This is a genomic window from Cobetia sp. UCD-24C (assembly GCF_001306765.1).
Lineage (GTDB): Bacteria > Pseudomonadota > Gammaproteobacteria > Pseudomonadales > Halomonadaceae > Cobetia > Cobetia amphilecti.
The window spans coordinates 57440-114495 of record NZ_LJTD01000009.1 but is presented as its reverse complement, the minus strand read 5'-3'; the positions used below and the strand labels follow the sequence as shown (position 1 = coordinate 114495).

General features: G+C 63.4%; 49 protein-coding genes and 1 tRNA gene (2 of these 50 running past the window's edge). 28 read left to right on the top strand and 22 right to left on the bottom strand.

Going from position 1 to position 57056, the window contains the following annotated elements:
* On the bottom strand, positions 1–210 hold the 5' portion of the coding sequence (locus AOG28_RS18275; protein WP_152965425.1) for a DUF6314 family protein. The gene continues 357 nt to the left of window position 1, outside the view; only the first 210 of its 567 coding nucleotides appear in the window; it begins with the start codon at positions 208–210; its stop codon lies beyond the left edge, outside the window.
* Between AOG28_RS18275 and AOG28_RS13595 the strand changes: the two genes are divergently transcribed.
* Entirely contained in the window at positions 209–1084 is an 876-nt protein-coding gene (locus tag AOG28_RS13595; protein WP_054556798.1) for a carboxylate/amino acid/amine transporter, read from the top strand. The genes AOG28_RS18275 and AOG28_RS13595 overlap by 2 nt on opposite strands.
* A gap of 39 nt (positions 1085–1123) precedes the next feature.
* Here the strand turns inward: AOG28_RS13595 and AOG28_RS13590 are convergent, their stop codons facing one another.
* Entirely contained in the window at positions 1124–2830 is a 1707-nt protein-coding gene (locus AOG28_RS13590; RefSeq protein ID WP_054556797.1) for an aminotransferase-like domain-containing protein, read from the bottom strand.
* A gap of 156 nt (positions 2831–2986) precedes the next feature.
* On the opposite strand from AOG28_RS13590, the gene AOG28_RS13585 reads away from it, so the two are divergent.
* Positions 2987–3991 carry a DMT family transporter gene (locus AOG28_RS13585; RefSeq protein ID WP_054556796.1) on the top strand — a complete coding sequence of 335 codons (1005 nt, stop codon included), beginning with the start codon at positions 2987–2989 and terminating at the stop codon, positions 3989–3991.
* 145 nt (positions 3992–4136) lie between these two features.
* Here the strand turns inward: AOG28_RS13585 and AOG28_RS13580 are convergent, their stop codons facing one another.
* The 3 genes from AOG28_RS13580 to AOG28_RS13570 form a co-directional block, all read right to left on the bottom strand.
* Positions 4137–4877, bottom strand: a complete 741-nt coding sequence (locus AOG28_RS13580; protein WP_082388799.1) for an OmpW/AlkL family protein — start codon at positions 4875–4877, stop codon at positions 4137–4139.
* 347 nt (positions 4878–5224) lie between these two features.
* Positions 5225–5818 carry an OmpW/AlkL family protein gene (locus tag AOG28_RS13575; protein ID WP_054556795.1) on the bottom strand — a complete coding sequence of 198 codons (594 nt, stop codon included), beginning with the start codon at positions 5816–5818 and terminating at the stop codon, positions 5225–5227.
* A 361-nt stretch (positions 5819–6179) separates the two neighbouring features.
* Positions 6180–7043: a lipopolysaccharide kinase InaA family protein gene (locus AOG28_RS13570; RefSeq protein WP_063124274.1), complete on the bottom strand. Its 864-nt coding sequence runs from the start codon at positions 7041–7043 to the stop codon at positions 6180–6182.
* 572 nt (positions 7044–7615) lie between these two features.
* Between AOG28_RS13570 and AOG28_RS13565 the strand changes: the two genes are divergently transcribed.
* From AOG28_RS13565 to AOG28_RS13525, 10 genes are all read left to right on the top strand, one after another.
* Positions 7616–9232, top strand: coding sequence for a cytochrome ubiquinol oxidase subunit I (locus AOG28_RS13565; RefSeq protein ID WP_054556794.1), 1617 nt, complete (start codon positions 7616–7618; stop codon positions 9230–9232).
* A gap of 6 nt (positions 9233–9238) precedes the next feature.
* Positions 9239–10372, top strand: coding sequence for a cytochrome d ubiquinol oxidase subunit II (cydB, locus tag AOG28_RS13560; protein ID WP_200906792.1), 1134 nt, complete (start codon positions 9239–9241; stop codon positions 10370–10372).
* 105 nt (positions 10373–10477) lie between these two features.
* The gene (gene cydX, locus AOG28_RS17545; protein ID WP_024951692.1) at positions 10478–10579 is read left to right on the top strand and encodes a cytochrome bd-I oxidase subunit CydX; all 102 of its coding nucleotides are present in this window, start codon (positions 10478–10480) and stop codon (positions 10577–10579) included.
* A 59-nt stretch (positions 10580–10638) separates the two neighbouring features.
* Positions 10639–10944, top strand: coding sequence for a cyd operon YbgE family protein (locus tag AOG28_RS13555; protein WP_082388798.1), 306 nt, complete (start codon positions 10639–10641; stop codon positions 10942–10944).
* 532 nt (positions 10945–11476) lie between these two features.
* Positions 11477–12619 carry a glycosyltransferase family 2 protein gene (locus AOG28_RS13550; protein ID WP_235507037.1) on the top strand — a complete coding sequence of 381 codons (1143 nt, stop codon included), beginning with the start codon at positions 11477–11479 and terminating at the stop codon, positions 12617–12619.
* Positions 12609–13043 (top strand): GtrA family protein, encoded by a 435-nt coding sequence (locus AOG28_RS13545; RefSeq protein ID WP_160317882.1) that lies wholly within the window; start codon positions 12609–12611, stop codon positions 13041–13043. The genes AOG28_RS13550 and AOG28_RS13545 overlap by 11 nt, the downstream gene beginning before the upstream one ends.
* Positions 13040–14239, top strand: coding sequence for a hypothetical protein (locus tag AOG28_RS13540; RefSeq protein WP_054556790.1), 1200 nt, complete (start codon positions 13040–13042; stop codon positions 14237–14239). Before AOG28_RS13545 ends, AOG28_RS13540 begins: the two co-directional genes overlap by 4 nt.
* Positions 14214–14909 (top strand): hypothetical protein, encoded by a 696-nt coding sequence (locus AOG28_RS13535; RefSeq protein WP_054556789.1) that lies wholly within the window; start codon positions 14214–14216, stop codon positions 14907–14909. Before AOG28_RS13540 ends, AOG28_RS13535 begins: the two co-directional genes overlap by 26 nt.
* A 242-nt stretch (positions 14910–15151) precedes the next feature.
* Positions 15152–15991, top strand: a complete 840-nt coding sequence (locus tag AOG28_RS13530) for a mechanosensitive ion channel family protein (RefSeq protein ID WP_234368228.1) — start codon at positions 15152–15154, stop codon at positions 15989–15991.
* Between the two features lie 144 nt (positions 15992–16135).
* On the top strand, positions 16136–17995 hold the full coding sequence (locus AOG28_RS13525) for a glucosyltransferase domain-containing protein (RefSeq protein WP_054556787.1): 1860 nt from the start codon (positions 16136–16138) through the stop codon (positions 17993–17995).
* 143 nt (positions 17996–18138) lie between these two features.
* Here the strand turns inward: AOG28_RS13525 and putP are convergent, their stop codons facing one another.
* The 4 genes from putP to AOG28_RS13505 form a co-directional block, all read right to left on the bottom strand.
* Positions 18139–19620, bottom strand: a complete 1482-nt coding sequence (gene putP, locus AOG28_RS13520) for a sodium/proline symporter PutP (RefSeq protein WP_054556786.1) — start codon at positions 19618–19620, stop codon at positions 18139–18141.
* Positions 19621–20088: 468 nt separating this feature from the next.
* Entirely contained in the window at positions 20089–23268 is a 3180-nt protein-coding gene (gene putA, locus AOG28_RS13515) for a bifunctional proline dehydrogenase/L-glutamate gamma-semialdehyde dehydrogenase PutA (RefSeq protein WP_152965427.1), read from the bottom strand.
* Between the two features lie 657 nt (positions 23269–23925).
* Positions 23926–24684 (bottom strand): AraC family transcriptional regulator, encoded by a 759-nt coding sequence (locus AOG28_RS13510; RefSeq protein WP_054556785.1) that lies wholly within the window; start codon positions 24682–24684, stop codon positions 23926–23928.
* A complete protein-coding gene (locus AOG28_RS13505; protein ID WP_043335450.1) occupies positions 24684–25049 on the bottom strand; it encodes a hypothetical protein in 366 nt (121 codons plus the stop codon). Before AOG28_RS13505 ends, AOG28_RS13510 begins: the two co-directional genes overlap by 1 nt.
* A gap of 200 nt (positions 25050–25249) precedes the next feature.
* Here AOG28_RS13505 and AOG28_RS13500 point away from each other — a divergent pair, with 200 nt between their 5' ends.
* Positions 25250–25915, top strand: coding sequence for a helix-turn-helix domain-containing protein (locus AOG28_RS13500; protein WP_160317881.1), 666 nt, complete (start codon positions 25250–25252; stop codon positions 25913–25915).
* 141 nt (positions 25916–26056) lie between these two features.
* Here AOG28_RS13500 and AOG28_RS13495 read toward each other — a convergent pair whose 3' ends face one another.
* Genes AOG28_RS13495 through AOG28_RS13485 form a run of 3 tightly spaced genes read right to left on the bottom strand, consistent with a single transcriptional unit; the run spans position 26057 to position 28988 of the window.
* The gene (locus tag AOG28_RS13495; protein WP_043335451.1) at positions 26057–27577 is read right to left on the bottom strand and encodes a tripartite tricarboxylate transporter permease; all 1521 of its coding nucleotides are present in this window, start codon (positions 27575–27577) and stop codon (positions 26057–26059) included.
* Positions 27577–28014, bottom strand: a complete 438-nt coding sequence (locus tag AOG28_RS13490) for a tripartite tricarboxylate transporter TctB family protein (RefSeq protein ID WP_054556783.1) — start codon at positions 28012–28014, stop codon at positions 27577–27579. The genes AOG28_RS13495 and AOG28_RS13490 overlap by 1 nt, the downstream gene beginning before the upstream one ends.
* On the bottom strand, positions 28014–28988 hold the full coding sequence (locus AOG28_RS13485; protein WP_233593457.1) for a Bug family tripartite tricarboxylate transporter substrate binding protein: 975 nt from the start codon (positions 28986–28988) through the stop codon (positions 28014–28016). Before AOG28_RS13485 ends, AOG28_RS13490 begins: the two co-directional genes overlap by 1 nt.
* Before the next feature lie 615 nt (positions 28989–29603).
* On the opposite strand from AOG28_RS13485, the gene AOG28_RS13480 reads away from it, so the two are divergent.
* Positions 29604–31256, top strand: a complete 1653-nt coding sequence (locus AOG28_RS13480) for an MFS transporter (RefSeq protein ID WP_082388796.1) — start codon at positions 29604–29606, stop codon at positions 31254–31256.
* Between the two features lie 166 nt (positions 31257–31422).
* Here AOG28_RS13480 and AOG28_RS13475 read toward each other — a convergent pair whose 3' ends face one another.
* Entirely contained in the window at positions 31423–32490 is a 1068-nt protein-coding gene (locus AOG28_RS13475; protein ID WP_054556781.1) for a Bug family tripartite tricarboxylate transporter substrate binding protein, read from the bottom strand.
* A 335-nt stretch (positions 32491–32825) separates the two neighbouring features.
* Between AOG28_RS13475 and AOG28_RS13470 the strand changes: the two genes are divergently transcribed.
* Both AOG28_RS13470 and AOG28_RS13465 read left to right on the top strand, forming a co-directional pair.
* Positions 32826–33866, top strand: a complete 1041-nt coding sequence (locus tag AOG28_RS13470) for an adenosine deaminase (RefSeq protein ID WP_326998974.1) — start codon at positions 32826–32828, stop codon at positions 33864–33866.
* A 158-nt stretch (positions 33867–34024) separates the two neighbouring features.
* A tRNA-Gly gene (locus tag AOG28_RS13465) sits at positions 34025–34098 on the top strand.
* A gap of 61 nt (positions 34099–34159) precedes the next feature.
* On the opposite strand, the gene AOG28_RS18270 is transcribed toward AOG28_RS13465, so the two are convergent.
* Both AOG28_RS18270 and AOG28_RS13460 read right to left on the bottom strand, forming a co-directional pair.
* Positions 34160–35431, bottom strand: coding sequence for a PIN-like domain-containing protein (locus AOG28_RS18270; RefSeq protein ID WP_152965424.1), 1272 nt, complete (start codon positions 35429–35431; stop codon positions 34160–34162).
* 27 nt (positions 35432–35458) lie between these two features.
* Positions 35459–35905, bottom strand: coding sequence for an HIT family protein (locus AOG28_RS13460; RefSeq protein ID WP_200906791.1), 447 nt, complete (start codon positions 35903–35905; stop codon positions 35459–35461).
* Between the two features lie 333 nt (positions 35906–36238).
* Here AOG28_RS13460 and AOG28_RS13455 point away from each other — a divergent pair, with 333 nt between their 5' ends.
* Positions 36239–36877 carry a LysE family translocator gene (locus tag AOG28_RS13455; protein WP_054556779.1) on the top strand — a complete coding sequence of 213 codons (639 nt, stop codon included), beginning with the start codon at positions 36239–36241 and terminating at the stop codon, positions 36875–36877.
* 108 nt (positions 36878–36985) lie between these two features.
* Here AOG28_RS13455 and AOG28_RS13450 read toward each other — a convergent pair whose 3' ends face one another.
* Both AOG28_RS13450 and AOG28_RS13445 read right to left on the bottom strand, forming a co-directional pair.
* On the bottom strand, positions 36986–37984 hold the full coding sequence (locus AOG28_RS13450) for a TRAP transporter substrate-binding protein (RefSeq protein ID WP_054556778.1): 999 nt from the start codon (positions 37982–37984) through the stop codon (positions 36986–36988).
* Positions 37985–38153: 169 nt separating this feature from the next.
* Positions 38154–39167 (bottom strand): TRAP transporter substrate-binding protein, encoded by a 1014-nt coding sequence (locus AOG28_RS13445; RefSeq protein WP_160317880.1) that lies wholly within the window; start codon positions 39165–39167, stop codon positions 38154–38156.
* A 322-nt stretch (positions 39168–39489) separates the two neighbouring features.
* Here AOG28_RS13445 and AOG28_RS13440 point away from each other — a divergent pair, with 322 nt between their 5' ends.
* The 10 genes from AOG28_RS13440 to xylB all read left to right on the top strand — a co-directional run bounded on the left by AOG28_RS13440 (position 39490) and on the right by xylB (position 50929).
* Positions 39490–40083 (top strand): Yip1 family protein, encoded by a 594-nt coding sequence (locus AOG28_RS13440; protein ID WP_082388794.1) that lies wholly within the window; start codon positions 39490–39492, stop codon positions 40081–40083.
* A 181-nt stretch (positions 40084–40264) separates the two neighbouring features.
* Positions 40265–41221: a sugar-binding transcriptional regulator gene (locus AOG28_RS13435; RefSeq protein WP_054556776.1), complete on the top strand. Its 957-nt coding sequence runs from the start codon at positions 40265–40267 to the stop codon at positions 41219–41221.
* Positions 41222–42141: 920 nt separating this feature from the next.
* On the top strand, positions 42142–43485 hold the full coding sequence (locus AOG28_RS13430; protein ID WP_054556775.1) for an ABC transporter substrate-binding protein: 1344 nt from the start codon (positions 42142–42144) through the stop codon (positions 43483–43485).
* Positions 43486–43733: 248 nt separating this feature from the next.
* Positions 43734–44621, top strand: a complete 888-nt coding sequence (locus AOG28_RS13425; RefSeq protein WP_043334545.1) for a carbohydrate ABC transporter permease — start codon at positions 43734–43736, stop codon at positions 44619–44621.
* Between the two features lie 31 nt (positions 44622–44652).
* Entirely contained in the window at positions 44653–45537 is an 885-nt protein-coding gene (locus tag AOG28_RS13420; RefSeq protein ID WP_043334580.1) for a carbohydrate ABC transporter permease, read from the top strand.
* Between the two features lie 221 nt (positions 45538–45758).
* Positions 45759–47006: an ABC transporter ATP-binding protein gene (locus AOG28_RS13415; RefSeq protein WP_054556774.1), complete on the top strand. Its 1248-nt coding sequence runs from the start codon at positions 45759–45761 to the stop codon at positions 47004–47006.
* A 41-nt stretch (positions 47007–47047) separates the two neighbouring features.
* Positions 47048–47758 (top strand): HAD family hydrolase, encoded by a 711-nt coding sequence (locus AOG28_RS13410; protein ID WP_235507036.1) that lies wholly within the window; start codon positions 47048–47050, stop codon positions 47756–47758.
* Between the two features lie 21 nt (positions 47759–47779).
* Positions 47780–48625 (top strand): L-iditol 2-dehydrogenase, encoded by an 846-nt coding sequence (locus AOG28_RS13405; RefSeq protein ID WP_054556773.1) that lies wholly within the window; start codon positions 47780–47782, stop codon positions 48623–48625.
* A 60-nt stretch (positions 48626–48685) separates the two neighbouring features.
* Entirely contained in the window at positions 48686–49387 is a 702-nt protein-coding gene (locus AOG28_RS13400; protein ID WP_326998973.1) for a nucleoside/nucleotide kinase family protein, read from the top strand.
* A gap of 24 nt (positions 49388–49411) precedes the next feature.
* The gene (gene xylB, locus AOG28_RS13395) at positions 49412–50929 is read left to right on the top strand and encodes a xylulokinase (RefSeq protein WP_054556822.1); all 1518 of its coding nucleotides are present in this window, start codon (positions 49412–49414) and stop codon (positions 50927–50929) included.
* Positions 50930–51117: 188 nt separating this feature from the next.
* Here xylB and mgrA read toward each other — a convergent pair whose 3' ends face one another.
* Positions 51118–52146: an L-glyceraldehyde 3-phosphate reductase gene (mgrA, locus tag AOG28_RS13390; protein ID WP_054556771.1), complete on the bottom strand. Its 1029-nt coding sequence runs from the start codon at positions 52144–52146 to the stop codon at positions 51118–51120.
* 192 nt (positions 52147–52338) lie between these two features.
* Here mgrA and AOG28_RS13385 point away from each other — a divergent pair, with 192 nt between their 5' ends.
* Entirely contained in the window at positions 52339–53244 is a 906-nt protein-coding gene (locus AOG28_RS13385; RefSeq protein ID WP_054556770.1) for a LysR family transcriptional regulator, read from the top strand.
* A gap of 123 nt (positions 53245–53367) precedes the next feature.
* Here AOG28_RS13385 and AOG28_RS13380 read toward each other — a convergent pair whose 3' ends face one another.
* The 4 genes from AOG28_RS13380 to glcD form a co-directional block, all read right to left on the bottom strand.
* On the bottom strand, positions 53368–53775 hold the full coding sequence (locus tag AOG28_RS13380) for a GlcG/HbpS family heme-binding protein (RefSeq protein WP_054556769.1): 408 nt from the start codon (positions 53773–53775) through the stop codon (positions 53368–53370).
* 67 nt (positions 53776–53842) lie between these two features.
* A complete protein-coding gene (gene glcF / locus AOG28_RS13375; RefSeq protein ID WP_054556768.1) occupies positions 53843–55168 on the bottom strand; it encodes a glycolate oxidase subunit GlcF in 1326 nt (441 codons plus the stop codon).
* A gap of 28 nt (positions 55169–55196) precedes the next feature.
* Positions 55197–56399, bottom strand: coding sequence for a glycolate oxidase subunit GlcE (gene glcE, locus AOG28_RS13370; RefSeq protein ID WP_082388793.1), 1203 nt, complete (start codon positions 56397–56399; stop codon positions 55197–55199).
* A 155-nt stretch (positions 56400–56554) separates the two neighbouring features.
* Positions 56555–57056, bottom strand: the 3' portion of a protein-coding gene (gene glcD / locus AOG28_RS13365) for a glycolate oxidase subunit GlcD (RefSeq protein WP_054556767.1). 998 nt of this gene lie beyond the right edge of the window; the window shows 502 of its 1500 coding nt (coding positions 999–1500); the start codon falls outside the window, past its right edge; it ends in the stop codon at positions 56555–56557.

Sequence of the window (57056 nt, the reverse complement as noted above, 5' to 3'; positions counted from 1 at the left end):
CTCTTGCTGAGTCGCCTGCCGTGCCCCGTCATGAGGGAAAGCAGCGGCTTCTCGAGAGACCGTCACCTCGCCGCTTCCCTGGCCAGACCAGGCATTGCGCGAGGCCGGGCCGGAGCGTGACGAAAAATCCAGCCGGTGGATCTGCGCGAGCAGCGCATAGAGGGTTACAATTGGTGTCAACTTCTTCTGGCTACCGGGTTTACTCGTCATGTCCTACCTGATTGGTGTCACGGCCCTCTGGGCCTTCTCGTTTTCCCTGATCGGCGTCTATCTGTCCGGTCAGGTCGATAGCTATCTGGCCGTACTGACGCGTATCGCGCTGGCGTGCCTGATCTTCGCGCCATTCATGCGCCCGCGGGCGATCAGCGGTCGTCTGCGCTTCCAGTTGATGGCCATCGGCGCGATCCAGCTCGGCCTGATGTACATCTTCTTCTATCGCTCCTTCCTACTGCTGCCTGTGCCGGAAGTGCTGCTGTTCACCATCTTCACGCCCATCTACATCACCTTGCTCGATGACCTGATGAACAAGCGCCTGTCGCCATTCTACCTGCTGACCGCCGCGATTGCGGTGCTGGGTGCGGCGATCATTCGCTACGACGGGGTCAGTGACGGCTTCTGGCTCGGCTTTGCGGTCGTGCAGGGCGCCAATCTGTGCTTTGCCATCGGGCAGGTGGCCTACCGTCAGGTCGCTCCGCAGCTGCCGGCGGATGTCGCCCATCGCCATGTGTTCGGCTGGTTCTATCTCGGCGCGCTGGCGCTGGTGATCGTGATGTTCCTGCTGTTCGGCAGTACCGACAAGCTGCCGTCGCAGCCGGTGCACTTCGTGGTGCTGGGCTGGCTGGGCATCGTGGCCTCGGGGCTGGGCTACTTCCTGTGGAACAAGGGCGCAACCCGGGTCGATGCCGGCACGCTGGCGATCATGAACAATGCGCTGGTGCCGGCGGGCCTGCTGGTCAATCTGCTGATCTGGAACCGCGACGCCGACCTGGCGCGTCTGGCGCTGGGTGGGGCGGTCATCGTGGCGGCACTGGTGATCAACCAGATGTGGGCGCGTCGCCGCGAGCAGGCGCTGCGCATTGCCTGAAAGTCTGTGCCATAAGCAAATCCAGACATCGCACCTCAATCAGCCCTCGCCCTGTGCGAGGGCTTTTTGCAGGTGAGCGGTGAGGCGCGCCAGTATGTCCTGCTGGCGGGGAGCCGTGTCAGAGGGCCGCGCAGCGCTCTGCGTCACTTCCTCGCCGAGCTGGGCCGCATTGAGGCGCAGGCCGGACTGTTCGGCATTGAACAGGCTGCCGGGCAGGGTGGCGATGCCTGCGTTCAGCAGGTCCTGATGCAACTGCTCAAGCTGGCGCGCCTCAAGGCTTGGCAGGCCACACCATTGCAGATAGCCGCCGCTCGGTGGCGGCAGCCAGACGCTGTCACCCAGCGCTGCGCTCAGGTGCGCGCGCAGACGCTCCAGGCGCCTCGCATAGCAGCGTCGCATGCGCTGTACGTGTCGACCGTAATCCCCGCTGGTGATCAGTTCGCTCAGGGCGGCATGCATCCATGGCATGTCGCCCATGCCATTGGCCCAGCGCGCCCGAATCATCGCCTGCAGCCCCAGTGGTGAATCCTGCTCGGGCCGTGACAGCCACAGCCAGCCGCAGCGGGTGCGGGGGTCCAGCGTCTTGGAAAATGATCCGAGACTGATCAGCGCAGGCATCGGCCTGTCGGCATGGCGGTGGGCGAGGTCGGCCAGCCACGGCTGGCGGGTATCGAAGCTCAGCTCGGCAAAGGTGGTGTTCTCGACCAGCAGGATGGCGTGGCGGGCCGCCAGTGCCAGCAGGCGGTGGCGATCTGACGTGCTCAGCTGTCCGCCCAGGGGATTGTGGCCATCCGCGGTCACGATCAGCGCATCCAGCGTCAGGGCGGGCGTCTTGTCATCATGACGTTCGAGCAGGCGCTCGAGCGCCTCGACATCCAGTCCCTGGTGCGCGCGGGCAGGAATGGCGATCGCCTGATGGCCCTGGGCTTCGATGGCGGCCACGATACCGAAATAGCCCGGCGCTTCGACGCCGACCCGACAGCGGCCCTTGGCGGCACGCAGCTGGCCGAGCAGCAGTGACATGCCATGCTGCGCCCCTTGGCTGATCAACAGGGCATCGCTGTCACAGGGATGGCCGTGGTGGCTGAGGTGCTGGGCGATGGCGGTGCGCAGCGCATTCGAGCCCGGCGGCAGGGCATAGGCGCTGGGATGCTGGGCATGCGCCCCGAGCTGAGTGCGCGCCAGACGATACAGGCGACGCACGGCGGGGGCGTCCAGCTCCGGGTGAGCGGCACCCAACGGCGCCAGGCGCGGATCACTGGCATTCGCCATCGCCTGCCAGGCCGGGTCACTGATGGTGAGCGTGGTGATGGCACGTGGCCTGTGATGTGACTCCCGCTGCCCGTGCTGCGATTCGCCGGGGTGACGAGATGAAGCCGGGCTGGTCTGTGAGCCGCCATTCAGGTCATTCGTATCGTGAGCAGCCTGCGTCGATGGCGCGACCCGATAGCCGGCACGCGGTTCGGCGATGATCAGGCCCGCCGCCTCCAGCTCGCCATAGGCACGAATCACGCTGTTGAGGCCGAGCCCCGACTGCGCCGCCTGCCGCCTGAGCGAAGGCAGACGCTGCCCCGCGCTCAGTTTGCCCGTCGCCATCTGGGCCTTGAGCCGCTCGACCAGCTGCTGATAGCGCGGCAGCGTCGCGGCTGTGGCGCCTGAGCTGGCGATTGAGCTGGTGGTTGAGTTGCTGGCGGGGCCTGCAAGCGAAGGGCGGCTGGCGGACGAAGCGTGCTCGGCGGATGACATGCCTGTCTGTACCCCTTGAAATGGTGATTATCTGTATCTTGTGCCCCCTTGAGGGTTCGCGGCAAGCTGAAGGCTCATGTCGTGGTCCCGTCGGTGCACGTCCTGCACCTGCCCCCGGGCCGACCGCTTGTCATTTCTCTCGCTGGAGTCTGCGTGATGTGGATGCCACTTTGCTTCGTGTTTCTGTTCGCCAGCGGCTTCATCGCCGCGCGCTTCGGTACCCTGGACGCTGAACCCTTCACCTTGCTGCTGGTGCGCAGCCTGCTGGTGCTGCCGGTGCTGGGGTTGATTCTATGGCTGCGCCGCAAGCCGCGTCAGTGGGGGCGGCGCAATGACCGTCTGGCGCAGATGGGCATTGGCATGCTGTTGCATGGCGCCTACCTGGGCGGCGTGTTCGCGGCGGTCAAGGCGGGGCTGCCGGCGGGGCTGACGGCACTGCTGGTCAGCCTGCATCCACTAGTGACGGCGGCCTTGTCACTGCCGTTGTTCGGCGTGCGGCTGGGCGCCAAGCAGTGGGCGGGGCTTGGCTGTGGCGCCATTGGCGTCAGTCTGGTGCTGGGGGCAGGGCTTGCCAAGGATGGCGCGGGCACCCTGGAGTGGCCGCTGATCGGGCTCGTCTGGTGCCTGGTGGCGCTGATCGGCGTGTCCAGCTCGACGCTGTGGCAGAAGCGGGTCTCCGGGCGCATGGGGCTGGTCGAGGGGCTGATGTTCCAGTATCTCGGTGCGGGCGCGGTATTCGTCGTCGCCGCGACCAGTGTCGGCAGCTTTGCCTTTGACCCCACGCCGCGTCTGCTGCTGACCATGGCCTGGCTGGTGATCGCCATCTCGGTCGGTGCCATCTGGCTGCTGATGCTGATGCTGGAGCGGGGCGAGGCCCATCAGGTCGCGCGCACCTTCTTCCTGGTGCCGCCGTGCGCCGCGCTGATGGCATGGTGGCTGTTCGATGAACAGTGGACTTCGCTGATGGTGGCGGGTGCGGCACTGGTGGTGCTGGGACTGGTGCTGGACCGCCCGCGTCCGGGCAAGGTGAGCAAGGCGCCGGCGGAGGACGCCACGCCGCCTTCGCCTTCAACTTCAACTCCCTCAGCGCCCTCAGCCTCAACAGCTTCAGCAACTTCCAAGGTTTCGGCAACGAACAGCGGGCAGGCCGCCCCGCGCTGAGGCGTGCCGAGCGCACAACTCACAACGCACAACGCACAACGCACAACGCACCAAGTACAAAGCACAACGCCTCGCCGGCCCGAGATGGGCTGGCGGGGCGTTGTCGTTTCTGGCCAGTCAGAAGCGCTAGCCAGGAAGTGGCTGATCAGAAGCGATAGCTGATCCCGGCCATGGTCACGATGGGGTCGATCTCGACCTTGTCGTTGACGCTGCCCGCCACGGTGACATAGGAATCGATATCCAGATACCAGGCGGCGACGTTGGCCGCCCAGTGCTCGTTGATCACCAGATCGACGCCGATCTGTGCGGCCGCGCCCCAGCTGTCATCCATCTCGAGTTTGGTGCCATCGTCGAGGGTTTCGTCGGAGAAGTGGGTGTAATTGACGCCCGCGCCGATGTACGGCTGGATGCGCGATTCACGTCCGCCAAGCGGGTAGTACTGCAGTGTCAGGGTCGGCGGCAGGTGATCGACGGAACCGGCTTTCTGGCCATTGAGCGAGATGTCGTGGTCGAAATCCTGCGCCGCCAGCAGCTCGATACCGAAGGTGTCGGTGAAGCGATAGCCGAGAGTGAAGGCAAAGGCACTGTCATCATCGACATCCACGTCGGCACCGATGGCATCGATGCTACCGTTGTCACTCTTCGGCGAGACCTTGGCGACACCCGCACGCGTCCAGAACTGCCCGGCGCCGTAGTTGAGAGAGCTGAGAGAGCTGTGAGAGTTGGCATTCAGCGACTCGGCGGCCATGGCCGGTGTGGCGCCGAGAGTCGCGAGGCTGGTGAGGCCTGCCAGTGCCAGAATCTGCCACGGGCGTGCTGCAGAGCGCGGGCTACGCGAAGTCAGGTGCGCGGGGAGGGAGGCTGAGCGAGTGACGACGTCGGACATGATGGCTCCTGAAGGATGGCGGGAAACAATGCCCTCATTCTAGGTAGCCGAATTTCGAGAAATTTGATCTGGGGCAAGAGTTTACGGGCGTTCTTGCTCGGTCAGGGGCGTGGTTGATCCAGGTCAATTTCTGCGCCGCGCCGCTGAAGATAGGCCATGTGGCCGTTGGCTGCCCACAACGAAAACGCCGCAGACCCGAAGGTCTGCGGCGTTTGTGTGTGATGCCCATCTGGCGCCTGGACGGCTCGGCGTTGCCGAGCTCCATCGCTGACGCTTTAGTGAATGATGCGGCATCACACGGCTTGCCAGGTACTCGCTGGAGGCATGTTCACGCCTCGTGCAAGAACTTAGAAGCGGTAGGTGACACCGGCACCGACAGTGACCGGGTCCAGCTCGGTGTCGTTCACGTCCTGACCGGCAATCTTGGTATCGGCCTTGACGTCGGCGTAACGAGCGAAGCCGTTGACGGCCCAGGCTTCGGTGATCTTGAGGTCCACACCCAGCTCGGCAGCGGCGCCGTAGCTGTCGTCGATGTCCATGCTCTGGCCACCGGCAGACTCACCGGAGAAGTGGGTGTAGTTCAGGCCGACACCAGCGTACGGCTGGACGCGGGCTTCAGTACCGCCCAGCGGGTAGTACTGCAGCATCAGGTTGATCGGCATCTGATCGAAACCACCGGCGCTGTTTTCCCAGTCAGTGCTGAATTCTTCAGTGGACTGCAGGGCGATAGCCAGGTTGTCGTGGAACATGTAGCCCACGGAACCGGCGAAGCCAGACTCGTCCTTGGCGATCAGACCGTTGCCGTTGTTGCTCTTGCCGTCGACCTTGGCAACGCCACCGCGCAGGAAGATGTCACCCTTGCCATATGCCATGGCGGATTGTGCGCCCATTGCCATGGTGCCGGCGATAACAGTAGCGGTCAGGATCTTGATAGCTTTCATGTGTAGTTCTCCTTGAAGCTTGGCTTCGTGAGCTGCCTGTCAGCAGTGCCTCGCTACCCTACGGCTTGGGCCGTGTGCTCTGCGTGGCTGCGTCGATCAGGGGACGCTGCGAACTATAAAAAACAGCGTTCTGTTTGGCAAGCATTTTTTTAGAACGTTGTTTGAAAACTTATTAGGCGTCTTGTTAGCGGATGTTACCGATTATTTCAGGGAAGTTTAATGTCTCACGAGTGAGACTTGTGATGACGCATTCGAGCGACATCCCCATTCATCCTCGCGCAAGGTGACCAAGACCTTGGTCGCATGCCGTGCGCGAGGTTAGTACTCACTACGCCAAAGATCGTCGCCGGCCTCTGCAGGCTCAGCGACGCTTGCGTGCGGCGCGTGCTTCCAGCTCTTTCAGCCACTGACTGACCTCGGCGCTCTGCGCATCCGCATCGCGATAGACGGCAAGAAATTGTCGCCATTCATCGTGCTGCCAGCCCTTCAGGCGGCGCCACAGCACGTAGAGATCGCGCAGGCACTCGTGGCGGCGCAGCACGAAGCGGCGCGTCTTCTCGAGGTCGATGATGACGGCGTCCATCTGCCAGGTGCTGGCCGGCGACTCACTCGGCGGGCGACTGAGGAAGAGGTGCTTGGGGAACAGGCAGCCATGCATCAGGCCAGCCTGATGAATCTCGCGCACGAGGCGGGCGCTGGCGGTGATGACCTGAGAGCGCATGCCGGCATCGAGTTCCGCCCAGCGTTCATGCCAGTGGTCCAGATCATCGCGCCCGGCGAGATCGAAGGTGATCAGGATGGCGCGCCATTCCCGGCCTGCGCGCCGCTCGCCGTACCAGCCGGCGTCCACTGCCGGTATTCCCAGCGCGTGATAGTGGCGGATGGCACGCCATTCGCGAGAGAAGGTCGGTTCGCCCAGTGGGCGCGCCAGGCTGCGGCCCAGGTGGTTGGTCTGGCGCTTGAGATAGAGGCGATGGCTGTTGCCGTCCTCATCCTCGAGCGTCAGCAGCGAAACCGTCGAGACGCCGCCGCGTTCACGATTCGGCGCGTCGACGTCGTGGGCTGCCACTTGCCACAGGGCATCGAAGCTATTGAGGTCGTGCTGCTCCAGCAGGCGGGCGAGGCCGGCTTCGCAGTAATCGCCGTGGCCGCGCGGCGCCGTGGCGCTGGGGCTGGTGGTGGCGGTGTGACCAGCAGAGGGATGAATGGGGGAGCGATGCGTCATGTCAGGTAGGAATCACGGTCTCGGGTGATAGGCGGTAAGCGTTCACTGGCAGTCCTTGTCGGTGAGCGCTGCGATGACTGGCCATGATAGTTAGCCTGCTGGGGAAGTGACAGGCCTGCGGCACAAAACTCTCGTTCCCAGCGCGTCAATGGCGCGGGGGCGTGATGGCTTGCTGCGCGGCGGCTGGCGGCGCTTGGGTGCGCCAGTCGGTCGCAGCGTGGTGCAACGTCGCAGTGTGGTCGATGGTCGCAGCGCGCGCAGGGGTGCGCAGAGTCAGCGTTGAGATGGCGCCAGGCCAGCGATGCCCGTCGCTCCAGCATCCATGCGGCTTGCAGCGGAGTTGTCCAGTGACAACAGGCACTTGGCGGAGGTGGCGGGTGCGACATTCGCCCGGTGAGTGCGACAACCTGACATCTGGAGACTGGCGCGGGAGGGTAGACAATGTCGACCAAGGTCTCAGTACCTGTGTGCTTGCCGGCGAGAGTCGGCCTGATGCGTCCGCCCGACGTCGGTGGCAAGCGCATGCAGGGACGGCAGCCTGACCGTCCGCCTTATCGCAAAGGGGTTAAGACATGATCTCCGATACCGTCGTGGAGCTGTCGCGGTTCCAGTTCGGCATGACCGCGCTCTACCACTTCCTGTTCGTACCATTGACCATCGGCATGGCCTTCCTGCTGGCCATCATGGAATCCCTGTATGTCATGACCGGCAAGCAGGTCTACCAGGACATGACCAAATTCTGGGGCAAGCTGTTCGGTATCAACTTCGCCCTTGGCGTGGCCACTGGCCTGACGATGGAATTCCAGTTCGGCACCAACTGGGCCTACTACTCGCATTACGTCGGCGACATCTTCGGTGCGCCGCTGGCCATCGAGGGCCTGGTGGCCTTCTTCCTGGAATCCACCTTCGTCGGCCTGTTCTTCTTCGGCTGGGACCGCCTGACCAAGCGTCAGCACCTGATGGTGACCTGGCTTGTCGCCTTCGGCTCCAACTTCTCGGCGCTGTGGATCCTGATCGCCAACGGCTGGATGCAGAATCCGGTCGGTGCGGCCTTCAATTTCGAGACCATGCGCATGGAGCTGACCAGCTTCGCGGATGTCATCTTCAACCCGGTCGCCCAGGCCAAGTTCGTGCATACCGTGTCGGCAGGCTATGTGACCGGCGCCATGTTCGTGCTCGGCATCAGCGCCTTCTACCTGCTCAAGGGGCGTGATCTGGGCTTCGCCAAGCGTAGCTTCGCCATCGCCGCCGCTTTTGGCCTGTTCTCGGTGGCCTCGGTGATCGTACTGGGCGATGAGTCCGGCTATGAAGTCGGGGATGTCCAGAAGGCCAAGATGGCCGCCATCGAGGCGATGTGGGAAACCGAGCCGGCGCCGGCGTCCTTCACGCTGATCGGTCTGCCCAACGAGGAGACCCAGCACACCGATTACGGCATCCATATTCCCTATGTGATGGGCCTGATCGGCACGCGCTCGCTGGATACCGAGATTCCCGGCATCAAGGAGCTGACCGAGGAGCACCGCGGACGCATCCTCAATGGCATGCAGGCCTATGACCTGCTCCAGCAGCTGCGTGATGGCCAGGACGACATCGCGACCCGCAAGGCCTTCGATGCGGTCAAGGATGATCTTGGCTACGGCATGCTGCTCAAGCGCTACGTCGAGACGCCCTCCGATGCCACGCCGGAGATGATCGACAAGGCCGCCGCCGACTCGATTCCGCCGGTCGCGCCGATGTTCTTCTCGTTCCGGATCATGGTCGCCTGCGGCATGGCGATGCTGGTGATCTTCATCGCGGCGGTGTGGATGACCGCCAAGCAGCGCTTCGACGTGCGGCCCTTCCTGTGGATCTGCCTGCTGTCGATCCCGCTGCCGTTCATCGCCGTGGAAACCGGCTGGTTCGTGGCCGAATTCGGGCGTCAGCCGTGGGCGGTGGGGGAGATCCTGCCGACCTTCATGGCGGCCTCGAGTCTGGATGAGTCCGACCTGTGGTGGTCCATCGGTGGCTTCCTGGCCTTCTACAGCCTGTTCTTCGTCATCGAGATGTGGCTGATGTTCCACTTCGCGCGCAAGGGGCCGTCTTCTCTGCACACCGGTCGCTATCACTTCGAGCGCGGCGGCATCCACCATGGCGCCATGTCCGAAGATGACGGCATGTCACTCAATCCTTCGCTGTCATTCAAGGAGTAACGGATTATGTGGGATTACGAGATCCTCAAGCTGTTCTGGTGGGTGGCGGTCGGGCTGCTGCTGATCGGCTTCGTCATCACCGATGGCATGGACATGGGCGCGGCGATGCTGATGCCGCTGGTCAGTCGCAATGACAGCGAGCGCCGCGTGGTGATCAATACCCTGGCCCCGCACTGGGATGGCAATCAGGTATGGCTGGTCACCGCCATCGGCGCGGTGTTCGCGGTGTGGCCGGTGGTCTACGGCGCCGTGTTCTCAAGCTTCTATTTCGCGATGCTGACCATCCTGTTCTCGCTGTTCTTCCGCCCGCTGGGCTTTGACTATCGCTCCAAGCTCGAGAACACCCAGTGGCGTGGCTGGTGGGACCGCGGCATCGTCGCCGGCAGCCTGATCCCCACCGCCTTCTTCGGGCTGATCTTCGGCAACCTGCTGCAGGGCGTGCCGCTGGAAGTCGATCAGTTCATGCGTGCCAGCTACGCCGGCAGCTACCTGGGCCTGTTCAACCCCTTCGCGCTGCTGTGCGCCGCGCTGTCGGTGGTGATGGTGATGCTGCATGGCGGTACCTGGCTGGTGGCGCGTGCCGATGAGGCCGTTGCCGCACGCAGCGCGCGTCTGGTGCAGCCGCTGGGCCTTTTGACGCTGGGGCTGTTCGCGCTGGGCGGCCTGTGGGTGTGGCTGTCCGGCATGGGCTACAGCATCGATCAGATGGGCGATACCGCCTCGGCCTTGAAGCTGCTCGACAAGCAGGTCGGGCCAGGCAGCTGGCTGGATGTCTACGCGCATGAGCCGCTGACGCTGCTGGCACCGCTCAGCGCGGTGGTCGGTGTGCTGGCCGCCATGGTGCTGTCGGCCCGGCGCAAGGGCGGCGCGGCCTTCACGGCAAGCTCCGTCGGGGTAGGGGGCGTGGTCGCCACTGCGGGCATCAGCATGTTCCCGTTCATCGTGCCGTCCTCGCGCATGAGCGAGGCCAGCCTGACGCTGTGGGATTCCGTTTCCAGCGAGCTGACACTCTCCATCGTCACCGTGGCGGGGCTGGTGATGGTGCCGACCATCATCCTCTACACCACCTGGTGCTACGTGAAGATGTGGCGTCGCGTCACCGTCGCGCATATCGAGCAGGACGGTCACAGTCTGTATTGAGTTGAGTTGAGTTGAGTTGAGTTGAGTTGAGTTGAGCTAGCTGAGCCAATTGCTCCCATTTGCTATCAATAGGCGAGGGCACTGCCCTCGCCAGGAGACGACACCATGTGGTATTTCGCCTGGATTCTCGGTGTGTTGCTGGCCTGCTTCGCGGGCATCATCAATGCATTGTGGCTTGAGCAGACCCACACCTTTGACGATGATTGAGTGAGGCGGCCCCCAACGTTACTTCTGCGCCGCTGACCGTTCCGATCAAGGAGAGCTCGATGTCACGACCCTGGTACGCCTCACGACCACCGGCCTGGTGCCGAACTCGACCTGCCCATTTGGCCTCGCTGCTGCTGTCTGCCATGGTGGCCATCTGGATGCTGCTGGGGCCGGATGCGATAGCCTCGATGCAGACAGGGCCGCGCTATCTGATGCTGCTGGTCGCGCTGTGGGGGCTGGGCGCCGGCTTCACGCATGGCGTCGGCCTGGTGCCGCGCCATGCGACCCGCGCCTGGCTGCTGGGGGCGCCGCTGAGCTGGTGTCTTTTACTCATCACGCTGGTGACCCTCGCGTCCAGCCAGTAACGTGATTGCGCAGGCTCCCTGCATTGCGACTCTTGTCATGGCACAAGCAAACACGGCCGCTCCCTGGAGCGGCCGTGTTTGTTGATGGCTAATGGCATGGCTAAAGGCATGGCTTGCGAGCCCTTGAGTGATTCAGGCTTTACTTGTTGAGGCCGCAGGCTCTATAACGCAGCGAGGTGGCGTCGCGTTCATCGACCCGCGCAGACCGCTCTCGCAAGCCCTCGCCGGTCCCGCAGGCCATCGTAAACCCTCGCAAGCCCTTGCCGATGTCTGGCGCTGCTCGGGGCTTTTCACGGATTCTTGCAGTAGGCAGGCCGGTTCGCGCTGGCCGCCATCCGCATTGACGCTGCGTTGTATTCGTCGCCCTCGGCCCCAAGAGGTAATGGAGCGGAGGGAGGAGAGGCGCCGATCGAGAGCGGGAGAGTGTCTGGTAAGCCGCTGGTGCAGCACCTGTGTCCTCTTCACTCTCACCTTGTCAGATGATGATGCCCTGGCGTGCATGAATGACGGGGCTCTCGATGGAGGAAATACCATGCGGTCCTCAGCTGATGCATCCTGCGGCCAGGCGTCTGGCAGGCAGTCTTCGACCTCGTCGGGGCATATTCCCCGCGACATGTCGCGCCGCCTTTCCGGTGACTGGGTCTTGTCATTGGTGGTGCCGGTGATGAACGAGGAGGAGACCATCGGTCTCTTTCTGGAGGCCATCGAGAAGACCCTGGGCTCGCAGGTGCCACACCTTGAAGTGCTGTTCGTCGATGATGGCTCAACCGACGGCACCCTGGCGTGTCTGGAGGCCGCGGCGGCCGGCGATGCCCGCGTGCGCTACCTGAGCCTGACACGCAACTTCGGCAAGGAAGCGGCCATGTCCGCCGGCATCGAGCAGGCGCGTGGCGATGCCATCGTGCCGATGGATGTCGATCTGCAGGACCCGCCGGAGGTGATCCTCGAGTTCATCAACCAATGGCAGGCCGGCTACGACATGGTCTATGGCGTGCGCGCCGCGCGTCATGAAGACACCGCCACCAAGCGCAAGACGGCAGGCTGGTTCTACCGCGTCTTCAACCGCCTGACCTTCACCGAGATACCGCGCGATGCGGGTGACTTCCGCCTGCTGGACCGCCGTGTCGTCGAGGCGCTGCGGCGCCTGCCCGAGCGCAACCGCTTCATGAAGGGCCTGTTCTCATGGCCCGGCTATCGCTCGGTGGGTGTCACCTATCAGCGCCCGTCGCGCACGGCCGGCACCACCAAGTTCAACTACTGGAAGCTGTGGAATTTCGCCCTCGATGGCGTGGTGAGCTTCTCGACCTGGCCGCTGCGGGTCTGGACCTATATCGGCAGTGTCGTCGCCGCTCTGTCCTTCCTCTATATCCTGGTGATCATCAGCAAGACGGTGTTGTTCGGCGCCGATGCGCCGGGCTATGCCTCACTGATGGTCGCGATCCTGTTCTTCGGCGGCATGCAGCTGATCTCGATCGGCGTGCTGGGCGAATACCTCGGTCGCCTGTTCATGGAAACCAAGCAGCGTCCGCTTTACCTGATCGACCATGACAGCCTGCACGACAGCCCGCCGGGCAGCGTGTCACCGGACAGGGGCCTCGACAGCGGCCTGAGCACTGCGCGAGTCGTGCGCGGCGCGTCACGCGATGCGGCGCGAGGTGAATCACTTGAGCGCTGATCGTGAGGGCGTCAGCGAGTCCGACAAGCCGGTCACTGCGCGCGCCAGGGAGGAGGCGGGCACCGCGACCCGCTTCGGGCTGGTCGGGCTGGCCGCGACGGGCGTGCATCTGGGCGTCGCCGCCTTGCTGTTGTTCCTGTGGCCGCAGCTCAATGAGTTCATCGCCAACATCATTGCTTTCTGCGTGGCCTTTCAGGTCTCGCTGGTCGGCCACCGGCGGCTGACCTTCAAGCGCCAGGGCAGTGCCTGGCGTTTTGGGCTGGTCGCGGCGGGCGGCTTTGCGCTCAACAATGGCCTGTTGGCACTGCTGATGCAGGGGCTGGATCTGTCGGGCTTCGTCGCCATCGCGATCGCTACGCTCTCGGTGCCGATCGTGACCTATCTGGCCTCACGGCTGTGGGCCTTCAAGGAAGACCATACATGAATGACAGCGTCACCGCAGGGCCGCGCTCGACGCTGGGGGAGCGCCTCAAGACATTGGCAGCCGAGACGCCGCCCCCTGCCGAGGCACTCGCGCGGGCGCAGGCCGTGCGCATTCCCTGGGGGCATATCCTGCTGGCGCTGCTGGTGACGCGCGCCGTCTGGCTCGCCATCGCGCTGTGGGGCGATCACAGCTATCTGCACGCCATGGCGCAGTTCGACGGCAGCTGGTTCAAGGGCATCATGACGCGCGGCTACGATGTCGAGGCGCGCGGCATGAGTGATGGTGACGCCGCCAACTGGGCGTTCTTCCCGCTCTATCCGGCGCTGCTGTGGCTGGTGACGCTGGGCGGTCAGCTGGACCCCGAGCTGATGGGCGTGCTCCTGAGCAATGCCTTGCTGGCCGTCGCGCTGGGGCTGGGCTGCCGCTATCTGGCCATCACGCGTCCCGGCGCGCCGTTGCTGCTGTTCGTGTGGCTGGCGGCCAGCATGCCGTACAGCTTCTATTTCAGCGCGCTCTATTCCGAGTCACTGTTCTGGCTGCTGTGTCTGACGTCATTGATCGACTGGCGCTGTCAGCGCACCGGTCGCGTGATGCTCTGGACGCTGCTGTTGTCGATGACCCGCGCCACCGGGGTGTTCTGGGTCATCGCGATGGGAATCGAGCTTGTGGCGCGGCTGCGCCTGCGCGCCTTCGCCGAGCTGTGGCGGCGGCCCGATTGGCTGCTGATCGGCGTGGTGGGGCCCTTGGGGCTGTTTCTGTTCATGGCGCTGCTCTATCACCGGACGGGCGATGCGCTGGCCTTCAGCCATGTGCAGATTTCCTGGGGCCGTGAGATGGGCAATCCCCTCACCAACCTCATTGAAGGGCTGAGCTACTGGCAGAGCGCGCCGGAAACGCTGCGCCCGGCGTGGCAGGCGAGCATGGCGCTGGTCGGTATCGGCCTGATCGGCTGGCTGGGCCTGCAGCGGCGCTGGCTGGAGATGGGGCTGGCGGGCTTCACGCTGTTCGTACCGCTGGCGACCGGGCTCGACGCCATTCCGCGCTACATGATCGGCATGCCGGTGTTCGTGCTGGCCCTGCATGACCTGCTCACTCGTCTGCCACGCACGCTGGCTTGGGGCCTGGTCATGCTGGGCGCGCTCGCTAATCTCTGGCTGGTGGAGAACTGGTATGACACCGTCTTCTGGCTCGTCTGATGCCCTGTATGGCGCGCCACGCTCGCGCCGCAGCCAGCGGATCTGGTGGCTGCTGGCCACCGTGGTGGTGCTGGCTTTCGAACTCACCCTGCTGTGGCTGGCGCGCACGCCCAGGGTCGATGATCACTACCGGCGCTACTTCATCGAGCATGCCACCACCTGTTACCGGCCGATGGGCGAGGTGCCGGTACTGACGCCCGGTGAGCGCTATCCCGTCCGCAAGGGCGAGCCGCTGGGCAATTGCGGCGTGCTGTGGGCCGGTTTCTACTCGCCCCAGCCAGACGTGCCGGTCAGTGCGCGGCTGGCGGAGGTCACCTTGCGCCTGCGGGTCGCGCCCGAGGTCTCGCCGGCAGGCTCGCAGGCCGTGGTCGTGGCGCTTGAGCTGTCACGCTTCCCGGATTTGGCCGCCGCGCTGCCGGTGGAAGTCATGATCGGGGAGCAGACCGTCACGCGCTGGCCGGTAGGCGGTAATTATGAGCGCTTCGAGGTCGAGGTGCCCGCCGCGCTGATCGCGAGCGACGGCAGCTTCAGCCTGACTCTCAAGGGGCCGCCGCCCATCGCGCCGCGTGATGCGGGCCTGGATGCCAACAAGTTTCCCGTGGGCCTGCGTCTGGACGCACTGACGCTGCGCTCACCGCTGGGGCTGACGCCCGCTCGGGCGCAGCCCTGACTTGCGCCCTGAATTGAGGACTGGCGTGATGAATGGCGTGATGAGCGCAGAGCCGGGCACGCGGCCCCAGCGGCAAGAGCACTGACGTGACGCCAATAGTCAGGTAAATTGTGCGCGCGTGAATACCCAATGATCCGTTCGGCCGAGTGTCAGTGCGTCCCCGGCGCGCGCCTCGTGCCCTATAACGATAAAGCACCCGGTGGTCTGCTGACTGCCACGCAAGGGATGCTCAAGGAGTTGTCGTGGAATTTTTGAATGCCATTCCCATGGATACCAGTCAGCTGTTCGAGATAGGGCTGCAATGGGGCGGAACCCTGCTGTCGGCGCTGGCCGTGCTGGTCTTCGGCATGTGGGTCGCCAAGCGTCTGACCCAGTGGGCGACCTCGCTGCTGCACCGCAAGAGCATGGACGAGGCGGCGGCCGGTTTCGTCGGCCAGATCGCCTACGCCATCCTGGTGGTCATGGTGCTGCTGACCGCTCTGGACCAGCTCGGTGTCGATACCACCTCCATGATCGCCGCGCTGGGTGCGGCGGGTCTGGCGATCGGTCTGGCGCTGCAGAGCTCGCTGTCCAATCTGGCCTCCGGCTTCCTGCTGGTCACGCTGCGTCCGTTCAAGAAGGGCGATTACGTCGAAGCCGCCGGCACCTCCGGTAGCGTCGATCAGATCACCATGCTGCAGACCCGCCTGGTGACGCCGGACAACCGCAAGGTCACCGTGCCGAACTCCAGCGTCATGTCCAACACCATCACCAACTACTCGGCGCTGCCGACGCGGCGTCTGGACCTGGTCGTCGGTGTCAGCTATGACGACGACATCCGTCAGGTCAAGGCGGTGCTCGAGGAGCTTGTCGCCGGTGACGAGCGCATCATGAAGGAGCCGTCCTACCTGATCGCCGTGGCGGAACTGGCCGACAGCTCGGTCAACTTCAACTTCCGCATGTGGTGTCAGGCCTCCGATTACTGGGCGCTGAAGTGGGACATGACCGAACGCATCAAGCTGACCTTCGATGAGCGCGGCATCAGCATTCCCTATCCGCAGCGCGATGTGCACTTCCATCAGGCCAGCACGCCGGCCGAGTAACTTCCACATCACATATGCAGGTCGACAACGCCACCCTCGGGTGGCGTTTTTCATGGGCTTTCGTCGGGGCATTCCATCGCGCCCCGAGTCAGGTACTCTCGACGTCATCCGTCCTGGGTATCGTTCTGATCGGGAGTCCAGTGCATGACAAGGTCGCAGCCGTTGTCCCAAGCGTGTGATGCCGCTGATGCCAGACGGCGTCAGGCATGGCGCATCCTGCTTGCCAGTCTTGTGGTGATCGGGCTCGGGCTTGTGCCGCTGATCGCCACGCGCGCGCTGTATCTGGATGACATGAGCCGTGCGCTGGATGGCTATTACGGCTGGACGCTCAATGCGCGCCCGGCCGCCGAGGGCATCATGCGTCTGCTGGGCTTCGGCGATGTGCTGGTCAATGTCGCGCCCTTGCCGCAACTGGCGGCCTGGGGGCTGGCGGCGAGCATGGCGCTGGCCTGGTGGCGATGGCTGCCGGGGCTCTCGCTGGCGGGCTGCGTAGTGGGCAATGCGCTGATCTGGCTGACGCCCTTCACCCTGCAGAATTTCAGTTACACCTTCGACAGCCTGCCGATGAGCGTGGCGCTGGCCAGCGCCATACTGGCTAGTCTGGTGCTGCGTGCTGGCGGGAAAAGCGGGGGAGAGGGAGAGCCAGCCGGAGGGATAAGCGAAGGGCTATGGCAAGTCTGGCAGCCACCGCTGAGCGCCTTGCTGCTGTTGTTGCTGGCGCTGTGCAGCTATCAACCGGCCCTGAATGCCTTTCTGGTGCTGAGCCTGCTCGAAGCCATGTTCGCGGGCGCTGCCAGCACCTCACTGTGGTCGCGCTGGCGGATGCTGTTGCAGCGTGGTGCGCTGGCCGCCGTCGCCTTGCTGCTCTATCTGCCCATCACGCGGCTGCTGGTGGCGGGCGAGTACAGTCAGCAGCATGGCCAGATGCTGCCCTTCGCCGACCCTCAGGCCTTGCTGGCAGGGATCGAGCACAACCTGAGCGTGGCGCTGGGCGCGCTGCGTGAGGGGCTGGGGCAGGTCACGTTGCTGCTCAGTCTGGCGCTGCTGGCCGGGGTGGCGCTGTTGCGACTCCTGCCTCACGGCGTGCCTTTACGTCACGCCGAGGCCGCTGGCGCGCCCGAGGGCAGGTCTCGCTCGGCGCGCCAGCTATCGCTGCAGCGCATGAGCTGGGCCCTGTGGGCGCTGCTGCTGGTTCCCGCCCTGTGGGGGCCGATGCTGTTGCTGGCCGAGCCGGTATTTCATTCGCGCACCCTGATCGCCTGGGGACCGCTGTTGGGCGGTGCCCTGATGCTGGCACTGAGCGTGAGAGCAAGAGAGAGTGTTAGATCGAGTGCGGAGGCAAGCGCAACGCCGAGCATGACAGAAACGGCCAACACGCAGCGCAAGTCTCCTGTCTGGCGGCGTGTGATGCAGTGCCCTTTGAAGCAGTGTCTGTTGATCGTCGCCTGCCTGTTGCTGGTGCGCCATGGGGTGATCTTCGCCGCCTGGAGCAATGCGCTGGCCGCCCAGCAGGGCCATGAGACACAGCTGGCGCGCATTCTGGTGGCTCAAGCGCGGGAGCAGGGCCTGCCGCTGGTCTCGCCCCGCGACGCCGAACGCTACCAGCCGCGCGATGCCTTGCCGGTACTGGTGCTGGGCGAGGCGCCAGTGGCGCCACTGGCGCGGGTCGCTCGCCAGCAGGTGGCGGCCGTGGGCCAGAATCTGGTTACCGCCTTCACGCCCGACAACTACTGGGCCGTGGTGCGGCTGCGGCTGGCGGGCGCCAGCGCGGTGACCTTGCTGCGCGATGAGGCGCTCAAGGCACGCCTGCAAGCGCGGTCGCCCTGTGCGCCGGGCGATGCTGTCAGTCAGGCCTCCGATCAGCCCACCAGCCAGCCTTCCAGCCAGCCCTCAGCCCCTTCATCGGTTCGGTCTCAAGTGCAGTCTCAAGTGCCATCGCCAGCGCTGTCGCTGCAAGAGGGAGTCTGGGTAATCGATTTCCGCAAGCCGCGCCAATGTGATTAGGCCATATGAGAAAGCCGTGACAGCGAGAGTCAGTGAGGACAAGTTGCCATGAACGACAACGCCGCCCCGAGGGGCGGCGTTGTCGTATTGCCGATATGAACGGTAATAGGTACAGGGTTCAACAGTGTCTTGTCACACCTCGATCAGGCGTGGTTCTCGACCTTGTCGAATTCCGTGGTGATTTCATCAGCCGGTGCTGCGCTCATGATGCTGACCACGTAGATGGCGATGTAGGCGAAGATGACGCCCGGCACGATCTCGTAGAGATCGAAGATGCCACCGGAAAGCTGCTTCCAGACCACCACGGTCACGCCACCGACGATGATGCCGGCCAGCGCGCCGAAGCGGTTCATGCGACGCCAGTACAGCGACATGATCAGCGCCGGACCGAAGGCGGCACCGAAGCCGGCCCAGGCGTAGGACACCAGACCCAGCACGCTGGAGTCCGGGTCCAGCGCCAGGATCCAGGCGATGATGGCGATACCGACCACCGCGAAGCGACCGACCCACACCAGCTCGGACTGGGTCGCATCCTTCTTGAACAGCGCCTTGTAGAAGTCATCGGCCAGGGCAGAGGACGACACCAGCAGCTGGGAGTCAGCGGTGGACATCACGGCAGCCAGGATGGCGGCCAGCAGCACGCCGGCAACCGCCGGGTGGAAGATGAAGTTCACCATGACCATGAAGATCTTCTCGCTGTCGGCCAGGTCCTTCGGCACGTAGACGAGACCCAGCAGGCCGATGCAGATGGCCGCGAACAGACCCAGCGCAGACCAGACGACGGCGATGGTACGGGCCGCGCCGATGTCCTTCTCGCTGCGGATGGCCGCGAAACGCGCCAGGATATGCGGCTGACCGAAGTAGCCCAGGCCCCACGCCAGTGAGGAGACGATGCCGACCAGGGTCAGCGCTTCGCCGGTGGAGGCGTCACGGAACCATTCCAGCAGCAGCGGGTTCTCGGCGGTGATGCGCGAGGTCGCTTCTGCCACGCCACCCATGTCGGTGAGTGCCACGATGGGCACCACGATCAGGGCAACAGCCATCATCAGACCCTGGATGAGGTCAGTCCACGACACGGCGAGGAAGCCGCCGAAGAAGGTGTAGGACACGATGGCGATGGTACCGACGGTCACGGCGATGGTGTAGTCGAGGCCGAAGACGGTCTCGAACAGCTTGCCACCTGCCACCAGACCGGAGCTGGTGTAGAAGAGGAAGAACAGCAGGATGAAGACGGCCGAGATGACGCGCAACATCTTGGAGTTGTCGCGGAAGCGCTTCTCGAAGTAATCCGGCAGGGTCAGCGAGTCGCTGGCGACGAAGCTGTAGATACGCAGGCGCTTGGCGACGATCAGCCAGTTGAGCCAGGTACCGGCCAGCAGACCGATGCCGATCCAGGCAGCGGACAGGCCGCTGAGGTAGGCTGCGCCGGGCAGGCCCAGCAGCAGCCAGCCGGACATGTCAGACGCACCGGCGGAAATGGCGGATGTCCAGGGGCCCAATGAGCGGCCACCCAGGATGTAATCCGACATGTTGGAGGTGCGCTTGTAGGCCAGCAGGCCAATGCCGAGCATCACCGCCAGATAGATAGCGAACGTGATGAGTATGGTGGGGCTGTTATCGACCATCGTGGAGTAAATCCTTTGCATTTATTGTTGTCGGACGGCGAACGTGGTGATGATTCACTGCCAGTGACGGTTCCTGTCAGACCGTCGCCGGGAGTCCTGCGTCATGCATCGAACGTCCTTCGAGGGCCTTGTCGCGGTGGCTCTCGCAAGTTCCTGCCAATCTTGTACGTTCAGACTAGTGCATAAACGAATCTTCTGACGTTCGTCCGTCCCCGCATATTGCCGTCGAGTCAAAAGGGGAAACGGCAACGGACACCGCAGGGCACGAGCATGAGGGGCCAGTCGCTGGCGATTCATGTCCGTGGGCGTCCCTGTCGGTGTCCGGGGCAGATGACGGCCTGGCGTGCTCGCCGCCATCCACTGGGCATCGTCCTGATGCCCTGTCACCTGGCTACCTCATGCACGTCCAGCATGCAGTCTTCCGCCAGGCATGACCTCTGCTGCTGCCGCGAGAGCAGGCAGCGTCGGTCATTCGTCGCCCATGGCGAGAAGAGACGCGTTGCCGCCGAGAGCCGTGGTGTTGACGGTACGGGTCTTCTCGGTAGCGAAGCGGTGCAGGTAGTGCGGGCCGCCGGCTTTCGGGCCTGTACCAGAGAAGCCCTGACCACCAAACGGCTGTACACCTACCACAGCACCGATGATATTCCTGTTGACGTAGACATTACCAACACGAATTTTCTGTGCAACGGCATTAGCAAAACTTTCGTTTCGCGAATGCACACCGAAGGTCAGGCCGTAGCCGAGGCCATTGATGGTATCGATGACCTTGTCCACTTCGCCGCCTTTCCAGGTCGCGATGTGCAGGACCGGACCGAACTGCTCGCTTTCCAGGCTATCGATGCCGTCGATGCGCAGGGCGACTGGCGCGACGAAGGTGCCGTGCTCGGTGATGGTCTTGTCGACGGCGGCTTCGGCGATCACGCGGCCCTGGCTGCGATATTCCTCGATGTGCTTGAGCAGACCGGCACGCGCTTCCTCGTCGATGACCGGGCCGACGTCGGTGCCCAGGTCACGCGGGTCGCCGATCTTCAGCTCGTCCATCGCGCCCTTGAGCAGGCCGATGACGCGCTCGGCGACGTCTTCCTGCACGTAGAGCACACGCAGGGCGGAACAGCGCTGGCCGGCACTCTGGAAGGCGGACTGCACCACGTCATTGACGACCTGCTCCGGCAGAGCGGTGGAGTCGACGATCATGGCGTTGAGGCCACCGGTCTCGGCGATCAGCGTCGGCAGCGGAGCGTTCTCACGCGCGGCCAGCGAGCGGTTGATGATCTGTGCGGTCTGGGTGGAGCCGGTGAAGCACACGCCAGTGATGCGCGGGTCGCTGGACAGCACGCTACCCACGGTCGGGCCATCGCCCGGCAGCAGCTGGACGACATCGTGCGGCATGCCGGCTTCGCGCAGCAGCTCGACTACGCGGTGAGCGACCAGCGAGGTCTGCTCGGCGGGCTTGGCGACCACGGTGTTGCCGGTGACGGCGGCGGCGACCATCTGGCCGCAGAAGATCGCGACCGGGAAGTTCCATGGGCTGATGCAGGCGAAGACGCCCTTGCCGCCGAGCATGATCTGGTTGTGCTCGCCGGTCGGGCCCTGCAGCTCGGTCGGCTCGGCGAAGTCGGCACGCGCACGGTTGGCGTAGTAGCGGCAGAAGTCTACCGCTTCACGGATCTCGGCGATGCCGTCGGTCAGCAGCTTGCCACCCTCGCGGGAGCACAGGGTCATCAGCTCGGCGGTGTGGGTTTCCATCAGGTCACCGAAGCGCTCGAGAATCGCGGCGCGTTCCTCGACCGGCGTCTGCTCCCAGCGCGGGAAGGCAGCCCAGGCGGCGTCGATGGCCTTGGAGGCTTCCTCGGCGCTGGTCCACTGCACGTGGCCCAGGGTGTCACGACGGTCGAACGGGCAGGTGACGGCCTGACGGCGCTCGGCATTGACCTCGACATCGAAGGCCAGCTGCGGACGCACGTCGTAGGTGGTGTCCATGTGCGTGGCCATCTCGTCGATCAGCGGCTGGTACTGGCTATTGATGTTCAGATTGATGCCCCGTGAATTCAGGCGGTCTGCGCCATAGATGTTCGGCGGCAGCGCGATGCGTGGGTTGTGGTAGGTCTTGTACTGATTGAGCGTGACCACCGGGTGGGTGCACAGGCTCTCGACCGGCACGCGCGGGTCGACCAGCTGGTGAACGAACGAGGAGTTGGCCCCGTTCTCCAGCAGACGACGCACCAGGTACGGGAGCAGGTCCTTGTGCGCGCCGACCGGCGCATAGATACGGCACCAGGTTCCCTTAGGGGCACGCTTGAGCGCGGCTTCATACAGGGCTTCGCCCATGCCGTGCAGACGCTGGAATTCGAACTGACGCGTCTCGCCGGCGTTGGCCACATCCAGGATGGTGCTGATGGTGTGGGCATTGTGGGTGGCGAACTGCGGGTAGATGCGTCCGCGAGTGTTCTCGGACAGCAGGAAGCGCACGCAGACCAGGTAGCTGACGTCGGTGGAGGCCTTGCGGGTGAACACCGGATAGCCTTCGACACCCAGTTCCTGGGATTCCTTGATCTCGCTGTCCCAGTAGGCGCCCTTGACCAGACGCAGCGGGATCTCGTCGCCTTGCAGGTCGGCGATGCGGTTCAGGTACTGCAGGGTCGGCAGGGCACGTGTCGAGTAGGCCTGCACGACGAGGCCGAACTTGCCCCAGCCGCGGCAGGTGTCGCTCTCGTAGACGGCGCGGAACACTTCCAGCGAGATCTCGAGGCGATCGACTTCCTCGGCATCGATGGTGATGGCGACGTTCAGCTCGCGGGCGATGCCGGCCAGTTCACGCACGCTTGCCACCAGCTCTTCCAGTACCTGCTCACGACGGCCGAATTCATAGCGCGGGTGCAGGGCGGACAGCTTGATGGAGACGGACGGCGACGGGGTGCCTTCCTTCAGCTTGCGCGAGGTTTCGCCGACGGTGCGGATGGCACGCGCGTAGTCGTCGAAGTAGCCCTTGGCGTCGTCGCGGGTACAGGCCGCTTCACCCAGCATGTCGTAGGAATAGGTGTAGCCCTTGTCGAACAGCGGCTGGGAGCGCTTGAGCGCTTCCTTGATGTCGCGGCCCAGCACGAACTGCTTGCCCATCACCTTCATCGCCTGGTACATGGCGCGGCGGATGACCGGTTCGCCGAGACGATTGACCATGCGGTTGATGAAGGTGGCCGGCTTGCCGTCACCCTTGGGCAGATCCATCTTGATGACGTTGCCGGTCATCAGAAGGCCCCAGGTGGAGGCGTTGACGAACCAGGACTCGCTCTGGCCCAGGTGGGACTTCCAGTCGGCCACACCGAGCTTGTCCTCGATCAGCGCATCGGCGGTTTCCTTGTCCGGAATGCGCAGCAGCGCCTCGGCCAGGCACATCAGCAGCACGCCTTCCTGGGTGTCGAGGCTGTACTGCTGCAGCAGCTCGTCGATGGAATCGACGGCGGTGTCCATGGTGCGGATCTCGCGTACCAGCTCGGCCGTCTTGTCGCCGATGCGCTTGGCATCCTTCTCTTCGGCGTTCAGAAGCCCGACCAGCTCGCTGACGTAGGCGCTTTCATCGACCAGGTAGTGGTCGCTGACGCGCGCGAACAGCGCCTCCGGAGACTGCTGCCAGGTGCTGGCGGTCAGCATCTGGTCACTGCGCAGGATGTTGTCCTTGAGCACATTGCCCTTGAGCACCCCTTGCTTGTCGTTTGTCGATGACTGGGCGGCTGTGGACGTGGCCGAGGCGATCGCGGCATTCACTGCACTGGGCTGATCGGAGGAAGTGGAGGTGGTCATGGTGCGAACCCCTTGCTGCTGGGCGTCGAAGCGCCGAATGGGATTGCCGAGTCACAGCGCCGGGAGTGATGCAGAACGCATCAGAAAGCGCGACAGCGGCACGTCTGGATGTATGACTGAGAATGTAGGGTGGCGCAGGGGGGCGGGTCTTTCCAATTTCTCGGCTGCGCATGTCAAATTCACGGGCATGTCAGAAAAGTGGCACGCTTCTCCGACCTTTGTCGAAGGCTGTGCCGCGAAATGACGCGATCTTGTTATACCAAGGTCGCAGGGATTTGAGGGTGAACTGGCTTGCAGCTGAGGGTGGGAACGACGTTGAACGGCGTGCGTCTCCCAAGCGATGTGCTTCCAGCGAGGGGTGAATTGAGGAAGGGCTGGCTAGAGAGAGGGGCGAATCAAGGAGGGCGTGCTAGAGAGAGGGCGAATTGAGGGGGCGAATTGAAGAGCGGCGTGCCAGACACACGGGCGGATCTGACACGCACGACTCATCGGCTCCTGCCGACTCGATCAGGACTTGCGCAGTGCCGAAGGCGGGAAGCCGAGATGCTTGCGGAAGGCGTGGGACAGGGCGCTCTGGTTGGCAAAGCCGCAGCGATCCGCGATCTGGGACAGGGAAAGCTCGCTGGTGCCCAGCAGCTGGCGCGCCTCTTCCAGCCGACGGCGCAGCAGATACTGATAGGGCGAGAGCCCGGTCAGGACGCGGAAGCGCTCGCTGAAATGCTGCTCGGAGAGATGTGACTGGCGGGCAAGATCCGCCACGCTGAGGCGCTGGCCGAGATTGGCGTCGATGAAGCGGTTGAGCGCGACCAGATCCAGCTGACGGCCACTGGTGCTCAGCGCGCTCATCGGCTCTTCGATGCGCGTGTTCAGGCAGGCGAGGAAGGTGGCGGCGAGCAGGTCGCCCGGCGCCTGCTGGTAGTCGTTGACTTCCGCGAGCATGAATTCGAGATAGCCACGCAGGCGGGTGTCCAGCGTGAAGAAGCGCGGACGCTCGAACAGACGCTTGAGCTCGCGGTGATGGCCGGTCAGGTAGGGCGCATCATCGGGCAGGTCGAGAATCAGCTGGCGATTCTCGCCGATGCCCGCGTAGTAGTGGACATGATCGGCCGGCACGATGCAGCCGGTCAGGGGGCGAATCTCGCCGCCCTGGCCCTCGATCTCGAACTCGGCCAGGCCATCGAGGCCGATCACCAGCTGGTGGTAGCTGTGATCGTGGTGCTCACGCAGGTTGGAGAGCGGGATCAGGCGCATCTCGCTGGCGGCCATCAGGCGCGGGTCTCCGCGACACCGGTGCGGGCACGCAGATGGCCCAGCAGCACGTTGAGCTCTTCACGACCGGCGCGCGAGAACAGCGCACCGCCCTGGGCCAGTTGCCACGGCCTGGCATGATTGTCGAAGATGCCCTGGCAGCGGCGACGCAGACTCTCCAGATACTCATCATGGCGAATCGGGTAGCCGATCACGCTGTGCCACTCGTTCTCGTTGATCTCGCCGCTGATCGCCTGGTCCAGCACGCGGGCGATATCGCTGTAGTCGGTACGAAAGCGCGGCGTACGCGACATCATCAGCATGGCCACGGTGCCGACGGTGACGATCAGGCAGACCACGAAGGTGATGATGAAGATGGACATGAGCGAACCTTGTGCGGACGTAACCGGAAATAGTGTCGTAGCTCACCATTCTACCACGCTGCACGGCCAGTATCGTCAGTGCGTCAGGCGCGTCATGTTCTGTCTGTCAGAACGTTATGGCATGATTCAAGTCCATTGAGGCGGCATGGCGCATGTTGCCTGTCAGCCTCGTTCTTCATCTGCCGTGGGAGTCCCGCCGCATGGCCAATCAACGTGTGGAAGCGGTCGAGCGTGCCTTGACGCTGCTGGAAGCCTTTACCCCCGCGACCCCTCGCCTGACGCTCAATGAGCTGGCGCAGGCCAGTGGTTTCTACAAGAGCACGATTCTGCGGCTGATGGGCTCGCTTGAGCACTTCGGCTATGTGGCGCGTGATAGCCACGGCATCTACTCCATCGGCGCGGCGCTGGGGCGTTTTGCCCAGCTGGCACCGGCGTTGCCGGCCCGCGAGGCTCAGCTGCGCGGCTGGTTGGCGGCGCTGAATGCCGCCAGTGGCGAGACGGCCAGCCTGATGCTGGTCGAGCACGGCCCGCTGGCCGAGGCGCGCCCGGTGGAGGGCGTGACACGCCCGCGTCAGGCGATGTGCCAGTACGCGCATGTCAGCCAGTGGCCGTTGCGTCATCAGCTGGAGGAGGGCGAGCTGGTCGATGAGGCGCTGTCCGCCTTGTTGCAGCAGTGTGTCGACAGTGGCGAGATCGAGACCGGCGAAGCCGCCGGCCTGTCGGTGGCGGCACTGGCGGTCAGCGTCGCCCAGCATCACGACGAGGGGCTGGCACCGGCGGAAGTCATCGTGCTCAGTGGCCCGACGGCGCGCCTGACGCCTGCCCAGGCCCACCGCTTGCTCGCCCAGTGGCAGCAGGGCGACTGATACGCGACTTGCCAGTGACACGTTATGGGAAGTGCTGAAATGACAACGCCCCCGCCGGCAAGACCGGCGGGGGCGTTGTCATTTCAGAGCGCTGTCATTCAGGGCGTGGCACCTCATGAGAGGCGCGGACCCTGGCCAGGATCAGGCGTCGGTGGCGGCCTTGGCGGCGCTCATGCGGCGACGCAGGATGGGGCCGACGATCACCGGCAGCAGCAGACCGGCGATGGCGATGCACCACAGGGTCACGGCCAAGGGGCTACCGATCAGGATGGTCCAGTCGCCGTCAGACAGCTGCATGGCGTGACGCAGGTTCTTCTCCATCTCTGGCCCCAGCAGCATGCCGAGAATGACCGGCACCAGCGGGATATCCAGCTTGCGCAGGAAGTAGCCAGCGACCCCGAAGGCGACCATGAAGTACAGGTCGAAGGTCGAGTGGCTGATGGAGTAGATGCCCACGAAGGCGACCATGGTCACCACCGGCAGCAGGTACTTGGGTGGCACGGACAGCAGCTTGACGAAGATGCCGACCATCGGGATGTTCATCAGCAGCAGGATGACGTTACCGATCAGCAGCGCCGCGATCACGCCCCACACGATGTCGCCGTGCTGGGTGAACATCAGCGGGCCGGGGGTGATGTTGAGCGAGATCAGCATCGCCAGCAGCACCGCGGTGGTACCGGAGCCCGGCACGCCCAGCGTCAGCATCGGCACCAGGGCACCAGAGGCGGCACCGTTGTTGCCGGCTTCCGGGGCGGCCACGCCGCGCGGATCACCTTCACCGAAGTTGCCTTTCTTGCCGAGGATCTTCTTCTCCAGCGTGTAGCTGATGAAGCTGCCCAGCGACGCACCGGCACCCGGCAACACGCCGGAAATGAAGCCCAGCACACCGCCGCGGAAGGAAGTCGGCAGGATGGCGACGATGTCCTTCAGCTTCAGGGTCATCTTGTTCATGGCGATCATCGGCTTGCCTTCACCGGCGTGCTGTTCGATGAAGAACAGCAGCTCCGAGATGGCGAACAGACCGACGATGGCGATTATGAAGTCGATGCCCTCGAACAGCTCCAGCACATCGAAGGTGTAGCGCTGGGTGCCGGTGGAGCCATCGATGCCGACGGTGGCGATCATCAGGCCGATGGCGGCGGCCATCAGCGTCTTGACCGGATTCTTGCCGGTGATGCCGCCCAGGGTGGCGAAGGCCAGCACGAACAGCGCGAAGTATTCCGCCGGGCCGAAGGTCAGCGCGAAGCTGGCCAGCCACGGCGCCATCACGATCAGGCCGATGGTGGCGATCAGGCTGCCGATGAAGGAAGCGATCGCCGAGATGGCCATCGCTTCGGCGGCCTTGCCTTTCTGGGCCATCGGATAGCCATCGAGACAGGTCATCATCGCCGGCTCATCGCCCGGGATGTTGAGCAGGATCGAGGAGATGCGCCCGCCGTACATGGCACCGGCGTAGACCGAGGTCAGCAGGATCAGCGAGGTTTCCGGGCTCAGGCCCAGGGTGAAGGCCAGCGGAATCAGGATGGCCACACCGTTGGCCGGGCCCAGGCCCGGCAGTGCGCCGATCAGGGTGCCCAGGAAGGCCCCCAGCACGGCGAACATCAGATTCTCTGGCTGCAGGGCGATGCCGAAGCCCTGCATCAAGAAGCCAAGACTTTCCATTACGCCACCTCCAGGATGCCCAGCGGCAGTGGTAGCTCAAGCACGAAGTTGAACAGGGCGAAGACGACGATGCCGCCGAGCAGGCCTGTCACGTAAGCGCGAACCGGCTTGGATCCCATGCGCCAGCACAGGGTGCCGACCGCAGCGGTGGTCGTGACGATGAAGCCCAGCGGCTCAAGCAGTGCGGTGTACAGGCACAGGATGACGATGGCCAGCACCATCTCGGCGCCGGTGCGGCTCCACGGCCATTGCTGGTCCGGGTCGGGGCGCACGATCAGATACAGGCTGCTCAGCGCCAGCACGATCGAGAGCACCGTGGGGAAGGTTTCGGGCCCGATGGACTCGGCCCCGCCGAAGGGTTCCGGGAACTGCTGGGCACCCCAGCCGTACGCGACGGCCAGGGCGAGCATCAGCAGACCAAAGATGCGGTCATTCATCAGCGAATCAGCCCAATGTCCTTGGAAAGGGTCTGGATGTCCTTGATCTGTGCCTTCACGAAGGCATCAAACTCGGCACCCGATTTGTGGAACGGCATCAGGCCGCTCTTGGTCATCACGTCTTTCCATTCTTCGCTTTCATAGACGCTGTCCAGCGTGGTGGTCCAGTACTGCTCGGCATCGTCGCTGACACCGGCCGGGATATAGAAGCCGCGCCAGTTGGGGGCGACGGCATCGATGCCCTGTTCGCGAGCGGTCGGCACGTCAGCCAGCTTGCCCGGCAGGCGCTCTTCGGAGAGCACGGCCAGCACTTTCAGGTCGCCGGATTCCATGAAGCCCTGGATCTCGGAAATATCACCGGTGAAGGCCTGCACGTGGCCGCCGACGACCTGGGTGATGGCTTCGCCGCCGTTGTTGTACGACAGGTAGGAGACCTTGGGCAGGTTCTCGACATCGGCTGCCTGGGCAGCGATCAGCACCTTGAGGTGATCCCAGCCACCTGCGGCACTGCCGCCGGCGAACTTGACGGATTTCGGGTCTTTCTTCAGCGCGTCCATCACCTCACTCAGGGTGTTGTACGGCGAATCCTTGGAGACGGCGATGGCGCCGTAGTCCGCGCCCAGTGCGCCGATCCACTCGACCTGGTCCTGATTCATGCCCGGGAACTGGCCCTGGGCCAGACGGGTGGTGGTCGCGGTGGAGGCGGCCACCAGCAGCTGCTCGTCACCGGCACGCTTGGAGACGGTGTGCGCGAAGGCGACGCCGCCACCGGCACCGGCCATGTTGATGGTCTGCACGTTGCCTGGCACGAAATCGAGCTCAGACAGGATCTTGCCGACGCTGCGGCAGGTGAAGTCCCAGCCGCCGCCCGGATCAGCCGGAGCGATGCAGTCAACCTTGCCTTTCGGTTCGAAGGCGAAGGCCTGGGCGGACATGGCGGTGACCACCGCGGCTGTCAGGAGTTTGAGTGTCATATGACGTGTCATGGCGACCTCTGGTGTTATTGGATTGTGGTAGCGGCACATGTCGTGGGTCAGGCGCTGGCAGCGGTTGAGCGAGAAATTCGCCCTGCAGCCGCGAACCTGACAGCAACCTTACAGTTCTGTAAGGCGGAACTTTATTCTGTATGGTGAAATTAGACTGCCGCCCGATGGCTCGCAAGATACCCATTCGTCGCACCGACCTTGGTCGAAAGGCGTATTTGCGCACCTTTGCGGTGCATTTTTGTGAATGATCCGGCGGGGTGTCGTGTTGGAATCTGGCGGTTTTCGACGCTCTCTTGCTCCTCTCTTGTTCCTCTCTCACTCCTCTCTTGTATCTATCTCGTTTCTCTATCGCTGAGCTCTGGCTGCTCTTGCTTGCCTCGCTCGCACCTCTCCCAGCAGGCCCGAGCGGGACGCTTGCGTCGCCTGCGTGAGCTGTGCGTTCACGGGGGCCTCGGCTGGCTTGTCGTGTTTGAAACGTTATGCGGCGTTGCAGCAGAAGCGTGGCCATTGGGCTTTGGTCTAGCGTGTAGCCGGTGGCCAGACTGCGTGCTGACCGGGTGCCAGCGGCAATCGTGCAAGGGGACAGGGGAGGGGAGAAGACTCATGGCCAAGGTGTTGGGCAGTGTGTGGGCGTTGTTGCTGGGTATCGTGCTGATCATGCTCGGCAATGGCATGCACTTCACGCTGATCGGTCTGCGTGGCGGCATCGAGGGCTTCTCCTCGGCGGAGCTGGCGATCGTCACCTCGGGCTACTTCGTGGGCTTTCTCTCCGGCGCGCGCTATACGCCGGTGCTGATCCAGCGGGTCGGGCATGTGCGGGTGTTCGCGGCGCTGGGCAGCTTCATCTCGGCGGCCTTGATCGCCTTGCCACTGCTGACCGACCCCTGGGCCTGGACGCTGCTGCGCCTGCTGATCGGCTTCTGCATGTCGGGCATCTATGTCACGGCGGAAAGCTGGCTGAATGCGGCTGCCAGCAACGAGACGCGCGGCAAGGTGCTGTCGGCCTACATGATGGCGCAGACACTGGGCATCATCGGCGCGCAGGGCCTGTTGACGCTGGGTGACGCCGCGACCTCGGTGCTGTTCATCTGTGCCTCCATCCTGGTGTCGATCTCCTTCGGGCCGATTCTGCTGTCGGCGGCCGTGGCCCCGGCGGTCGAGGTGTCGCGGGCCATGTCGTTCGCGAAACTGTTCAAGGCGTCACCGCTGGGCGCCATCGGCATCTTCCTGCTCGGCAGTGTCTATGCGACCCAGTCGGGGATGGGCGCGGTCTTCGGCACCCAGGTGGGCCTGTCGGGCTCACATATCGCTCTGTTCATCGCCATGCTGTTCGCCGGTGCGCTGGTGTTGCAGACCCCGATCGGCTGGCTGTCGGACCGCATGGACCGCCGCGTGCTCATCTGCGGCCTGTCCGCCGCCGGGGCAGGCTCATGTCTGTTCGGCTGGATGGCGGGCGATGCGCTGTGGCCGTTGATCGCCTCGGCCTTCTTTGCCGGGGGCGTGACCACACCGCTGTATGCGCTGCTGCTGGCCTTCACCAATGATTCGCTGTCGGCCGAGGAGATGCCGGGCGCCTCCGGCGGGCTGGTGTTCGCCTTCGGGCTGGGCGCCATCGTCGGGCCGCTGGCAGCAGGTGGCGCGATGGAGGTGATGGACCCCTACGCCTTCTGGCTGGTGCTGGCGACCACCTTCGTGGCCATCTCGCTGTATGCGCTCTATCAGATCACCCAGCGCGAGATGGTGCCGGTCGAGGAGACCGACAGTTACCTCAACATCCTGCCGACGGCGTCACCGATGGCGGTTGAGGTGGCGGTGGAATGGGCACATGAACACGCCGAGGATGAGCAGCTGGCCGCCGAGGCTGCCGAGGCGGCAGCGCAGGAAGAGGCCTTCGAGGTCGCACTGGAAGAAGCCTTCGAGGAGGCATTGGAAGAGGCGCTGGATGAGGCGTTCGAGGCCAACGTCGCACCGCTGGAGGAGGCGGAGCTGGTGGAGCCGGATCACGAGTACGTGGCAGAGCCGCTGCTCGAGGCTGATGCCGACACGGAAATCGCGTTCGAGACGGAGCGGTTGTCCGAGCTGTTGCCGGGAGCGGAGCCGACAACTGAGACAGAAGCAGCGCCGGAAACAGAGCCTCGGTCACAGACAGATTCAGAGAGAGATTCTGAGCCGCACGAAGAGAGCGACCCGCAATCGCCCTATCAGTTTGACTCCGAACATCAGCCGCCCAAGGGGCCGTGGCCCTCCATGCCTTGAGGTCGTTGGAAGCCAGTCCGTCGCAAAAAGACGCCACCCCGAATGACGGGGTGGCGTCTTTTTTGGGGCTGCCTTGAGCTTTTGCCAGTCTCGAGCGTTTGCCAGGCGAGCGCGGCGCTCAGGGCTCAAGGGTCTCAGAGAGCCAGTACCTCAGGGCTTCAGTCGATCACTGCAGGCCCAGCTCCTGCGACATCTGCTCGACATCGCTGACCTGCTGGGTGATGAAACGATCCAAGGCCTTGCCAGACTTGTGGAACGGCATCAGGCCGTTGTCCTGCATCACCTGCTGCCACTCGGGAGTCTCGGCCATGCGGTTGAGGGTCTGCTCCCACCAGTCGAAGGCGGCATCCGATGCGCCACCCGGCAGGTAGAAGCCGCGCCAGTTGGGTGCGACCACATCGATGCCCTGCTCACGCGCGGTGGGAATGTCGCTGTACTGGCCGGGCAGACGCTCTTCACTGAACACTGCCAGCAGGCGCAGGTGGCCGGATTCGACAAAGCCGCGGGCCTCGGTCATGTCGCCGGTGAAGGCCTCCAGGTGGCCGCCCATCACCTGGGTGATGGCGACGGAGCCTGAGTCGTAGGCGAGGTACGGCAGGGCGCGCAGATTGTCGATGCCCGCCTCACGCGCCGCCATCAGCACCTTGAGGTGATCGAAGCCGCCCGCGACATCGCCACCGGCGAAGCGCACCGCCTTGGGGTCTGCCTGCATAGCGGCCAGCAGCTCGTTCAGCGATTGGTAGGGTGAGTCCTCGGCCACGGCAATCACACCGTAGTCGGCGCCGAGAGTCATCAGCCAGCGTACGTCGTCGACCTTGCCGTCCTGATAGGCATGCTGGCCCAGGCGGGTGGTGGTCGCGCTCGAGGCGGCGACGATGACTTGCTCATCGGCGTGGCGCTTGGACTTCACATGCGCGAAGGCGACGCCACCGCTGGCACCGGGCACGTTGAGGATCTGCATGCCGGCAGGGATGAGGTTCTGCTCATCCAGCAGGCGGGCCACGCTGCGACAGGTGAAATCCCAGCCACCGCCGGGCTTGGCGGGCGCGATGCACTCTGTCTTGCCCTGCGGGGCGAAGTCGGTCTGTTCGTTCTGCTCCTTTTGGGCGGCGTTGGCGCTCAAGGGTGCCAGCAGGCCAAGGCTGAGCAGCAGGGCAGCGGGCAGGGCGCCAGTGCGCTGTCGAGCATGCTTTCTGCGTGAGAAGGGATGGCGGGCAGGGGATGTAGCGTGCATGGCATTCGTGTCCTTGGTGTTCAGCGTCGATCGTTATGGTTATGTCAGTCAGCGCGGCATGGAGCTGGGCGTTGCTGGCTGTCGCACGCTCATGACTGTTGTGATGAGCTTGTGTCATGAGCTTGTGTCGTGAGCTTGCGAGAGTGCGAATGAACGAAAATAGCCTATTTCGGCGAGTCGCGAAAAGGCACGGCAGGCGGGCATCGCGCAGAGAAATCGCATTTCCCGCGCCGTCACTCCTCAAGGTGGTCTCGGGATTGCTAGAATTGCGCCATCAGGCTGTGGTGAGCGCTCCGCGATCTTCCAGCCGCCGCCTTTCATTGAGGAGACGGGCCATGACCCTTACCCCGCGCATGCACGACTTTCTCGCCCGCCTGCCCAAGGTGGAGCTGCACCTGCACATCGAAGGCTCGCTGACGCCGGCCTTGATGTTCGAGCTGGCGGCGGAGCAGGGCATCACATTGCCCTACGCCACCCTGGAGGAGGTCGAGGCGGCCTATGACTTTGCGGACCTGCCTGCCTTCCTCGCGCTCTATTACCAGGGCATGGGCGTCTTGAATGACGAGTCACACTTCTACCGCCTGGCGCAGGACTACTTCCGCCGTGCGAGCGCTGATGGCGTCAAGCATCTGGAGCTGTTCTTCGATCCGCAGGCGCATCTGGCGCGTGGCGTGAGTCTGGAAACCCAGTTCGCGGGGCTGGAGCGCGCCTGCCGTGAGGCGGTGAAGGAATTCGATATCACCTCGGCGCTGGTGCCGAGCTTCCTGCGTTGTCATTCGGCGGCGTCTGCGCGCGAGTTGTTCGACGCGCTGATTCCCTTCGAGTCACGCTTCGTGGGCGTCGGCCTGGACAGCGCCGAGATCGGCAATCCGCCGGAGAAGTTCACCGAAGTCTTCCAGCTTGCAGGGGAGCGCGGCTGGCATCGTGTCGCGCATGCAGGCGAGGAAGGCCCGGCAGAGTACATCCGCACGGCGCTTGAGGTGCTGGGGGTGGAGCGTATCGACCACGGTGTGCGCTGCCTGGAAGATGCCGCCCTGGTCGCGGAGCTGGCCGAGCGGCGTATCCCGCTGACGGTGTGTCCGTTGTCCAACGTCGCGCTCAAGGTGGTGGAGCGCATGGAAGACCACCCGCTGCCGAAGCTGATCGAGGCGGGCCTCAATATCACCCTCAACTCGGATGACCCGGCCTATTTCGGCGGCGGCATGCTCGACAACTTCATCGCCGTGCAGCAAGCGCTGAATCTCAGCGAGGCGCAGTGGCTCACCCTGTGCCGCAACGCCATCGACGCCGCCTTCCCGCAGCGTGCCGAAGGCCTCGGCATGAGTGACGCCCGCCGTGGCGTGCTGCTGGCGCAACTCGATAGCTGCGCTGCCTGAGAATTATCACTGGCGCTTGAATACTGAATGCAATCAACGGCTTGGCCACCAACATCGCCAGTGCGACGCCGCCTGCGGCAACCGCTCCATCAGATGTTGCTTGACCGCGCTAAGTCGTTGAGTACAATGCAGTTCTGGCGTACGCAATGCACCGCCCTGCGGGTGTAGCTCAATGGTAGAGCAGAAGCTTCCCAAGCTTAAGACGAGGGTTCGATTCCCTTCACCCGCTCCAGATTCTTCAAAAAAGCCTCCCGAAAGGGGGGCTTTTTTGTGTTTGGGGTGCTAGAACTACTTTAGGGTCTTATTATAAGAATGTTGCTTTCTAGTCTATTTTTTAAGTTTTTCAAATGTGATATCTTGTGCATTATTAATTCTTCTTCAGTTTGGTATTTCATTTGGTCATCTCCTGCTAAGTTTAGTTTTATATCATTAGCCCTCTTTATCCATTCATCGCGCTCAGTGTCGCTATTAAAAACTTGTTCGTTTATTGATTTGTTAAGCACTTCCTCAATGCCCTGCCTATTGCTGATGGCTAGTTCTCTAGCACTTTTTAGTTGACTTAGTTTATAAGTCAAAGATTCTAGTTCGCGATTTATTAGGTTGATTCGCTTTACTGTTTCGGCTTCGTTTTCTTCATCATATTTGTTTTTGTTGTTTCTTTCTAAGTATAACAAGTCCTCTTTGGAGGAGGTGTTCTTTAAGGCTTCGCGTATTTCATCTACAATCTTATGGCTTACTTCCTCACCTAAATTGGTCCTGGCTAGCTCCAAGAATCTATCTGCTTGATAAATATGTATCCTATTTTTTGTAATATCTTCAAATTCTTTTATTAGCTCTGGTCTAGGACCTAAAGTTTTTCCATTAAAAATCTGCCACCAGTCCTCTTTTTTATCATCTGTGATGAATATTATGCCATTTTCTGTTTCAGTAGAGCGCTTAATAATTTCTTTCCAAATTATTAAATCGCCGTACTTGTTTAGCGAGCTTTCTATGCTACCTTCTCTTCCGCTTTTCTTTGCATCTTTGTAGCCTGGTGGTACAAGAGCTTCGTATCTAGACTCGCCTTCAGAAAATATTGCTACTAGCTGCTCTTGGGGGAAGTTAACGCCTACTTTTTCATTATACATACTCAAGAACTGGTTTTTTATATCATCATCATTTACTCTTTTTGTATAAGTTTCTTTGTTGGTATTAAATTCGTTTGATAGTTTTTCGAATGCATTCTCAATGGTATCCATAGCGCTTTTGCTTGCGAATGGATGCTGTCTATTATTGTGAAGTTTTTGTTTTAAAGATTCTATGTCGCTTAAGATCTTGTCATATGAACCTTCTTGCTCACCGATAACTTTTAGTCTGTTGTCTAAATACTCTTCTACGACCCTGTAGGGTAGCCAAGTTCTATCTTTTATTTTGTCTAGTAGGCCTAGGAATTCTTTTTGAGTAGAATCGGAATAGCGATAAATGTTAAGAAGTATGCTGGTGTCTAGAATAAATTCAAAACTATTCCAGTCTTCTTTAACAGTCTCTTCGCTATGCTTGAAATGACCAGGGAACAGGTTTCTCATGCTTTTCTCATTTTTAAATTTGTAAGGTTATTTGTGCATGTTGCTAATGTTCTTCGCCAGTGCCGCTAGTTGCACATCGCCCCCGCGTGGGCCATCGGCGCTGACGACGTAGCCATCGTATTCGGTCATGTAGTACTTCATCTTCGAGTGTCTGGCCTGCCATTCGCCTGGCTGTGTGCCATGCAGCGGGATTAGCTTGGCGTGCAGGTGGTTGACGCCGTAGCCCTCGAAGATGATGGCGGTGCGTGCTACCCCGAAGTAGGCGTCAAGTTTACGTGCCACGCGGCGCGTGAAGCGCATCAGGCCGAGAATCACCTCATCGTCTTGCTCATACACGCAGCTGCCCAGGTGGCGTTTGGGAATGACGACCGTGTTGCCCGGGGTAGAGGGAAAGATGGAGAGAAAGGCCAGGAAGTGCTCATCTTCGGCCACGACATGGCTTTGACTGTGGCCTGCAACGATCTGACAAAACACGCAGTCACTCATGGTTCTTCCCTGGTAGTTTAGTGTCGCCAGATTCGTCCTGAATCTGGGGCAGAGTTTTGTGATCGGAGCCCTTGTGATCAGGGCCCTTGTGAATAGCGCTCGGCAGTCTCCTTGCATGAGTGAAGTGTGATGGAGGCTGGTTGTCAATGCCAGGCAGCCCCCGCAGAAGTGGTTATCGGCAGCAACAACATGCTCAAAGAGGGGAGCGGTTGTCTTGCTGAGCCGATCGGGGCGAAAAGTGTTGCTGACGTGGCGGCGAGCCGCGATATTGGCAGGTCACCTTTCAGAAGTTCTTCATTCGTTGAACGACAAGGAACCCCAGTGGAACTCACCGTCTGGTTGGCATATGTCAGCGTCATCACCGCCTTGATCACCTTTCCCGGACCGTTTGCGTTGCTGTGCATGGATCATGGCCTGCGCCACGGCCGACGCCGATCGTTCGCGACGGTTGCGGGTGGGGCGGCGGCGTCACTGGTGTTGATGGCCTTGTCGTCGCTGGGCCTCGGCGCGGCATTGGCGGCGTCGGAGACGGGGTTTCTGGTGCTGAAGATCGTCGGGGCGCTCTATCTCATCTATCTGGGCATTCAGGCCTGGCGGGCGCCATCCCAGCCGGTGGTGTTCGACGCCGTGGGGGAAGACGGGCAGATGCGCGCCCGAGCCACGCGTTGGCAACTGTGCCGCAAGGGCTTCGGTATCGGGATCAGCAACCCCAAGGACCTGCTGTTCTTCGGCGCGCTGTTTCCCAATTTCATCGACATGGCCCAGCCGCAGCTGCCCCAGTTCGTGGTGCTGGCGCTGACCTGGCTGGTGGTGGACCTGCTGACGATGAGCACCTACGCCCATGCGGGTTCCAGCATCAGTCGCTGGTTTGATAGCCACCGGCGCGTGCGGCTGTTCAATCGCACCACGGGCAGTCTGTTCGTCGTGGCCGGCGCGGGGCTGGCGGCGTCGCATCGTTGAGCCGAGCCCCGCTCTATTGCCCAAGACGTAAAGCGCACGAAGACGACAACGGCACCCGAGGGTGCCGTTGTCGTGTCTGGAGCCTGTCGATCACCAGTGCTTTCGGGCTCAGCGCTCAGGGCGAGATTCGAGATACTTGCTCAGCAGTTCGCGATCTTCACTGGTGACCTTCTGCTTCCAGCTTTCCACCACATGCTGACTGGCCTCCTCGAGGGCATCCTGCAGCTCAGGCGGGGCCGGGGTGATCAGCTTCGCGCCGTTCTCCTGCAGAGTGGCGTAGGCCTCGTCCAGCACGCTGTGGGTGGCCGTCCAGCCGGCAGACTCGGCGGCATGCGCGGCATCGATCAACGCCTGCTGCTGCGCCTCTGTCAGGTCGTCGAAGCTATCGCGATTCATGTGGATGATATTGAGCGGCATCGCGTAGTTGAGCGTGGTGAAGTGGGGCATGTAGCGGTAGAGCTCCGCACTGACACCGCCCATCGCGGAGGTCAGCGCGCCGTGGATGCTGCCACCGGGCAGCAGGGGTTTGAGCTCTCCCCAGCTCATGACCTGAGGCGCCGCGCCCAGGTTGAGCAGCACACGCTGCGTGTTGCGGTCGTAGGTGCGGATCGGCATGTCCTTCAGGTCATCACCGTCAGCGATGGGCGCTTTCGACCACAGGCCGCTGGGCGTCCACGGCAGGGCATACAGCAGGATCTGGTTGTACTCGGCGAGCAGTTCCTCGTAGCGCGGCTTCGCGACCACGTACAGGCGGTGAGCTTCATCGAGGTCGTAGGCGATCGCCGGCAGTGAGGAGATGCCGAAGAAGGGGGCTTCCTCGGCGAGCGCACCACTGAGTGTCGCGGCGATGTCGATGACACCGCCGGTGGTGGCCTGCAGGTGACTGGCGGAGCGAATGTCCGAGCGCAGCGTCAGCGTCAGGTCACCTTCGGACTGGCTGGCGACCTGCTGACTGAATTCGGCAGCGCGTTGGCCCATCATCGTGTCGGGCTCGTAATCGCTGCTCATGCTGAGGGTCGTTTGAGCGTGCGCGCTGAGTGCGCCGATCAGGCCTGCCGCTGCCAGGCCAGCGGACAACAGGGTGGAGATACGTGAAGAAGGCGTCATGGGGAGTCCTTTCTTTTTGTCTTTGACCTATGCCCGCTAGGGTAGAGCATGCCTGCGTTTATGCTCAGCTGAATCGTGTCTACGCGGTTTTTTCAGCGTTGCCGGGGAAGGTGGCCGTCGTGGCGGCGGCCGTCATGGCCAAGGTCGGTGGCACGGGCGCGCGCCTGACTCAGAGGGTATCGCGTTGTGCGAGATAGCGATCCAGCAGTTCGCTTTGCTCGAGGTCAACCTTGCTGCGCCAGCTCTCGATCACGCTGACACTGGCGCGTGCCAGTGAGCGCTTGAGTTCGGGCGAGAGCGGATTGCTGACCGTCACGCCGGCCTCTTCCAGCTGGGCATGGGTCTGTTCCAGGACGCTGGCGATGGCATTCCAGCTGGTGTCTTCGATCTCGGTCGCGGCGCTGAGAAGGGCCTCGCGCTGGGTGTCGTCGAGCGCCTCGAAACGTGACCGGCTCATGTGAACGATATTGAGCGGCATGGCGTATTGCAGCGCGGTGTAGTGATCCAGCGTGCGGTTGAGCTCCGCCGTCAGGCCGCCCAGGGCCGAGGTCATCACCGCCTCGATACGGCCTTCGGCCAGTTGCTGTTGCATCGGCTCCCAGCCGAGCACGGTGGCGATGGCGCCAAGGTTGAGCAGCACGCGTTGGGTATTGCGGTCGTAGGCCCGCACGGGCACGCCCCGGAGGTCATCGCGTGTGGTGATCGGCTTGCGCGACCACAGCCCGCTGGGCGGCCAGGGCAGGGCATAGAGCAGAACCTGGTCATGCTCTTCCAGCTGCGCTTCATAGCTGGGGCGCGCCAGACGGTAGAGTTCGCGCGCCTGATGCGGGTCATCGACCAGGGTCGGCAGCGAGCTGAGGCCGAACAGCGGCATATCGGCGGCCAGCGCGCCGCTGTGGGAGTCAGCCAGCTGGATGATGCCGGCGTTGATGGCCTCGAGGTGATTCACCGAGCGCAGCCGACTCAGCGGGCCTTCTCCGAAGGTGATCGCGAGCTCGCCCCCGCTGAGCGATGCCACCTGATCGACGAACTGCTGGGCGCGCTGGCCCATCATGGTCTGGGGGCCGTATTCGCGGCTCATGGTCAGCTCGACAGGCTCCGCCTGGGCGGGCGTGCCCAGGGCGGAAAGCCCCAGCGCCAGGCCCACGCCGAGCGCTCTCTTGATGCCGAACATTCTCTTCATGTCGTGCACTCCCTGCATGACAAGCACTGCCTTCATGCCGCTACGCTGTCCGATTGGCATTCGTCGTCATCCATCCATAGGGGGTAAATCAAGTATCTCTCAAAAGTGCAGGGCGTGCTGTCGCTGTCCCGGTCAACGCTTCCCTCGTTGGCCTGTTTCACGCCTGCACCGGCACGATTCGGCAGGGGCAACGGGCGTTGAACTGCCAGTTGGCGCAATGTGGTCTACGCTCAAATCATGGCTGTGCAACTGCCCTGACACGAACTCCGCGCCGGGACCGCATGGCCGGATTGTCGACGACTGTCAACGGGAGGTAGACCACATGCTGACCCACGTATGGGGCTTGATGGCGCATCCGCAACGGGAATGGCAGACCATCCGCAAGGAACACGAATCCATCACCCACCTCTACGCACATCATGTGCTGCTCATGGCGCTGGTGCCTGTCATCTGTGCCTATATCGGGACCACGCAGTTCGGTTGGAGCCTGACGGAAGGCCACGCCATTCTTCTGGAGCCACTGGATGCCTTCTTCGCCGGTATCGCGTTCTATATCGCCATACTGACAGCGATCGGCTTCATGGGCACTGTCATTCACATGCTCTCGCAGCGTTTCTCGGGGCACCCCAGCCGCCGGCGTTGCATCATCTTCGCGGGCTATGTCGCCACGCCGATGTTCCTCGCGGGGCTGGTCGCGCTCTATCCCGTCATCTGGGTGTGTATCCTCGCGGGCACCATTGGCCTGTGTTACAGCGCATACCTGCTGTATCTGGGCATTCCGCCACTGCTCGACATCTCCAACAAGGAAGGCTTCCTCGTCACCGGGTCGACACTGGGGATCGGGGTGCTGGTTCTCGAGGGCCTGCTGGCGGTCACCGTGCTGCTGTGGGGGTATGGCGCACGCTGGTTCATGTAGTCCTTCGCGGCACGTAGGCGTCAGTCTGCTGACGCCATCGGCGCAAAAAAGCGCCTCTGCAACGCCTCGCCTTCATAGGCGGGGCGTTGTCGTTCTGTGCGCGGGTTGGCGCGTGGCACTTGTGCTCGGTGGCGGCGGCGTGGAAAGTGTTGGACTCAATCGACAGTGTGGAAGAAAGCGCATGGACAAGTTTGAACAGCGACTGGAGCAGGCTGCGCGGGCTGCATGGTTGTCATATGTCGGTGGACGGACCCAGGACGACATCGCGGTTCAGCTGGGGGTGTCGCGCCCCGGCGTGCAGCGCCTGCTGTCGTTGGCGCGCCAGGAGCGGCTGGTCAAGATCTCCATCGATCATCCCGTGGCCAGCAGCATGGCGCTGTCGGATACGCTGGTAGAGCACTTCGGGCTGAGCTTCTGTGATGTGGTGCCCTCTGACACCCAGTCACCGGAGAGCATCGCGGAGTATCTGGCGGTGGCGGGTGCCGAACGCCTGGCGTACTATCTCGGTCGCCAGCAACCGCAGACCATCTCACTGAGTACCGGGCGCGCGGTACGCGCAGCGGTGGAAGCGCTGAGTCGCAGCGAGCGCCCCCAGCATCGCATCGTGTCGCTGGTCGGCAATGTGGCGCTGGATGGCTCCTCCAACCGCTATGACGGCGTGATGCTGCTGGCGGACAAGATTGGCGCTGATCGCTTCCTGCTGCCGGCGCCCGTGGTGGCGGCCAGCATCGAGGAGAAGGAGTCGCTGCAGGGGCAGAATCTGGTCAAGGCGGTGTTCAAGGTCGCCTGTGAGGCCGATGTGGGCATGATCGGCATCGGGCGTCTCGATGCCCAGGCGACGCTGTTCCAGGATCAGTTCATCAGCGCCGCCGAGCGCGATGAGCTGATGGAGGTCGGTGCCGTGGGGGAGTTGATGGGCTGGCCGCTGGACACCCATGGCCGGCTGATCGATTGCCCGCTGGCGCAGCGCATCACCAGTGTGCCGCTGACCTCGCTCAAGGCGCAGCCGCTGATCGGGCTGGCGGGCGGCCACGACAAGGTGCCGGCCATCCTGAGTGCGTTGCGCGGTGGTTGGCTGCAAGGGCTGATCATCGATGAGGTGGCCGCCCAGCGGGTCTGCGCGGCCCTCAAGGAGTGAGCAGGAGGCTCTCTCGAATAGCGTCATTGTGATGGCCGCAGTGTGATGGTTTTCTGCTGACGGCTTGCGCTTGACGATCGGCTCCCGATGACAGGCTCCCGTGGATACACGTCGCACAAGGCGCCGAGCGAGTCATCGGGAGCAGGGCGGGGCGCATGGCCCCATGCCTTGCTCCTGGTGTCGTTCTTTGTGTCGTTCTTTGTGTCGTTCTTTGTGTCGTTCTTTGTGTCGTTCGCGGTGTCGTTCGCGGTGTCGTTATCGTGGTCAGGGTTCAGCATTGTCGTTGCCCGCGCGATGCTCGCGTGAGGCCCAGGCGTCCCGTTACCTTCCCGGTGCTATTGCTCTGCTATTTCTCCGTCACTCCTTCGCCCTTCCTTCTCAATTCCTTTGCTATTTCTCCGCGATACCTGCGCTTTTTCTTGCCCTTTGCTCTCTCTTTGCTCTCTTTTTTCTCTCCCTTGGTTCGCTCTTTATTTCCCCTTGGTTCTCCCATCCTCGCGTCGGAGGCACGACTTTTGGGGAAAACGCTACCTTCTCTTGTCTGACAATCGAACGCGTTTGTTCGCCTCAATGATAAAGAATCGGGGCGGCTATCGTGGTCTGCGTTGTTTCGTTTAACGCTAATATCTGTCTATGCTGAATTGCACGTAAGCTCAGTGGCCATGCCGCCTTGTGGCCTACACCTAAAGGATCAGATCCCAAGGTTGTATAGCCCAAGGTATAGCGCTTCAGGGTTTGCTTTTTCACAGGTCTGATCCGATCATTTGTTCACTGAATGACGTTTTGATCGAACGTGTTTGCGTCGCGATGTCTCGCCAGGACATCCGTTCACCAAGCCGGTTGATGGGAAGGTATCGGTGCCCAAGGCGCCGCTGCCCTCGAAAAGAACAATGCCAATAACGCCCCGATGGAGTGCCCTCATGCGCCTACCTCACATCACCAAGTCCCGCCGTCATCTGCTCTCGCTCGCCAGTGTCGCTGCCCTGGCGCCGCTCAGCGCTCAGGTCAGCGCCGAGACCATCACCGTCGCGACCGTCAACAACGCCGACATGGTGGTCATGCAGAGCCTGACCAGCGAATTCGAGAAGGCGCATCCGGACATCACCCTCGACTGGGTGGTACTGGAAGAGAACGTGCTGCGTCAGCGTCTGACCACCGATGTGGCGACCCAGGGTGGCCAGTTCGATGTCATGACCATCGGCACCTATGAAGTGCCTATCTGGGCCAAGCATGGCTGGCTGACCAAGCTCGACAACCTGCCGGAGGAGTATCAGGTCGATGACCTGATCAAGCCGGTGCGTGATGGTCTGAGCGTGACCGAGGGCGAGAAGAAGGGCCTCTACGCGCTGCCGTTCTATGGCGAAAGCTCCATGCTCTATTACCGCAAGGACCTCTTCGAGCAGGCCGGTATCGAGATGCCGGAGCAGCCGACCTGGAGCCAGGTCAACGACTGGGCCGCCAAGCTCAACTCCGCGGATGAAGGCGTCTACGGCATCTGCCTGCGCGGCAAGCCGGGCTGGGGCGAGAACATGGCGGTGCTGGGCACCATGGTCAACAGCTTCGGCGGCCGCTGGTTCAATGAGGAGTGGGAGCCGCAGCTGGATTCCCCGGCCTGGAGCGAGGCCATCAACTTCTACGTCGACATGATGGGCAAGTACGGCCCGCCGGGGGCGACTTCCAACGGCTTCAACGAGAACCTGGCACTGTTCTCCAGCGGCAAGTGCGGCATGTGGGTCGATGCTACCTCGGCGGCCGGCAAGCTCTACAACCCGAAGGAATCTTCCGTGGCCGACAAGCTGGGCTTCGCGCCGGCACCGATCGCCAAGACGGAGAAGGGCTCGCATTGGCTGTGGTCCTGGGCGCTGGCGATTCCGGAATCCTCCAAGTCCAAGGATGCCGCCCAGACCTTCATCACCTGGGCCACTTCCCAGGAATATGTGAACCTGGTCGGCGAGCGTGAAGGTTGGGCCAGCATCCCGCCGGGCACCCGTGTCTCCACCTACGAGAACCAGTCCTACAAGGACGCCGCACCCTTTGCCGGCTTCGTGATGGACGCCATCACCAGTGCCGACCCGACCGATCCGACCCTGGAGCCGGTGCCCTATGTCGGCGTGCAGATGGTGACCATCCCGGAATTCCAGTCCATCGGTACCCAGGTGGGTCAGATGATCGCCGCGGCGCTGGCCGGCCAGATGTCGGTCGAGCAGGCACTGTCCTCCGCCCAGCGTTCCACCGAGCGCACCATGCGCCAGTCGGGTTACTGATCTGATCCAGCCGGTCTGATCCCCACGGATTTGATCTGAACGGATCTGATCTGAACGTTGCAACGGCCTCCCGCCTTGCCTTGAGCCTCAATCGAAATTGACTCGAAGCACGGCGGGAGCCCCGTCCGGCACCCGCGGTACCCCCTTCCTCTCGAGACTCCTGCAACGCCCTCGCGGCGTGGCACGGGGAGCCTCGGCCTGAAGCCCACCGCATTGCCCGACTTCCTCACCGTATCGAAGGACTCACCATGCGCACGAGAGCATCCGGACGCACCGTCGGGGGATTGCGAACCCTGTCGCTGCAAGCCCCAGCCGTAAGCCTGTTGTTGATGTGGATGCTGGTACCACTGGTCATGACCCTGTGGTTCTCCTTCCAGCGTTACAACCTGATGATGCCGTCGGTGTCCGGCTTTGCCGGCGTCGACAACTATTACTACCTGCTGACCGACCCGTCCCTGTGGACCGCCATGGGCAACACCTTGCTGCTGGTGGGCTGGGTGCTGGTCGCCACCGTGGTCGGCGGCACGCTGCTGGCGGTATTGCTGCAGCAGGAATTCTTCGGCCGCGGCGTCGCGCGTCTGTTCGTGATCGCGCCGTTCTTCATCATGCCCACCGTGAGTGCCCTGGTGTGGAAGAACATGATGATGCACCCGGTCAACGGCATTCTGGCCTGGGTCGCCGGGCTGTTCGGTCTGCCGGCCATCGACTGGTTCGCCAGCCTGCCGCTGACCTCCATCGTGATCATCGTCACCTGGCAGTGGCTGCCGTTCGCGGTGTTGATCCTGCTGACCGCCATCCAGTCACTCGATGACGACCAGGTCGAGGCGGCGCGCATGGACGGGGCAGGGCCGGTGGCGATCTTCTTCTACATCACCCTGCCGCACCTCAAGCGTGCCATCAGCGTCGTGGTGATGATCGAGATGATCTTCCTGCTGACCATCTTCGCCGAGATCTTCGTCACCACCTCCGGTGGTCCGGGGCTTGCCTCGACCAACCTGGCGTACCTGATCTACATCCGCGCCCTGCTGGACTTCGATGTGGGTGGTGCCTCCGCCGGTGGCGTGATCGCCATCATCCTGGCCAATATCGTGGCCTTCTTCCTGGTGCGTACCGTCGCCAAGAATCTCGAGAACTGATGACAAGCGCTCAGCACAGGGAGACTCAATGATGTCGACTTCAACTTCCAATTCCGTGGCCGCCGCCAGCGCTGCCGTCAGCGCCAGTCGCGCGCGCCGCAGCGTGATCAACAAGAAGCTTGTCCTGACCCTGGTGGCCTGGACCATCGCGCTGGTGATGTTCTTCCCGATCTTCTGGATGATCCTCACCAGCTTCAAGACCGAGGCCGAGGCGATCGCCACGCCGCCGAGCCTGTTCTTCACGCCCAGCGTCGAGGGCTATATCGAGATCCAGGCACGTGCGGACTACTTCAAGTACGCCCTCAACAGTGTGGTGATCTCGCTCGGGGCAACGCTGCTGGCGCTGCTGATCGCGATTCCGTCCGCCTACTCGATGGCCTTCCTGCCCACCAAGCGTACCCAGGGGACACTGCTGTGGATGCTGTCGACCAAGATGCTGCCGTCCGTGGGCGTGCTGCTGCCGGTCTACCTGATCTTCCGCGATCTGGGCCTGCTGGATAGCCGTACCGGCCTGATCATCATCTACATGCTGATGAACCTGCCGATCGTGGTCTGGATGCTCTACACCTTCTTCAAGGACATTCCCAAGGACATCCTCGAAGCCGGGCGCATGGATGGCGCCAGCACCCTGCAGGAGATCTTCCACCTGCTGCTGCCGCTGACCCTGCCGGGCATCGCTTCCACCGGTCTGCTGTGCGTGATCCTGAGCTGGAACGAGGCGTTCTGGAGCCTGAACCTGACCACCTCCAACGCCGCACCGCTGACCGCCTACATCGCGTCCTTCTCCAGTCCTGAAGGACTGTTCTGGGCCAAGCTTTCCGCGGCTTCCACGCTCGCCATCGCGCCGATCCTGATCTTCGGCTGGATGACCCAGAAGCAGATGGTACGCGGCCTGACCTTCGGCGCCGTCAAGTAATCCGCGCCAGCCAGAGACACGCAAGACGCACACGCAAGACGCATAAGCCACAGAGAGGTACGCCGCCTGCGTCACATTGGCTGATGAACATTGCCTGATGAACATTGACTGATAGCAGATCAGCGCAGGCGGCCGAGAGCCACACGCATGTTGCACCCTTGCCATGCCACCCAAATTTGCCATCACCTGCCCTCGGGCAGGTGCGGATAAGGAAACTTCCCATGTCCACACTCACGCTCAAGAACATCGTCAAGGAATTCACCTCCGGCAGCGGCGCCAGCGCCTCCACCACCCAGGTCATCAAGGGAGTCGATCTGGAAGTGAAGGACCAGGAATTCGTGGTCTTCGTCGGCCCGTCCGGTTGCGGCAAGTCCACGCTGATGCGCATGATCGCCGGTCTCGAGAATGCAACCTCCGGTGACATCCTGATCGATGGCAAGCGCATGAACGATATCGGCCCGGCCGAGCGCGGCCTGGCGATGGTGTTCCAGAGCTACGCGCTCTATCCGCACATGACGGTGGGCGAGAACATGGGCTTCAGCCTCAAGCTCGCCGGCGTCTCCAAGGAAGAGCGCGCCGAGAAGGTCAATGCCGCCGCCGAGGTGCTGCAGCTCGGGCCGCTGCTGGACCGCAAGCCCAAGGCACTCTCCGGTGGTCAGCGTCAGCGTGTCGCCATCGGCCGCGCCATCGTGCGCAACCCGAGCATCTTCCTGTTCGATGAGCCGCTCTCCAACCTGGACGCCGCGCTGCGGGTGCAGATGCGTATCGAGTTGGCGCGCCTGCATGCCGAGCTCAAGGCGACCATGATCTACGTGACCCACGACCAGGTCGAAGCCATGACCATGGCCGACAAGATCGTCGTGCTGCAGGGCGGCGTGGTCGAGCAGGTCGGCTCGCCGATGGAGCTCTACCATCACCCGCGCAATCGCTTCGTGGCCGGCTTCATCGGCTCGCCGAAGATGAACTTCCTCGACATCACCGTCACTGGCGTGGCCGGCGAGGGTGTCACGGTGCGCCTGCCTGATGGCAGCGAGCGCCTGATCCCGGTGGTGAGCCAGACCGAAGATGGCGCCTCGGTCATCGTCGGCGACAGCCTGACGCTGGGCGTGCGCCCCGAGCATCTGATGCTGGACGCGCAAGGCCCGTTCAGCGGCCAGGTTCAGGTCATCGAGCGTCTGGGCGGGGTGACCTCCCTGTACCTGGCGACTCCGGATGGTTCCGGCGACACGCCGATCGGCGGCCTCAAGTCCGACGAGCAGTCCGACAGCGGCTGGATCCTGATGGCGGATGGCGACGTCAACAGCCGCGTGGGTGACAGCATCCGCTACGGCTTCGATACCGAGCGGGCGCACCTCTTCACCCGTGAAGGGCTGGCGCTGCAGAATCTCAACCGTCACCCGCTGACCAGCCTGACGCGTCAGGACAATTCCCTGTCCAGTGCCAGCGCCGCACAGGAAGCCCGCGCATGAATCGGGCAGCCGCGAATCGGGAAGCCAGAGAGGATGATGAGATGATTACACCCTTGCAGCAGGTGATCTTCGATTGTGATGGCGTGCTGGTGGACAGCGAAGTGCTGGCCGAGGAGGAGCTGTCGCGTCAGCTGGGTGAGTGGCTGCCGGATCTCGACACCGAGGCCGAGCTGCGCGCGGCGCTGGGCATGACCACCGAGGCCATCCTGGGGCATCTGGAGGCCATGAGCGCACACACGCTGCCGCCGCAGGCGATGGAGCGCATCGACCACGCCATCGAGTCACGTCTGGCAAAGGAACTTGCGCCCATCAGCGGCATGGCGGAACTGCTTGGCGGGCTGTTGGCGAATGGCGTGGCCGTGGCGATCGTCTCCAACAGTGCCGAGCGGCGAGTGCGTGCCTCGCTGGCCGCTACCGGTCTGGATCGCTGGCTGGGCTCGGTGCCGCTCTTCACGGCCGAGCAGGTCGCGCGCCCCAAGCCCGCGCCGGACGTCTATCAGCTGGCGCTGCGTCAGCTGGGGCGCGATGCCCTGGAGTGCGTGGTGATCGAGGATAGCCTCGCCGGCGTCAGCGCGGCGGTCGCGGCTGGTCTGCGCGTGATCGGCTTCACCGGCGCCGGGCACATTCCGCCGGGCCACGCCCAGCGTCAGCTGGAGGCGGGTGCCTGGCAGAGCCGTGCGAGCATGGAGGAGGTCAGTGGTCTGATCAGTCAGCTGCGTATCGGTCAGGCCAGCGACCTGAGCGCCACATGAGCACCGTCAGGGGGTGACAACATGCAGACGCTATCCGAGTCGGCCAATAATAGTGAGCCGCTGACCTCGCCGCGCAGCGCCCGGCTCGCCGGCAAGGTGGCGGTGGTCACCGGCGCTGCAGGCGGTATCGGCCTGGCCATCGCCACCCGGTATGTCGCGGAAGGTGCCTATGTGGCATTGGCGGACATCAATGGCGAGGCGGCCGAGCGTGCCGCGAAGCGACTGCGTGCACAGGCCGGGCCGCAGGCGCGGGTGCTGGCGGTGACGCTGGACGTGACCTCCAGCGTCTCGCGTCAGAGCATGCTGGAGTGCGTGCAGGCCCAGCTGGGCCCGATCGACATTCTGGTCAACAATGCGGCCGTCTTCGCCATGGCGCCGGTGCTTGAGGTCAGCGAAGGCATGTTGCGCCACCAGCTGGCGGTCAATGTCGAAGGGCTGTTCTTCACCCTGCAGGCGGTGGCCAGAACGATGGTCGAGCGCGGGCAGGGCGGCAAGATCATCAACATGGCCTCGCAGGCAGGGCGGCGGGGTGAGGCGCTGGTCAGCGCCTATTGCGCCTCCAAGGCGGCCGTGATCAGTCTCACCCAGTCCTGCGGACTTGATCTCATCCGCCATGGCATCAATGTCAATGGCATCGCGCCGGGCGTGGTGGATACGCCGATGTGGGATCAGGTCGATGCGCTGTTTGCCCATCACGAACAGCGCCCGCTGGGAGAGAAGAAGCGGCTGGTCGGGGAGGCCGTGCCCTATGGGCGCATGGGACTGCCGGATGACCACGCCGGCGCCGCGGTATTCCTGGCCTGTGAAGACAGCGATTTCGTCGTCGCCCAGACACTCAATGTCGACGGTGGCAACTGGATGAGCTAAGGATGAAAGACACCTTCCGTCCTGCTGCAAGCGGTGTGCATCCATGAATGAGGTAGTCACGTGACATCTTTACCCGATTCTCGCCTGGCCCACATGTCGCCCTCACTGGACGACATGGCCAGCCGTGTGCTGGCGGAACATGCCTCCAGTCAGCGCACACGTACCATCGTGGCCCTCGCCGGCCCGCCGGCGGCGGGCAAGTCGACGCTGTCGGAATCCCTGTGCGAGACCCTCAACGCGCTGGAACCCTGCATCGCCGTGGTGGTGCCGATGGATGGCTATCACTACGACAACGCCGTGCTGGCCCCTCTGGGGCTGCTCTATGTCAAGGGCGCTCCGGAGACCTTCGATGCGCGCGGGCTCTATCATGATCTCGTCAGGGTGCGCGCCGATGATGGTCCGGTGGCCGTGCCGGTGTTCGACCGCCCGCTGGATCTGGCGCGTGCCGGAGGCCGCGTGGTCGAGCCCCGTCATCGCATCGTGCTGGTCGAGGGCAACTATCTGCTGCTGCGCCACGCGCCCTGGGATGCGTTGCTGGAATTGTTCGACATCCGCATCTTCCTGGACATCGAGGATGAGGTGCTGGTGCCGCGCCTGCTGCATCGCTGGCGCGAGATGGGCCAGGATGCGCGGGGTGCCCATGAGCGTACCCATCACAAGGACATGCTCAATGCGCATCTGATCAAGCAGGACTCGCTCAACGCCGACTGGCGCTGGCGTCTGGCGAACGACCCCATCGGCCCCGACGCGGATGACAGCTGAATGATGGATGGCAAGGAGAGCCGCATGTGGGTCGGCGTTGACTGTGGAACCCAGAGCACCAAGGTGGTGATTCTCGACCCGGACTCCGGGCGGATCGTGGCCCAGGGCCAGTGCAGTCATGCGCTGCAGGAAGGGGCCAACGGACGCCGTGAGCAGGACCCGCTCGACTGGGTCGCCGCGCTGGAAGGTGCCTTCGATGAGGCACTGACCACCTCGCGGCTGGACCCGCGGCGCATCGAGGCAATCGGCGTGTCCGGTCAGCAGCATGGCATGGTGGTGCTGGATGAGGCGGGCGTGCCCCTTTATCCGGCCAAGCTGTGGTGTGATACCGAGACCCGCGAGCATAACGCCGCCTTGATCGAGGCGCTGGGCGGAGAGGCGGGCTGTCTGGAGGCATTGGGACTAGTGCTACAGACCGGTTACACCGCCTCCAAGCTCGCCTGGCTGCGTGAACAGCATCCCGAGCGCTATCAGCGCATCGCCAGCATCCTGCTGCCGCATGACTATCTCAATTTCTGGCTGACCGGGGAGCATGTCGCCGAATATGGCGACGCCTCGGGCACCGGCTATTTCGATACCCGGCGCCGCTGCTGGCATCAGGATGTCTTCGCGCAGATCGCCCCGGAACTGGACGCGCAGCGCGTGTTGCCCAGACTCATCGAATCCCATGAGCCCGCCGGGCATATCCGGCCCGAGATCGCCGCGCGCTTCGGGCTACGTGACGACGTCATCGTCTCCAGTGGTGGCGGCGACAACATGATGAGTGCCATCGGCACCGGCAACATCGCGCCGGGGCGCGTCACGCTGAGCATGGGCACCTCCGGCACGGTATGCGCGTGGTCAGCTCAGTATCCCGAGGGCTGTGACCCTCAGGTGGCTGCCTTCAGCGCCAGCGATGGCGGCTGGTTGCCGCTGGTGTGCACCATGAATGTCACCTCTGCCACCACGCGGGTGCGCGAGATGTTCGGCTTCGACATCGATACCTTCTCCGCGCAGGTGGCAAGCGCGCCTCCCTGGGCCGAGGGCGTGCAGATCCTGCCGTTCTTCAATGGCGAGCGCGTGCCGATGCTGCCGCGTGCCCAGGCCAGTTTCCATGGGCTGGACAGCCGCAACACCACCCCGGCCAACCTGTGCCGCGCGACCATGGAAGGCGCAAGCTACGGCCTGTGCTACGCGCTTGAGTGCATGGGGCCGCTGGGCAGTGCGGCGCGCCAGATTCGGCTGGTGGGGGGAGGTGCCAAGAGCCCGCTGTGGCGTCAGATGCTGGCGGACATTCTCGACCTCGAGGTGGTCTGCCCGCAGGTGACCGAGGCCGCCGCATTGGGCGCCGCCATTCAGGCCGGCTGGTGTCTGCGCCAGCGGGACGCGCAGGGAGAGGGGCAACGCAGCGAGACGCTGAAGGCGCTGTGTGATCGGCTGGTGGCGCTGGACCTGACGACCCACACCCAGCCCCAGCCCGAGGGAGTGGCCGCCTACCGCAAGGGCTATGCCGATTACCGCGCGCTGCTGGCCAGCGAGCACAACATTCCCACCGGCGGCTGAATTCCTGCCATCAGCGCTTCAAGCCAGACAACATCGCCCCCGTCGAGACTCACTCGGCGGGGGCGATGTGTTTCAGGCACTTCACTGTATCAGTCTCAGCTCATACGTACGCTATCAGGCTCTCGTACGCTATCAGGCTCTATATTGCGTGCTTGAGCGAGAACTTGAATGCGAGCTTATGCACGAGCTTAGGCATTGGACGAGCGCGCCCATAGATTGACGCCGCCATCGACGGCGTAGCGGTCGATCTCGTCGAGTTCGGCCTGGGTGAAGTCGAGGTGATCCAGCGCCTTGACGCAATCACTGACCTGCTGCGGACGGCTGGCGCCGATCAGTGCGGTGGTGACGCGGTTGCCGCGCAGTGCCCAGGCGAGCGCCATCTGCGCCAGCGACTGGCCACGCCGCTCGGCGATGGCATTGAGGGCGCGCACCCGCTCCAGGTTGTCCTCGGTGAGGTGGTCTTCCTTGATCGCCCCGCCACGTGCCAGACGGCTGTCCTGTGGCACGCCGCCCAGATACTTGTCGGTCAGCACGCCCTGGGCCAGCGGTGAGAACACGATGGAGCCGATGCCCTCGTCATCGAGAGTGTCGAGCAGGCCGTCTTCCTCGATCCAGCGATTGATCATCGAGTAGCTGGGCTGATGGATGATGCACGGCGTGCCCAGCTCGCGCAGGATGGCGGCCGCTTCACGGGTGCGCTGGGCATTGTAGGAGGAGATGCCCGCATAGAGCGCCTTGCCGGAACGCACGGCGCTGTCCAGCGCCCCCATCGTCTCTTCCAGCGGCGTGTCGGGGTCGAAGCGGTGCGAGTAGAAGATGTCGACGTAATCGAGATCCATGCGCTTGAGGCTCTGATCCAGACTCGAGAGCAGGTACTTGCGGCTGCCCCATTCGCCGTAGGGGCCAGGCCACATGTGATAGCCCGCCTTGGTGGAGATCACCATCTCATCGCGATAGCCGGCGAAGTCGCGCTTGAGCATGCGGCCGAACATTTCCTCGGCGCTGCCCGGGGGCGGCCCGTAGTTGTTGGCCAGATCAAAGTGGGTGATGCCCAGATCGAAGGCGGTGTGGCAGATGGCACGCGCATTGTCTTCATGGGCGTTGTTGCCGAAGTTGTGCCAAAGCCCCAGTGACAGGCGAGGCAGTTTGAGGCCGCTCTTGCCGCAGCGCTGGTATTGCATGCGTTCGTAGCGATCTTCAGCCGGGGTATAGCGCATGGCGGAGTCCTTTCGCGAGTGAAGGCGGGGATGTCTCAGGGAGGAAATGACCTCGGATGACACCTTCAGTCTAGGTCGCGTCTGTCGGTCTGATAAGCACATGCGAACGAATAGATTGTTCGCCAGAACGTACAATGCTGTGGCAGGCTCGATCACTGAAATCTAGGGTAGCTGGCATGAGGAGCAGGCTGGATGCAGCATCACAAGCAGGTAGAGCGCCTGATGTTGTTCGCTCAGGTGGCGGAATCGCTCAGCTTCACGCAGGCGGCCAGGGTGCTGGGCATCTCGCGCGCCCATCTCTCCGAGCAGGTGCGGCGGCTTGAGCACGATATCGGGGCCCCCTTGCTGATTCGCACCACGAGGGCGGTGCGCCTGACCGAGGAGGGCGAGCGTATCCGCCAGCGCATGCAAGGCGTGCGCAGCGAGCTGCTGGCACTGGAGCGTGACCTCGAGCACGACCTCGAGCATGGGAGGGATCACCCACGACAGGGGTTCAGCGGCGTATTGCGCATCACGGCGCCGGTGCTGTTTGCCGAGCGCTATCTGATCGGGGTCTGCAATGACTTCCAGACCCGCCACCCGGCGGTCGAGCTGCGTCTGGATGTCAGTTACGAGAGTCATGATCTGACGCGCGAACCGTTTGACGTGGCGTTTCGCGCCACGCGCACGCCACCGGACAACCTGATCGCGCGGCGCCTGCTGGATTACGTCCACTGTTGCTGTGCCTCGCCCGAGTACCTTGCGGCGCAGGGCACCCCGCACACGGCCGCAGCACTTGCCGACCACCGTTGCCACCGCTGGGCCGGGCAATCCGGCTGGCCGCTGGCCAGTGGTGAGATAAGCCCCGCTGGCGGACTGGCGATCAATGATCATCGTCTGCTCAAGCAGCAGGCGCTGGATCACGCCGGCATCATCCGGGTCGCTCATTACCTGGTGGATCGTGAGCTGGCCGAGGGGCGTCTGGTGCGTCTGCTGGCGCACGAGGAGGGCGAGCCCAACAGCATCTACATGCTCTATCCCCAGCGCCTGCCGCAGTCGGGCAAGCTGCGCGCCTTCATGGCGGCGGTGGAAGCCGCCATGCCACCTCGCAGTGCGTGACCGAAAGGCACAGACGCAAGAGTGGCGTATGCAAAAAGACCGCCGTGCCCTGATGGGCGCGGCGGTCTTTTTAATCGCCTTTTATTCAGACCGGTGAGGCCTCTTGACCAGGCTGGCGGGGTCTCAGAGACCCAGTGCGGCGACCCCGGCCTTGGCGATCTGGGCATCCTGCTCCGGCTTGACGCCGGACACGCCGATGCTGCCGGCGATCTGGCCCTCGACCATCACCGGCACGCCGCCGCCCAGCATGCCTTCCAGCTGCGGCGCTGACAGGAAGGCGGTGCGTCCGCCGTTGATGGAGTCCTCGAACAGCTGGGTCTCGCGGCGCCCCAGGGCAGCGCTCTTGGCCTTTTGCTGGGCGAAGTAACCGGTCATCGCCGGCGTGTCGTCCAGGCGACGCAGGCCCAGCGGGTGGCCGCCATCGTCGGCAACGGCGATGGAAACGGCCCAGCCGTTGGTCTCGGCTTCCTTCTGGGCGGCGTCCAGCATCTGATTGACGTCAGCGAGGGTCAGTACGTGGCGAGTGATCATCGGGCTTCCTTGGCAAGTGGTGCGAGTGAGTGAGAGTGACAGCAAGAGTAACAGTAACGGTGAATCGTCATACCTGCGGCAGCGTCTCGGGCAGGGCGTCATCCACCAGTTCGATCCAGTGACTTACCGGCGTGCGTCCGGCGCTCGAGAGATGCGTCTGACAGCCGATGTTGGCAGTGGCGATGCGCGCAGGCCCGTTGGCCTCCAGCGCCTCAAGCTTGCGGTCTCGCAGCTGGCGTGACAACTCCGGTTGCGTGATCGAGTAGGTGCCGGCGGAACCGCAGCACAGATGCCCCTCGGCGACCGGGGTCAGGGTGAAGCCCAGCGCGCGCAATATCTTCTCCACTTCACCGCCCAGACCCTGGGCATGTTGCAGGGTGCACGGGCAGTGGAAGGCCAGCGGCTGCGGGTCGGGGGAGGCGGCGGAAAGTGTCGGTCGGTCATCGCGGGCGATCTCCTCACCGAGCACCTCGACGATGTCACGCGCCAGGGCACTGACGCGCGCGGCGCGCTCAGCATAGTCCGGGTCATCGGCCAGCATCTCGCCATATTCCTTGACGAAGGCGCCGCAGCCACTGGCGGTCTGCACGATCGCCTCCGCGCCCGCCTCGATGGCCGGCCACCAGGCATCGATGTTGGCACGCATGCGCGTGCGACCGGCCTGCTGGGCGTTGAGATGATAGTCGATGGCGCCGCAGCAGCCGGCCTCGCGGATCGGCGTGACGCCGATGTCGAAGCGCGCCAGCACGCGGGCGGTGGCGGCGTTGATGTTGGGAGCCAGGCCCGGTTGCACGCAGCCCTCCAGCATCAGCACCTGGCGCGAAAGCGCCTGATCAGAAGGCGTCGCGGTGACGGGGACGGCCGGGTGCTCAGCGTGACGGTCGTGCTCGCGGGCCAGCGGGATCTTGTCGGCCAGCGCGCCCGGCGCGAGCGGGCGGAAGCGCACCCCGAGTGCCAGCAAGGCCTTGAAGCGAGCAGGCTCGACCAGCGCATGGCGCAGCCCGGCGCGCAGCAGGCGCTCACGCCAGGGGCGTCCGACACGCCGTTCCAGTTCCTGACGGCCGATATCCAGCAGGGTGTGATATTGCACGCCTGACGGGCAGGTGGTCTCGCAGCTGCGACAGCTCAGGCAGCGATCCAGATGCTGCTGTGTCTCGCGGGTGATCTGCGTTGCCTGCTCGCGAACTGCCTCGTCGGGACTTTCGGGGTCGCTTTCCAGCAGCTGCTTGATCAGATAGATGCGTCCACGCGGTCCATCGCGCTCATCGCCCAGCAGCTGATAGGTCGGGCAGGTGGCATTGCAGAAGCCGCAATGCACACAGCTGCGCAGAACCTTGTCGGCTCGCTGGATGTGCGGCCTGGCAAGTGCGGCGTCACTGAAGTGGGTCTGCATTCAGGTGCGTCTCCCGTCATGAAGTGAATCACATCTCGGCATATAGACGACCGGGATTGAGGATGCCGTGAGGATCCAGCTGCTGCTTGAGCTGGAGGTGATAGCGGGCATTGATGGCGGCCAGTGGCATCAGTGGACTGTCCTCGGCAGCGACGGCTCCCGGGGTGTAGCAGATGGCATGGCCACCCAGCCGGCTGGCCAGCGAGCGAACCCTGTCAGCGGGGGCGTCGCTGTAAAGCCAGCGCTGGGCGCCCGCCCAGTCACACAGCAGGTCGGCGTCCTCAAGATGACCCAGCAGCTCGCTGACGGCGGCTTGCCATTCGACGTGATCCAGTGCCAGCGGCAAGGACAGTCGCCACAGGGCCTGATGTGGCGCGCGCGCGGTGAAGAAGGGCAGGCGGTGCTCACGCAACTCGGTCCATTGCGCCGATGCCTGGTCAGGCATCAACACCTCGCCGCCCAATTGCTCGCGCCCGGCCTGGACCGAACGCTCGCCCCCTTCCAGGCGCAGGGTGAGGCGACCGTCATGCCAGCTGGTCGCTGTGACCGGCAGCGGCGTGCGCCCCCAGGCATCCAGGCGAGTCAGCGCCTCGGCGAAACTTAGCTCCAGGCACAGCGATTCGCTCGCCACCGGTCGCGGCATCACCTTGAGCGAGACTTCGCTGATCACGCCCAGCGTGCCCTGGGCACCGCACATCAGGCGCGAGAGGTCGTAGCCCGCTACGTTCTTCATCACTTCGCCGCCGAAGCGCAGCGCCTTGCCGTCGGCGCTGATGATGCGCGTGCCCAGCACCAGGTCGCGCAGGCTGCCGCTCCAGGGGCGGCGTGGGCCGCTGAGTCCAGAGGCGAGAGTGCCGCCGACGGTCGCTTCGGGGCCGAAGTGGGGCGGCTCGCAGCTCAGATGCTGACCTTGCTCGGCGAGCACGGCTTCCAGCGTCGCCAGCGGGGTGCCGGCACGTACCGAGACCATCAGCTCCAAGGGATCGTAGTGGGTGATGCCGTGGTGCGTGTGCATGTCCAGGACACCTTCGGCCTCGACATTACGCCCGAGAAAGGTCTTGCTGCCACTGCCGGCGATGCGCAGCGGGCGTCTCGCCTCATGGGCGGCGCGGACCTGCTCGCAAAGTGCCTCACTGGCATCCTGTTCCTGCGTGTGCTGGCTGGCGGCAGGTGTGGCGCACTCGGCATGGCTTGGCACCTGATCCTGGAGCGAATCATCTGGCTCTGGCATGGCATATCTCTATGAAGTGGCTATGAAGTGGCGAAAATCAGGTGGCAGAAGGTCTGGTGGCGGCGAATTCAAGAGCTGTCCATAACCGAGAAAACCGTCCAGACGCGCGCAAGCTGTCCAGAAACGCGGAAGCTGTCCAGAAATGCGGCAGCTGTCTAGAAACGCGGAAGCTCCGGATGTGGCAGCTGGTTGTGATGCACATGCATGGCACCGAATTCGGCACAGCGCGCCAGCGTCGGGATGTTCTTGCCGGGATTGAGCAGCCCGGTGGGGTCGAAGGCAGCCTTCACGGCATGGAAGACGCTGATCTCCTCGTGATTGAACTGCGCGCACATCTGGTTGATCTTCTCGCGGCCCACGCCATGTTCGCCGGTGATGCTGCCGCCGGCGGCCACGCACAGTTCCAGAATCCTGCCGCCGACCTCCTCGGCCAGCTCAAGCTCCCCGGGCTTGTTGGCATCGAACAGGATCAGCGGGTGCATGTTGCCGTCACCGGCATGGAAGACATTGGCCACCGCGAGCCCCGATTGGCGCGAGAGTTCGGCGATACCGTTGAGCACGGCGGGCAGTTCGCGGCGCGGGATGGTGCCATCCATGCAGTAATAATCGGGCGACATGCGACCCACGGCGGGGAAGGCATTCTTGCGCCCGGCCCAG

Bases quoted from the DNA above. Each gene is read 5' to 3' on its own strand.
- AOG28_RS13570 (WP_063124274.1), bottom strand. From the start codon at position 7,043: ATGACGCATCGCTCCCCCATTCATCCCTCTGCTGGTCACACCGCCACC.
- AOG28_RS13420 (WP_043334580.1), top strand. From the start codon at position 44,653: ATGTCGACTTCAACTTCCAATTCCGTGGCCGCCGCCAGCGCTGCCGTC.
- AOG28_RS13525 (WP_054556787.1), top strand. From the start codon at position 16,136: ATGACAAGGTCGCAGCCGTTGTCCCAAGCGTGTGATGCCGCTGATGCC.
- AOG28_RS13435 (WP_054556776.1), top strand. From the start codon at position 40,265: ATGGACAAGTTTGAACAGCGACTGGAGCAGGCTGCGCGGGCTGCATGG.
- AOG28_RS13445 (WP_160317880.1), bottom strand. From the start codon at position 39,167: ATGAAGAGAATGTTCGGCATCAAGAGAGCGCTCGGCGTGGGCCTGGCG.
- AOG28_RS13415 (WP_054556774.1), top strand. From the start codon at position 45,759: ATGTCCACACTCACGCTCAAGAACATCGTCAAGGAATTCACCTCCGGC.
- AOG28_RS13510 (WP_054556785.1), bottom strand. From the start codon at position 24,684: ATGGCCGCCAGCGAGATGCGCCTGATCCCGCTCTCCAACCTGCGTGAG.
- putP (WP_054556786.1), bottom strand. From the start codon at position 19,620: ATGGTCGATAACAGCCCCACCATACTCATCACGTTCGCTATCTATCTG.
- cydB (WP_200906792.1), top strand. From the start codon at position 9,239: ATGTGGGATTACGAGATCCTCAAGCTGTTCTGGTGGGTGGCGGTCGGG.
- putA (WP_152965427.1), bottom strand. From the start codon at position 23,268: ATGCTGACCGCCAGCACCTGGCAGCAGTCTCCGGAGGCGCTGTTCGCG.
- AOG28_RS13440 (WP_082388794.1), top strand. From the start codon at position 39,490: ATGCTGACCCACGTATGGGGCTTGATGGCGCATCCGCAACGGGAATGG.
- AOG28_RS13565 (WP_054556794.1), top strand. From the start codon at position 7,616: ATGATCTCCGATACCGTCGTGGAGCTGTCGCGGTTCCAGTTCGGCATG.
- AOG28_RS13490 (WP_054556783.1), bottom strand. From the start codon at position 28,014: ATGAATGACCGCATCTTTGGTCTGCTGATGCTCGCCCTGGCCGTCGCG.
- AOG28_RS13535 (WP_054556789.1), top strand. From the start codon at position 14,214: ATGACACCGTCTTCTGGCTCGTCTGATGCCCTGTATGGCGCGCCACGC.
- AOG28_RS13585 (WP_054556796.1), top strand. From the start codon at position 2,987: ATGTGGATGCCACTTTGCTTCGTGTTTCTGTTCGCCAGCGGCTTCATC.
- AOG28_RS13595 (WP_054556798.1), top strand. From the start codon at position 209: ATGTCCTACCTGATTGGTGTCACGGCCCTCTGGGCCTTCTCGTTTTCC.
- AOG28_RS13550 (WP_235507037.1), top strand. From the start codon at position 11,477: ATGCGGTCCTCAGCTGATGCATCCTGCGGCCAGGCGTCTGGCAGGCAG.
- AOG28_RS13450 (WP_054556778.1), bottom strand. From the start codon at position 37,984: ATGACGCCTTCTTCACGTATCTCCACCCTGTTGTCCGCTGGCCTGGCA.
- AOG28_RS13575 (WP_054556795.1), bottom strand. From the start codon at position 5,818: ATGAAAGCTATCAAGATCCTGACCGCTACTGTTATCGCCGGCACCATG.
- glcF (WP_054556768.1), bottom strand. From the start codon at position 55,168: ATGCAGACCCACTTCAGTGACGCCGCACTTGCCAGGCCGCACATCCAG.
- AOG28_RS13540 (WP_054556790.1), top strand. From the start codon at position 13,040: ATGAATGACAGCGTCACCGCAGGGCCGCGCTCGACGCTGGGGGAGCGC.
- AOG28_RS18270 (WP_152965424.1), bottom strand. From the start codon at position 35,431: ATGAGAAACCTGTTCCCTGGTCATTTCAAGCATAGCGAAGAGACTGTT.
- glcE (WP_082388793.1), bottom strand. From the start codon at position 56,399: ATGCCAGAGCCAGATGATTCGCTCCAGGATCAGGTGCCAAGCCATGCC.
- AOG28_RS13505 (WP_043335450.1), bottom strand. From the start codon at position 25,049: ATGTCCATCTTCATCATCACCTTCGTGGTCTGCCTGATCGTCACCGTC.
- AOG28_RS13385 (WP_054556770.1), top strand. From the start codon at position 52,339: ATGCAGCATCACAAGCAGGTAGAGCGCCTGATGTTGTTCGCTCAGGTG.
- AOG28_RS13430 (WP_054556775.1), top strand. From the start codon at position 42,142: ATGCGCCTACCTCACATCACCAAGTCCCGCCGTCATCTGCTCTCGCTC.
- AOG28_RS13470 (WP_326998974.1), top strand. From the start codon at position 32,826: ATGACCCTTACCCCGCGCATGCACGACTTTCTCGCCCGCCTGCCCAAG.
- AOG28_RS13485 (WP_233593457.1), bottom strand. From the start codon at position 28,988: ATGACACTCAAACTCCTGACAGCCGCGGTGGTCACCGCCATGTCCGCC.
- AOG28_RS13580 (WP_082388799.1), bottom strand. From the start codon at position 4,877: ATGTCCGACGTCGTCACTCGCTCAGCCTCCCTCCCCGCGCACCTGACT.
- AOG28_RS13410 (WP_235507036.1), top strand. From the start codon at position 47,048: ATGATTACACCCTTGCAGCAGGTGATCTTCGATTGTGATGGCGTGCTG.
- AOG28_RS13495 (WP_043335451.1), bottom strand. From the start codon at position 27,577: ATGGAAAGTCTTGGCTTCTTGATGCAGGGCTTCGGCATCGCCCTGCAG.
- AOG28_RS13425 (WP_043334545.1), top strand. From the start codon at position 43,734: ATGCGCACGAGAGCATCCGGACGCACCGTCGGGGGATTGCGAACCCTG.
- AOG28_RS13555 (WP_082388798.1), top strand. From the start codon at position 10,639: ATGTCACGACCCTGGTACGCCTCACGACCACCGGCCTGGTGCCGAACT.
- AOG28_RS13480 (WP_082388796.1), top strand. From the start codon at position 29,604: ATGGCCAAGGTGTTGGGCAGTGTGTGGGCGTTGTTGCTGGGTATCGTG.
- AOG28_RS13380 (WP_054556769.1), bottom strand. From the start codon at position 53,775: ATGATCACTCGCCACGTACTGACCCTCGCTGACGTCAATCAGATGCTG.
- AOG28_RS13405 (WP_054556773.1), top strand. From the start codon at position 47,780: ATGCAGACGCTATCCGAGTCGGCCAATAATAGTGAGCCGCTGACCTCG.
- mgrA (WP_054556771.1), bottom strand. From the start codon at position 52,146: ATGCGCTATACCCCGGCTGAAGATCGCTACGAACGCATGCAATACCAG.
- xylB (WP_054556822.1), top strand. From the start codon at position 49,412: ATGTGGGTCGGCGTTGACTGTGGAACCCAGAGCACCAAGGTGGTGATT.
- cydX (WP_024951692.1), top strand. From the start codon at position 10,478: ATGTGGTATTTCGCCTGGATTCTCGGTGTGTTGCTGGCCTGCTTCGCG.
- AOG28_RS13590 (WP_054556797.1), bottom strand. From the start codon at position 2,830: ATGTCATCCGCCGAGCACGCTTCGTCCGCCAGCCGCCCTTCGCTTGCA.
- AOG28_RS13475 (WP_054556781.1), bottom strand. From the start codon at position 32,490: ATGCACGCTACATCCCCTGCCCGCCATCCCTTCTCACGCAGAAAGCAT.
- AOG28_RS13500 (WP_160317881.1), top strand. From the start codon at position 25,250: ATGGCCAATCAACGTGTGGAAGCGGTCGAGCGTGCCTTGACGCTGCTG.